The organism is Roseicyclus marinus, assembly GCF_030163795.1.
Classification (GTDB): Bacteria; Pseudomonadota; Alphaproteobacteria; order Rhodobacterales; family Rhodobacteraceae; genus Roseicyclus; species Roseicyclus marinus.
Map to the genome: position 1 here is coordinate 113,134 of NZ_JASJOF010000008.1, position 57,671 is coordinate 170,804.

The 57,671-nt window shown below is 60.2% G+C and carries 42 protein-coding genes, 1 tRNA gene and 2 pseudogenes (2 of these 45 only partly in view); 33 read left to right on the forward strand and 12 right to left on the reverse strand.

Features of this window, described 5'->3' with window-relative positions; translation table 11 throughout:
- Positions 1-238 carry the 3' end of a gamma-glutamylcyclotransferase gene (locus QQK63_RS13525; protein WP_277829098.1) on the forward strand. It extends 326 nt beyond the left edge of the window, so only the last 238 of its 564 coding nucleotides appear in the window; its start codon lies beyond the left edge, outside the window; its stop codon occupies positions 236-238.
- A gap of 119 nt (positions 239-357) precedes the next feature.
- Here QQK63_RS13525 and gltX read toward each other — a convergent pair whose 3' ends face one another.
- Positions 358-1,683 (reverse strand): glutamate--tRNA ligase, encoded by a 1,326-nt coding sequence (gene gltX, locus QQK63_RS13530; RefSeq protein ID WP_277828998.1) that lies wholly within the window; start codon positions 1,681-1,683, stop codon positions 358-360.
- A 66-nt stretch (positions 1,684-1,749) separates the two neighbouring features.
- Between gltX and QQK63_RS13535 the strand changes: the two genes are divergently transcribed.
- Both QQK63_RS13535 and QQK63_RS13540 read left to right on the forward strand, forming a co-directional pair.
- Entirely contained in the window at positions 1,750-2,166 is a 417-nt protein-coding gene (locus QQK63_RS13535) for a metallopeptidase family protein (protein WP_277829000.1), read from the forward strand.
- Positions 2,167-2,287: 121 nt separating this feature from the next.
- Positions 2,288-3,214, forward strand: coding sequence for an MBL fold metallo-hydrolase (locus tag QQK63_RS13540; protein WP_277829002.1), 927 nt, complete (start codon positions 2,288-2,290; stop codon positions 3,212-3,214).
- 73 nt (positions 3,215-3,287) lie between these two features.
- On the opposite strand, the gene wrbA is transcribed toward QQK63_RS13540, so the two are convergent.
- From wrbA to QQK63_RS13560, 4 genes are all read right to left on the reverse strand, one after another.
- On the reverse strand, positions 3,288-3,878 hold the full coding sequence (gene wrbA / locus QQK63_RS13545) for an NAD(P)H:quinone oxidoreductase (protein WP_277829004.1): 591 nt from the start codon (positions 3,876-3,878) through the stop codon (positions 3,288-3,290).
- Positions 3,879-4,001: 123 nt separating this feature from the next.
- Complete coding sequence (locus QQK63_RS13550) at positions 4,002-4,553, reverse strand: 2OG-Fe(II) oxygenase (protein WP_277829006.1); 552 nt, start codon at positions 4,551-4,553, stop codon at positions 4,002-4,004.
- 112 nt (positions 4,554-4,665) lie between these two features.
- The gene (locus tag QQK63_RS13555) at positions 4,666-6,195 is read right to left on the reverse strand and encodes a cryptochrome/photolyase family protein (protein ID WP_277829008.1); all 1,530 of its coding nucleotides are present in this window, start codon (positions 6,193-6,195) and stop codon (positions 4,666-4,668) included.
- A complete protein-coding gene (locus QQK63_RS13560; protein WP_277829010.1) occupies positions 6,189-6,854 on the reverse strand; it encodes an SDR family NAD(P)-dependent oxidoreductase in 666 nt (221 codons plus the stop codon). Before QQK63_RS13560 ends, QQK63_RS13555 begins: the two co-directional genes overlap by 7 nt.
- Before the next feature lie 282 nt (positions 6,855-7,136).
- Between QQK63_RS13560 and QQK63_RS13565 the strand changes: the two genes are divergently transcribed.
- The 7 genes from QQK63_RS13565 to QQK63_RS13595 all read left to right on the forward strand — a co-directional run bounded on the left by QQK63_RS13565 (position 7,137) and on the right by QQK63_RS13595 (position 15,547).
- Complete coding sequence (locus QQK63_RS13565) at positions 7,137-8,702, forward strand: 2-isopropylmalate synthase (protein ID WP_277829012.1); 1,566 nt, start codon at positions 7,137-7,139, stop codon at positions 8,700-8,702.
- 235 nt (positions 8,703-8,937) lie between these two features.
- Complete coding sequence (locus QQK63_RS13570; RefSeq protein WP_277829014.1) at positions 8,938-9,975, forward strand: rod shape-determining protein; 1,038 nt, start codon at positions 8,938-8,940, stop codon at positions 9,973-9,975.
- 44 nt (positions 9,976-10,019) lie between these two features.
- Positions 10,020-10,973 (forward strand): rod shape-determining protein MreC, encoded by a 954-nt coding sequence (gene mreC / locus QQK63_RS13575; RefSeq protein WP_277829016.1) that lies wholly within the window; start codon positions 10,020-10,022, stop codon positions 10,971-10,973.
- Positions 10,970-11,500 carry a rod shape-determining protein MreD gene (locus tag QQK63_RS13580; protein ID WP_277829018.1) on the forward strand — a complete coding sequence of 177 codons (531 nt, stop codon included), beginning with the start codon at positions 10,970-10,972 and terminating at the stop codon, positions 11,498-11,500. Before mreC ends, QQK63_RS13580 begins: the two co-directional genes overlap by 4 nt.
- A gap of 4 nt (positions 11,501-11,504) precedes the next feature.
- Positions 11,505-13,457, forward strand: coding sequence for a penicillin-binding protein 2 (mrdA, locus tag QQK63_RS13585; RefSeq protein WP_277829020.1), 1,953 nt, complete (start codon positions 11,505-11,507; stop codon positions 13,455-13,457).
- Positions 13,454-14,593, forward strand: coding sequence for a rod shape-determining protein RodA (gene rodA / locus QQK63_RS13590; RefSeq protein WP_277829022.1), 1,140 nt, complete (start codon positions 13,454-13,456; stop codon positions 14,591-14,593). Before mrdA ends, rodA begins: the two co-directional genes overlap by 4 nt.
- 18 nt (positions 14,594-14,611) lie before the next feature.
- Positions 14,612-15,547 (forward strand): 2-hydroxyacid dehydrogenase, encoded by a 936-nt coding sequence (locus QQK63_RS13595; protein ID WP_277829024.1) that lies wholly within the window; start codon positions 14,612-14,614, stop codon positions 15,545-15,547.
- Positions 15,548-15,628: 81 nt separating this feature from the next.
- Here QQK63_RS13595 and QQK63_RS13600 read toward each other — a convergent pair whose 3' ends face one another.
- Both QQK63_RS13600 and QQK63_RS13605 read right to left on the reverse strand, forming a co-directional pair.
- Entirely contained in the window at positions 15,629-16,417 is a 789-nt protein-coding gene (locus QQK63_RS13600) for an SseB family protein (RefSeq protein ID WP_277829026.1), read from the reverse strand.
- A complete protein-coding gene (locus tag QQK63_RS13605; RefSeq protein WP_277829028.1) occupies positions 16,414-17,013 on the reverse strand; it encodes a uracil-DNA glycosylase family protein in 600 nt (199 codons plus the stop codon). The genes QQK63_RS13600 and QQK63_RS13605 overlap by 4 nt, the downstream gene beginning before the upstream one ends.
- A gap of 225 nt (positions 17,014-17,238) precedes the next feature.
- Between QQK63_RS13605 and QQK63_RS13610 the strand changes: the two genes are divergently transcribed.
- From QQK63_RS13610 to QQK63_RS13635, 7 genes and pseudogenes are all read left to right on the forward strand, one after another.
- A complete protein-coding gene (locus tag QQK63_RS13610; protein WP_277829030.1) occupies positions 17,239-17,901 on the forward strand; it encodes an ABC transporter ATP-binding protein in 663 nt (220 codons plus the stop codon).
- Positions 17,876-19,594, forward strand: coding sequence for a KpsE/RkpR family capsule polysaccharide export protein (locus QQK63_RS13615; RefSeq protein WP_277829032.1), 1,719 nt, complete (start codon positions 17,876-17,878; stop codon positions 19,592-19,594). The genes QQK63_RS13610 and QQK63_RS13615 overlap by 26 nt, the downstream gene beginning before the upstream one ends.
- A gap of 26 nt (positions 19,595-19,620) precedes the next feature.
- Positions 19,621-20,454, forward strand: a complete 834-nt coding sequence (gene kdsA, locus QQK63_RS13620; protein WP_277829034.1) for a 3-deoxy-8-phosphooctulonate synthase — start codon at positions 19,621-19,623, stop codon at positions 20,452-20,454.
- A 105-nt stretch (positions 20,455-20,559) separates the two neighbouring features.
- A tRNA-Gln gene (locus QQK63_RS13625) sits at positions 20,560-20,634 on the forward strand.
- A pseudogene (locus tag QQK63_RS17740) lies at positions 20,635-20,922 on the forward strand (DUF6538 domain-containing protein); the annotation flags it as partial. It abuts the tRNA gene before it with no gap.
- Between the two features lie 27 nt (positions 20,923-20,949).
- A complete protein-coding gene (locus QQK63_RS13630) occupies positions 20,950-23,412 on the forward strand; it encodes a tyrosine-type recombinase/integrase (protein WP_277829036.1) in 2,463 nt (820 codons plus the stop codon).
- Positions 23,413-23,600: 188 nt separating this feature from the next.
- The gene (locus QQK63_RS13635) at positions 23,601-23,921 is read left to right on the forward strand and encodes a hypothetical protein (RefSeq protein ID WP_277829038.1); all 321 of its coding nucleotides are present in this window, start codon (positions 23,601-23,603) and stop codon (positions 23,919-23,921) included.
- Positions 23,922-23,974: 53 nt separating this feature from the next.
- Here the strand turns inward: QQK63_RS13635 and QQK63_RS13640 are convergent, their stop codons facing one another.
- On the reverse strand, positions 23,975-24,994 hold the full coding sequence (locus QQK63_RS13640) for a nucleotidyltransferase family protein (protein WP_277829040.1): 1,020 nt from the start codon (positions 24,992-24,994) through the stop codon (positions 23,975-23,977).
- Positions 24,995-25,196: 202 nt separating this feature from the next.
- Here QQK63_RS13640 and QQK63_RS13645 point away from each other — a divergent pair, with 202 nt between their 5' ends.
- The 5 genes from QQK63_RS13645 to QQK63_RS13665 all read left to right on the forward strand — a co-directional run bounded on the left by QQK63_RS13645 (position 25,197) and on the right by QQK63_RS13665 (position 32,973).
- Complete coding sequence (locus QQK63_RS13645; protein WP_277829042.1) at positions 25,197-25,607, forward strand: hypothetical protein; 411 nt, start codon at positions 25,197-25,199, stop codon at positions 25,605-25,607.
- A gap of 71 nt (positions 25,608-25,678) precedes the next feature.
- Positions 25,679-26,122 (forward strand): hypothetical protein, encoded by a 444-nt coding sequence (locus QQK63_RS13650; RefSeq protein ID WP_277829044.1) that lies wholly within the window; start codon positions 25,679-25,681, stop codon positions 26,120-26,122.
- Between the two features lie 518 nt (positions 26,123-26,640).
- Entirely contained in the window at positions 26,641-28,866 is a 2,226-nt protein-coding gene (locus QQK63_RS13655; protein ID WP_277829046.1) for a hypothetical protein, read from the forward strand.
- A 362-nt stretch (positions 28,867-29,228) separates the two neighbouring features.
- A complete protein-coding gene (locus QQK63_RS13660) occupies positions 29,229-30,041 on the forward strand; it encodes a Hachiman antiphage defense system protein HamA (RefSeq protein WP_277829100.1) in 813 nt (270 codons plus the stop codon).
- The gene (locus QQK63_RS13665) at positions 30,034-32,973 is read left to right on the forward strand and encodes a DEAD/DEAH box helicase (protein ID WP_277829048.1); all 2,940 of its coding nucleotides are present in this window, start codon (positions 30,034-30,036) and stop codon (positions 32,971-32,973) included. The genes QQK63_RS13660 and QQK63_RS13665 overlap by 8 nt, the downstream gene beginning before the upstream one ends.
- A gap of 379 nt (positions 32,974-33,352) precedes the next feature.
- On the opposite strand, the pseudogene QQK63_RS13670 reads toward QQK63_RS13665, so the two are convergent.
- Positions 33,353-34,596: pseudogene (locus tag QQK63_RS13670) on the reverse strand (IS3 family transposase).
- A gap of 320 nt (positions 34,597-34,916) precedes the next feature.
- Between QQK63_RS13670 and QQK63_RS13675 the strand changes: the two are divergent.
- The 11 genes from QQK63_RS13675 to QQK63_RS13725 all read left to right on the forward strand — a co-directional run bounded on the left by QQK63_RS13675 (position 34,917) and on the right by QQK63_RS13725 (position 54,644).
- A complete protein-coding gene (locus QQK63_RS13675) occupies positions 34,917-36,053 on the forward strand; it encodes a cysteine desulfurase family protein (protein ID WP_277829050.1) in 1,137 nt (378 codons plus the stop codon).
- Positions 36,050-36,967, forward strand: a complete 918-nt coding sequence (locus tag QQK63_RS13680) for a DUF4007 family protein (RefSeq protein WP_277829052.1) — start codon at positions 36,050-36,052, stop codon at positions 36,965-36,967. The genes QQK63_RS13675 and QQK63_RS13680 overlap by 4 nt, the downstream gene beginning before the upstream one ends.
- Positions 36,964-40,176 carry a hypothetical protein gene (locus QQK63_RS13685; protein WP_277829054.1) on the forward strand — a complete coding sequence of 1,071 codons (3,213 nt, stop codon included), beginning with the start codon at positions 36,964-36,966 and terminating at the stop codon, positions 40,174-40,176. The genes QQK63_RS13680 and QQK63_RS13685 overlap by 4 nt, the downstream gene beginning before the upstream one ends.
- A complete protein-coding gene (locus tag QQK63_RS13690; RefSeq protein ID WP_284283226.1) occupies positions 40,173-41,036 on the forward strand; it encodes a phosphoadenosine phosphosulfate reductase domain-containing protein in 864 nt (287 codons plus the stop codon). The genes QQK63_RS13685 and QQK63_RS13690 overlap by 4 nt, the downstream gene beginning before the upstream one ends.
- A 9-nt stretch (positions 41,037-41,045) precedes the next feature.
- Positions 41,046-42,854, forward strand: a complete 1,809-nt coding sequence (locus tag QQK63_RS13695; RefSeq protein ID WP_277829058.1) for a hypothetical protein — start codon at positions 41,046-41,048, stop codon at positions 42,852-42,854.
- The gene (locus QQK63_RS13700; protein WP_277829060.1) at positions 42,851-44,443 is read left to right on the forward strand and encodes a hypothetical protein; all 1,593 of its coding nucleotides are present in this window, start codon (positions 42,851-42,853) and stop codon (positions 44,441-44,443) included. The genes QQK63_RS13695 and QQK63_RS13700 overlap by 4 nt, the downstream gene beginning before the upstream one ends.
- A 12-nt stretch (positions 44,444-44,455) precedes the next feature.
- Positions 44,456-49,921 (forward strand): FtsK/SpoIIIE domain-containing protein, encoded by a 5,466-nt coding sequence (locus QQK63_RS13705; RefSeq protein WP_277829064.1) that lies wholly within the window; start codon positions 44,456-44,458, stop codon positions 49,919-49,921.
- Positions 49,922-50,395: 474 nt separating this feature from the next.
- A complete protein-coding gene (locus QQK63_RS13710) occupies positions 50,396-51,196 on the forward strand; it encodes a hypothetical protein (RefSeq protein ID WP_277829065.1) in 801 nt (266 codons plus the stop codon).
- Between the two features lie 103 nt (positions 51,197-51,299).
- Entirely contained in the window at positions 51,300-51,428 is a 129-nt protein-coding gene (locus tag QQK63_RS13715) for a hypothetical protein (protein WP_284283227.1), read from the forward strand.
- 4 nt (positions 51,429-51,432) lie between these two features.
- Positions 51,433-53,268 (forward strand): site-specific integrase, encoded by a 1,836-nt coding sequence (locus QQK63_RS13720; protein ID WP_277829066.1) that lies wholly within the window; start codon positions 51,433-51,435, stop codon positions 53,266-53,268.
- Positions 53,269-53,276: 8 nt separating this feature from the next.
- Positions 53,277-54,644 carry a hypothetical protein gene (locus QQK63_RS13725; protein ID WP_277829067.1) on the forward strand — a complete coding sequence of 456 codons (1,368 nt, stop codon included), beginning with the start codon at positions 53,277-53,279 and terminating at the stop codon, positions 54,642-54,644.
- A gap of 397 nt (positions 54,645-55,041) precedes the next feature.
- Here the strand turns inward: QQK63_RS13725 and QQK63_RS13730 are convergent, their stop codons facing one another.
- The 3 genes from QQK63_RS13730 to QQK63_RS13740 form a co-directional block, all read right to left on the reverse strand.
- The gene (locus QQK63_RS13730; RefSeq protein WP_277829068.1) at positions 55,042-55,848 is read right to left on the reverse strand and encodes an alpha/beta fold hydrolase; all 807 of its coding nucleotides are present in this window, start codon (positions 55,846-55,848) and stop codon (positions 55,042-55,044) included.
- Between the two features lie 82 nt (positions 55,849-55,930).
- Positions 55,931-57,415, reverse strand: coding sequence for a tripartite tricarboxylate transporter permease (locus QQK63_RS13735; RefSeq protein WP_277829069.1), 1,485 nt, complete (start codon positions 57,413-57,415; stop codon positions 55,931-55,933).
- Position 57,416: 1 nt separating this feature from the next.
- On the reverse strand, positions 57,417-57,671 hold the 3' portion of the coding sequence (locus QQK63_RS13740; protein WP_277829070.1) for a tripartite tricarboxylate transporter TctB family protein. Its footprint extends 198 nt past the window's final position; 255 of the gene's 453 nt are visible here — the last part of the coding sequence; the start codon falls outside the window, past its right edge; the stop codon is at positions 57,417-57,419.

Sequence of the window (57,671 nt, forward strand, 5' to 3'; positions counted from 1 at the left end):
GGCCGAAGGCGGCACGCATCCGATCCTTCTGAGCTATCTCGACGTGGTGGTGCAGGGCTATCTGCGCGAATTCGGCGCGGCGGGCGTGGCGCGGTTTTTCGAGACGACCGGGGGCTGGGATATGGGCGTGCTCGATGACCGCGCGGCGCCGCGATATCCGCGCGCACAGGTCACGAGCGACCGGGAACGCGGGATGGTCGATGCGGCGCTCAGGGATCTCGGGGTCGGGTTTCGGTAGGGTGTGCCTTCAGGCGCACCTATCGACACGCCATATGAATGGGGGCCGACATTTGACGGGAGGTGCGTCTGAAGGCGCACCCTACCGAAGCGTGGTCGCACCGTTCCAAGGGAGCAGCGTCAGAGCGTCGGCTTTTTCTGCAAAAGCCGCATCACATCGGCCATTTCCGGCCCTTTCTCGAGACCCGTCACCGCCTTTCGGAGCGGCATGAAAAGGCCCTTGCCCTTGCGGCCGGTCGCCCTTTTGACGGCTTCGGTCCATGCGGCCCATGTGCCCGCGTCATAGGGCGGTTCGGGCAGCAGCGAGAAGGCCTCGGCCACGAAGTCGCGGTCTTCCTCGGCCACCACGGGGGTCGCCCCGTCGCAAAACAGGTGCCACCAGCCGGGCAGGTCAGCGCGGGTGGTGATGTTTTCGCGCGCCACGGCCCAGAAATCGGCGGCCAGCGCATCGGGCACGCCAAGGGCCGCAATCTCGCCCGCCATCGCGGCGAAGGGGGTTTCGTTCAGGATGCGCGCGGTCAGAGGGAAAAGATCCGCCTCGTCGAATTTCGTCGGTGCGGACCCGAAATGCGCGAGATCAAAGCCCTCGGCCAGTTCCTCGATCGAAGAGGCCAAAACCACGGGCTGCGACGAGCCCAGCCGCGCCATCAGCGACAGGAGCGCCATCGGCTCCACCCCCCGCGCGCGAAGATCGCGCAGCGACAGGGTGCCGAGGCGCTTGGACAGCGCTTCCCCCTGCGGGCCGGTCAGGAGCGAGTGGTGGGCAAAGTTGGGATGGCCCGCGCCGAGCGCCGCCATGATCTGGATCTGTGTTGCGGTATTGGTGACGTGATCGGCCCCGCGCACGACATGGGTGATGCCCATGTCGATGTCGTCGACCACGGAGGCAAAGGTATAAAGGACCTGCCCATCGGCGCGGATCAGCACCGGGTCGGAGACCGAGCCCGCGTCGATCGATAGCGGCCCGAGAATGCCGTCGGTCCATTCGATGCGTTCCTGATCGAGCAAGAAGCGCCAGACGCCCTGACCGCGTTCGGCGCGCAGCTTGTCCTTGTCGGCATCGGACAGCGCCAGCGCCGCGCGGTCATAGACCGGGGGCAGGCCCATGTTGAGCTGTTTCTTGCGCTTGAGGTCCAGTTCGGTCGGCGTCTCCCACGCCTCGTAGAAGCGGCCGGCCGCGCGCAGGCGCTTGGCCTCTTCGGCGTAGCGGTCCAGCCGGTCGGATTGGCGTTCGACACGGTCCCATGTCAGGCCCAGCCATTCGAGATCTTCCATGATCGCGTCGGCATATTCCTGTTTCGACCGTTCCGGATCGGTATCGTCGAGCCGCAGGATGAACTGCCCGCCCGCCTTTTTCGCGATCAGGTGGTTGAAGAGCGCGGTGCGCAGGTTGCCGACATGGATATATCCGGTGGGCGAGGGCGCGAAACGGGTGGTAACGGTCATGACAAGGCCTTTGGTCAGATGCGGCGTGGTCTTTCAGATCGGGGCGGAATTGTCCATATCGGGGGCATGACCGACGCCCTGCCCCCATCCGATCTGATCGCCCCCGATCTTGCCGCGTTTGAAGCGTTGGCGATGGAGGCCCTGTCCGCGCTGCCAGAACCGTGGCGAGCGGCTGCGCTTGGCATCGTGATCCGGGTCGAGGATTTCGCAGCGCCCGAGATGCTGTCGGAGTTGGAGATGGAAGATCCCTTCGAGCTGACCGGGCTTTACGATGGGATCCCGCTCACCGAGAAATCGGTGATGGATCAACCGATGGGGCCGGACACGATCTGGCTGTTTCGGCGCGCGATCCTTGATGAATGGGCCGACCGGGGCAATGTCAGCCTAGGCGAGATGGTGGGCCATGTGCTGGTGCATGAATTGGCGCATCATTTCGGCTGGTCGGATGCCGATATCGCGCGGATCGACCCTTGGTGGGAGTGACGCCCCTGCGCCAGCGCAGGGGGATTGTGCGCCACTGAAGGGCCCGGTCACGAAGCCGTGAAGGCCAAGACGCGCGCACGGCTTATGTTTCGGTGATGTTCAACACCGGAGGAACCGACCGATGACAGATTTCACACGCCGCAGCCTGTTGGCATCGGGCGCGGCCCTGCCGCTGGCCGCAGCCGCCCTGCCCCGCACCGCTGCCGCAGAGGCCCCGCTGATGGGCGCGAGTTTCGCCCGCCACCGCCGGTTCATGACCGGCGGCTTCGAGGTCACCACGATCCTTGGCGGCACCACGCCCCGCGAGGAGCCGCAGGGCATTTTCGGGATGAATGTTTCGCCCGAGGAATTCGCCGCCGTCAGCGAGGCCAATTTCCTGTCAACCAACGTATCGCAATTCTATTTCACGCCGACCGTGGTCAATACCGGGTCCGAGTTGATCCTGTTCGACACCGGCCTGAACGCGGCTGCCACGACCGAGGCGTTGGCCGCTGCAGGTTATGCGCCCGACCAGATCGACATCGTGGTCCTGACCCATATGCACGGCGACCATATCGGCGGCATGATGACGGATGGCGCGCCGACCTTTGCCAATGCGCGCTACGTGACGGGGCAGGCGGAATTCGACCATTGGGCGGCTGCGGGCAATGAAGGCTTCGACGCCAACGTGCGCCCGATGGCCGATCAGTTCACCTTCCTCGGCGACGGGCAGGATGTGGTGACGGGGATCACCGGCATGGCGGCCTTTGGACACACGCCGGGCCACATGGTCTATCGTCTCGACAGCGAGGGTCAGGGTCTCGTGATCTTTGCCGATCTGGCGAACCATCCGGTCTGGTCGCTGGCGCGGCCCGATTGGGAAGTACGGTTCGACGCCGACAAGGCCGGAGCCGCCGAAAGCCGCCGCCGTGTCCTTGGCATGATCGCCGCCGACCGGATCCCGGCTGTGGGCTATCACATGCCCTTCCCCGCCGTGGGCTATGTCGCGCCGGGCAGCGATGGCGCGGAATTCCGTTGGGTTCCCGAAAGCGGGCAGTTGATGGGCTGAGGGGGCACCCCCGGGACAAAAGGAAAGGGCCGCGCGATCTGCGCGGCCCTTTTTTGTTCGCCGGGTTGGTCGATCAGGCGAGTTTCTTGGTCAGTTCGACCTGCCGCTTGGCCTGGTGGCGGATGGCGGCCTTGACCTTGTCGGTCACTTCGCCCGGCTGGGTCGAGACGCCGTAGGGGTTGCCACCCGCCTCGAACAGCACCGGATCGGTGTAGCCCGGCGGGGTCAGGATGGCGCCCCAGTGCATCGCGGTGGTGTAGAGCGAGATCAGGGTGGTTTCCTGACCGCCATGCACGTTTTGGGCCGAGGTCATGGCGCTGAAGGTCTTGTTGGCGAGCTTGCCCTCGAACCAAAGGCCGCCCAGCGTGTCGATGAAGGCGCGCACCTGGCTGGCGACGACGCCGTAGCGCGTCGGGGCCGAGATCAGGTAGCCATTTGCCCATTCCATATCGGCATGGGTGACTGCGGGAATATCGGCGGTTTTCTCGGCCTGCGCTTTCCAAGCGTCCTGGCCTGCGACCACGTCGGCGGGCGCGGTTTCAGGAACGCGCAGGAGGCGCACCTCGGCCCCGGCCTCGCGGGCGGCTTCGGCGGCGATTTCGGCCATCTGATGGTTGGTGCCGTAGGTCGAGTAGAAGAGGATGGCGAGTTTTGCTTGGGACATGGTGCTGTCTCCCTGTTCGCGGGTTGCGGTGTGACACACAGATGTCGCGGCGGCCCGGCGGTCTCAATTCCGCGCCGACGCAAGCGCGCTGTTCGGCGGCGCACAGCCCCGTCAGCGATGATCTCAGCGAAACGGTGCGCCGTGGCACCAGACGGTCAGGGAATGACGTTCGCCTGCCGTGACGGGCGTGACTCGGTGCAGGACGAAGGAGGGAAAGAGCGTGGCCGCCCCCCGCGCGCGATCGGCGGCGATGGTGTTGGCGCCCGGCATCACCTCGAGATCGCCACCCTCGTAGGCGTCGGGTTCGGACAGCTGGATCACGATGGTCAGCTTGCGCCGTTCGGCCAGCCGCCCCTCGCCGATGTCGGAATGCCAGCCGAAATGCCCCTCGCGTTCCGCGCCGTAGCGGGCGACCTGCGGGCTTTCGGCGAAATCGGTGATGTCGAAATCGAAGACATCGCGGTTGGCGGCGCGGACAAGGTCGATCATGCGGTCCATGACCCAACCCGTCCCCTCCACCTCGTCGAGCCAGACGAGATCGGCGCGGCGCAGGTTGTGGTCGCGGGCCAGACGCACCAGCCCGGCATCGCGGGCGGGCGCATCGGCGATCAGGTCGAGCAGGCGGGCGCAATCGGTCGCGGTGAAGGCATCGCGCACGGAATGAACGGCGATCATCGGGTCAGTCTCTCCGGAAGGGGACGGCCCGGGCCGGGTTGTTCCCGCCCCGCCGTCCTGCGGTGCAGATGATCTTGCGTACCTGTCCGGTCAAGAGGGTTTGAGCACCCCGTCAGACGCGCGCCCCGCGATCGAGCCGGGCGAGGAAGGTTTCGGCGCTGTCGAGCGTCGCCTTCCGCTTGTCATCCGACATGCGCATCCAGGTGCGGTACATCTGCGCCATGCGGGGGTTCTTGCCGAAGGTCTCGCGGTGGCGATGCAGGAAAGCCCAGTAGAGATAATTGTAGGGACATGCTTTATCCCCAGACTTATCCTCAATCTCATAGGCGCATTTCTTGCAATAATCCGACATTTTGTGGATGTAGTTGCCGCCCGAGACATAGGGCTTGGAGCCCACGATGCCGCCATCGGCGAACTGGCTCATCCCGATGACATTGGGCGCCTCGACCCATTCATAGGCATCGGCATAAACGGCCAGATACCATTCATGCACCTGATGCGGGTCGATGCCTGCGAGAAGCGCGAAATTGCCGGTGATCATCAGGCGCTGGATGTGATGGGCATAGGCCTCGTCCCGGGTCTGTTCGACGGCCCGCGAGATGCAGCGCATGTCCGTATCGGCGGTCCAGTAGAAATCGGGCAGCTTGCGGTCGTGGCCCAGCGCGTTCAGTGACGTGTATTCGGGGCCTTCGTGGAAATAGATGCCGCGCATGTATTCGCGCCAGCCGATGATCTGGCGGATGAACCCCTCGACCGCGTTGAGGGGGGCCGCGCCGTCGCGATAGGCGGCCTCGGCGGCCTCGCAGATCTCGCGCCAGTGCAACAGCCCGGCGTTCAGATACATCGAGATGACCGCGTGGTAGAGGAACCGGTTCCCATCGAGCATCGCATCTTGATAGTCGCCAAACCTCGGCAGGGCGTTGCGGATGAAATGACTGAGCGCCTGCCGCGCCTGTCCTTGGTCTGTGGCGTACCAGAAGGGGCGCAGCGTGCCGAAATTCCCGGCAAAGCGATCCTCGACAAGCTTCAGAACCTCTTCGACCGTTTCGTCGGGGGTGAAGTGCATCGGGCCGCCGAAGTCGATGTCATCCGGCGCGGGCTTGCGGTTGTCGTGGTCGTAGTTCCATTTGCCGCCTTCGGGCTTGTCACCGTCCATCAAGAGGCCGGTCTTGCGCCGCATCTCGCGGTAAAACCATTCCATCCGGAGTTCCTTGCGCCCTTCGGCCCAAGCGTCGAATTCCGCATGGCTGCAAAGGAAACGGTCGTCGGCAAAGAGATGGACGGGAACCGGACACTCCTCGAGCGCGGCGATCAGGCGAAATTCGCCCGGTTCGGTCGCTAGAACTTCGGTCGCGCCGGTTTCCGACGCGCGGCGGATCAATTCGCCCGGGATGGATTGGGTGTTGTCGGGATCGTCAAGCCGCGTGTAGCGCACGGACCATCCCTGCCCTTCCAATCGGGCTGCAAATTTGCGCATCGCGGCAAAGAGGAACGCGATCTTCTTGGGGTGATGGGGGACATATTCGGCCTCTGCCATGACCTCGGCCATGACGATCGTGTCGCGGTCCGGGTCGCCTTCGCGCAGCGCCGATAGGTCTTCGGAGAGCTGGTCGCCGAGAATGAGGATCAGGCGGCCTACCACGGGATTTCGGCCCCGGCGTAATCGAAAAAGCCGCCCGATTGGTCGGGTGTCAGGCGTTCCATCACATCGCACAGATTGGCGGCTGCCGCCTCGGGCGTCACCTTGCCGTGCTTGGGGTCGTAGCCTTCGGTGAAGGATGTGGCGACCGTGCCGGGATGGAGCGCCGAGATCACCGCGTCGCGGTGGCTGCGCCCCAATTCGATGGCCGCACCATGCACGATCTGGTTCAGCGCCGCCTTGGAGGCGCGGTAAGAATGCCAGCCGCCGATGCGGTTGTCCCCGATGGAGCCGACACGCGCTGTCAGGACACCGGTGACGGAACGCCCCCGCTTGGGCAGGAGACGCGGAAGATGGCTGATCAGCTGCGCGACGCCGATCGTGTTCACGGCAAAGACGCGGGCCATAGTGGCCGGGTCGATGGCCGACAGTTGCTTTTCGGGCGCTGCACCCTCGGGCGCAAGGATACCGACCGAGATGAACACGGTCTGAAACGGCCCCTCCAGCGCGCCCATCAGGCGCGCGACGCTGTCCGGGTCGGTCACGTCCAACCCATCTTGAGCGCGCGACAGCGTGGTCACGCAGCCGCCGCGGGCGCGCATTTCATCTGCCACCGCGCGACCGATCCCGCCCGAGGCCCCTATCACCAGTGCATCTATCATGGCGGGCGAGCTATGGCGCGGCAGCGATCGGTCAATCCCCTTGACCCGATTGGGGGTTTTCATTCACGCGCGGATGGGTAAATTCCCAGCCCATGACCAGTCAGGCCCATACCACGACCCGTGCCGCGCCGTTTGCGCGCAGCGGTCTTGCCGCGTCTTCGGCGCGGCCCGCCCTGCTTGGTCTTCTGCTCCTTAGCCGCCTCTGAGCGTGCCTGTCGGCGCGACCGCTCAGAGGAGGGACAGCGCCGGATCACACAGACACCAAGCTAAGGAAGACCTGCCATGACCATCGATCCCAATCGCGTCCTCATTTTCGACACGACGCTGCGTGACGGCGAGCAATCGCCGGGCGCCACCATGAGCCACGAGGAAAAGCTGGAGATCGCGGCGCTCCTTGACGAGATGGGCGTCGATATCATCGAAGCCGGGTTTCCCATCGCGTCCGAGGGCGATTTCGCCGCCGTATCCGAGATCGCGAAACTGGCCAAGCGCGCCACGATCTGTGGCCTCGCGCGGGCGAATTTCAACGACATCGACCGCTGCTGGGAGGCGGTGAAACACGCCAAATCTCCGCGTATCCACACCTTTATCGGCACGTCGCCGATGCACCGCGCCATCCCCAACCTGACGATGGACGAGATGGCCGAACGGATCCACGACACGGTCACCCACGCCCGCAACCTGTGCGACAACGTGCAATGGTCGCCGATGGATGCGACGCGGACGGAATGGGATTACCTCGCCCGCGTGGTGGAAATCGCGATCAAGGCCGGGGCCACGACCATCAATATTCCCGACACGGTGGGCTATACCGCACCCGTGGAGAGCGCCGACCTGATCCGGCGGCTGATCGCCGAAGTGCCGGGCGCCGATACCGTCGTCTTTGCCACGCATTGCCACAACGATCTGGGCATGGCGACGGCCAATGCGCTGGCCGCCGTCGCGGGCGGCGCGCGCCAGATCGAATGCACGATCAACGGTCTGGGCGAGCGTGCGGGCAATACCGCGCTGGAAGAAGTGGTCATGGCGCTCAAGGTCCGCCACGACATCATGCCCTATTCGACGGGCGTCGACACGACGAAGATCATGCAAATCTCGCGCCGGGTCAGCACGGTCTCGGGCTTCGTGGTGCAACCCAACAAGGCCATCGTCGGCAAGAACGCCTTTGCGCACGAGTCCGGTATCCATCAGGACGGGATGCTGAAATCCAAGGACACGTTCGAGATCATGCGCCCCGAGGATGTGGGCCTGTCGGGCACGTCCCTGCCGCTTGGCAAGCATTCGGGGCGGGCCGCGTTGCGCGCCAAGCTCAAGGATCTCGGCTTCGACATGGTCGACAACCAGCTCAATGATCTTTTCGTGCGGTTCAAGGCGCTGGCCGACCGCAAGAAGGAAGTGTTCGACGACGACCTGATCGCGCTGGTGACCGATGCTGCCGCCGCGGGACAGGCCGACCATCTGGAGCTGAAATTCCTGCGGGTGATCTGCGGGACCGAGGCACCGCAATCGGCCGATATCACGCTGCGCGTGGGCGAGGCGGACAAGCAGGCCACCGCGCAGGGCGACGGGCCGGTCGATGCGGCCTTCAACGCGGTCAAGGCGCTCTATCCCAACGAGGCGGTGCTGCAACTCTACCAGGTGAGTGCGGTGACCGAGGGGATGGACGCGCAGGCGACCGTAACCGTGCGGATCGAGGAGGATGGACGGATCGCCACGGGTCAGTCGGCGGACACCGACACGGTGGTCGCCAGCGTGAAAGCCTATGTGAACGCGCTCAACCGGCTGATCGTGCGGCGCGAAAAGCTGGGCTCGGACAAGCGCGAAGTGTCCTACAAGGACGCGGGCTGAGGCGCGCGCGAGGCTGCGGACCGCGGTTTTCCATCCGGAAAACTGCGGTTTGCCCGCAAAGGCGCGGAGGCGGTTCAAGATACGCACCCCCGGCGGAATGACGCTTACCGCGGCGGCATGGGGGCCTTTACGCCCCGGAGCGTGAGCGCCTATATGAGTTCGGTCAGGGCATGGCCGAGTCTCCTGTCGGGGGCGCGGGTCATGCCCTTTGGACTATTTGAAGGGACAACGGTCTATGGCTTTGTGGGGCAACCTTTTTTCGTCGGATATGGCGATCGACCTCGGCACGGCCAACACGCTGGTCTATGTCAAAGGACGCGGCGTGATCCTGAACGAACCTTCCGTCGTGGCCTATCAGGTCAAGGACGGCGTGAAGAAGGCATTGGCCTTTGGCGAGGATGCCAAGCTGATGTTGGGCCGCACGCCGGGCAGCATTCAAGCGATCCGGCCGATGCGTGACGGTGTCATCGCCGATTTCGACGTGGCCGAAGAGATGATCAAGCACTTCATCCGCAAGGTCCACAAGCGCACCACCTTCACCAAGCCCAAGATCATCGTCTGCGTGCCCTACGGCGCGACCCCGGTGGAAAAGCGGGCGATCCGTCAATCGGTTCTGGGCGCGGGCGCGCGCAAGGCGGGGCTGATCGCCGAACCCATCGCCGCCGCCATCGGCGCGGGGATGCCGATCACCGATCCCACGGGGTCGATGGTCGTCGATATCGGCGGCGGCACGACCGAGGTTGCGGTGCTGTCTCTGGCCGATATCGTTTACGCGCGCTCTGTGCGCGTGGGCGGTGACCGCATGGACGAGGCGATCATCAGCTACCTGCGCCGCCAGCATAACCTGTTGATCGGGGAATCGACCGCCGAACGGATCAAGACCTCCATCGGGACGGCGCGGATGCCCGATGACGGGCGTGGCGCGTCGATGCGGATCCGCGGGCGCGACCTCTTGAACGGTGTGCCGAAGGAGACGGAGATCAGCCAAGCCCAAGTGGCCGAGGCGCTGGCCGAACCGGTGCAGACGATCTGCGAGGCGGTGATGGGCGCGCTGGAGGCGACACCGCCGGATCTGGCCGCCGATATCGTGGACCGCGGCGTGATGCTGACAGGGGGCGGGGCGCTTTTGGGCGAGCTGGACCTTGCGCTGCGCGAACAGACGGGGCTGGCCATCTCGGTGGCGGATGAAAGCCTGAACTGCGTGGCCATCGGCACCGGCAAGGCGCTGGAGTATGAAAAGCTCCTGCGTCATGCGATAGATTACGACAGCTGACGACCCCGCCCGCCAGACCCATCCCGCCCCGCTGAAGGAGCGACATGGCCCGCGACAGTCACGACGCCGCCCATACCCGTCCCGTCCGGCGCTTGCTGGTGACGGTTCTGGTGCTGTGCCTGCTGGCGCTCGTGCTGGTTTGGCGCATCGACAATCCGCGGATCGAACGGATGCGCGCGGCCATCGTGGACACGGTGGTGCCCAATATGGATTGGGCGTTGGCACCGGTGACGGGGCTCGCGCGGATGCTGGACGATTTCCAGAGCTACGCGCGGCTTTACGAACAGAACCAGGAATTGCGCCGCGAATTGCAGCAGATGCGCGCGTGGCGCGAGGCGGCGTTGCAGCTGGAACAGGAAAACGCGCGGCTTCTGGACCTGAACCGGGTGCAGTTGAACCCGGAACTGACCTTTGTCACCGGGATCGTGATGGCCGATGCGGGAAGCCCGTTCCGGCGGTCGGTTCTGCTCAATGTCGGCGCGCGGGACGGCATCCTTGACGGCTGGGCGACGATGGACGGGCTTGGCGTCGTCGGGCGCATCTCGGGCGTGGGCGACCGCACGTCGCGGGTGCTGATGCTGACGGATGCGAGCAGCCGGGTGCCGGTGACGATCCAGCCCTCGGGGCAGCAGGCCCTGCTGATGGGCGACAACACGCAGGCCCCGATCCTCGATTTCATCGAATCGCCCGAGGATATCAGCGCGGGTGACCGGATTGTGACCTCGGGGGATGACGGCCTGTTTCCGCCCGGGCTTTTGGTCGGGCAGGTGGTGGAGACCACGGACAGGCGGCTGCGGGCGCGGCTGTCCGCGGATCTTGCGCGGCTGCGGTTCCTGCGCGTGATGCGCAGCCATCCGGGCACGTCGCTGGACGATCCGGGCAGTCTGATCGGCCCGCCATGGCCCCCGCCCGAGGGGTTCGTGCTGCCGCCCGGTGTCGCGCCGGTGCAGCGGCCCGATCAGGCGGCGCGGCTTGGGCGCGAGGGGGTGCTGGAATGACCGGCCTCACCTCGCCCCGGCATATCTGGGCCTACCGCGCCCTTTTTCTGGGCCTGTGCGCGGCGGTGATCGCCTACAAGCTCTTGCCGCTGAGCCTGCATGACCAGGGGCTGCCGGGGCCGGACCTGCTTTTGGCGCTGACGCTGGCCTGGCTGTTGCGACAGCCCGCCGTCGTGCCCATCGGGTCGATCCTGATCGTGTTCCTTTTGAGCGATTTCCTGTTCCAGCGCCCGCCGGGACTCTGGACGCTGTTGGTCTTGATCGTGTCCGAAAGCCTGCGCCAGCGCCGCCTGACGATGACGGAGTTTCCGTTCCTCGTGGAATGGTCCGCCTTTGCGGGCGCGATCCTTGCCATGATCGTTCTGGAGCGCATCATCTTGTGGGTGCTGATGGTCGACTTGCCGCCCCTTGGCCTGTCGCTCACTCACGGGATTGTCACCGCGGCGATCTACCCGCTTGTCGTGGCTGTCTCGAAATTCCTGTTCGGCTTGCGTAAGATCGGGCCAGCCGAGGCTGAGGCATTGTGACCGCATGAAGCGCACCCAGAAAGACACGACGGACAGCGCGCGCCAAATCGGGCGCCGCAGCCTTGTCGTGGGCGGGCTGTTCGTCGCCACCGGCGGGGTGCTTGCCGCGCGGATGCGCTACCTTCAGGTCGAGCGGGCCGAGGATTTCCGGATGCTGGCCGAGGAGAACCGGATCAATATCCGGCTGCTGCCGCCCGCGCGCGGCCTGATCTTTGACCGGGGTGGCGTGCTTCTGGCGGGCAACGAGCAGAATTACCGGATCACGCTGGTGCGCGAGGACGCGGGCGATGTGGACGCCGTGCTGGCGGAATTGGCGCGCATCGTGAACCTCGACATGGTGGCGCTGGACCGCGCGCGTCAGGAAATCGCGCGCCGCCCGCCCTTCGTGCCCGTCACCATCGCCGACCGGCTGAGCTGGGCGGAATTGAGCGCCGTGGCGGTCAATGCCCCCGCCCTGCCCGGGGTGACGCCGGAGGTGGGCCTGAGCCGGATTTATCCGATGGGGGGCGATTTTGCCCATGTAGTGGGCTATGTCGGCCCGGTTTCGGATTATTACCTCGAACAGACGGGAGATACCGATCCTGTTCTCCAGATCCCGGATTTCCAGGTCGGGCGGAACAATGTCGAGGCGCGGCTGGAACACCGCCTGCGGGGCAGCGCCGGAACCAAGCGCGTCGAGGTGAACGCCGGCGGCCGCATCATGCGCGAACTGGACCGCGACCCGCCCGATCCGGGCGCGGATGTGCAGTTGACCGTCGATGCGGGCTTGCAAAACTACGTCGAGGCGCGGCTGTCGGGCGAAAGCGCGGGATCGGTGGTGATCGATTGCCAGACCGGCGAGATCCTGGCGCTGGCTTCGGCCCCGACCTATGACCCCAACCTCTTCGTGCGCGGGATCTCGACCGCGTCGTGGAACGCCTTGAACAACGATGCCTATCGCCCGCTTGCGAACAAGGCGACGCAGGGGCTTTATCCGCCCGGCTCGACCTACAAGATGATCGTGGCGCTGGCCGCGCTCGAGGCGGGCATCATCAACCCCGAGGAGACCGTGGGTTGCCCCGGCCACATGGATGTGGGCGACCGACGGTTCCATTGCTGGCGGCGCGGTGGGCATGGCCGGATGGACCTCGTGCAGGCGCTTGCCCAAAGCTGCGACGTCTATTTCTACGATATCGCGCAGCGGGTGGGGATCGAGGCGATCACGGCCATGGCGCGGCGGCTGGGCTGCGGCGTGCGCCACGACCTGCCCCTGTCGGGCATCGCCGAGGGTCTTGCCCCCACGATGGAATGGAAGGTGCAGAACCGCGGCGCGGCCTGGGTGGTGGGCGATACGCTCAACGCCTCGATCGGGCAGGGTTTCGTCCTGTCCTCGCCGCTGCATCTTGCAGTGATGACGGCGCGGCTGGCCACGGGTCGGGCTGTCCAGCCCTCCATCATCCGCTCCGTCGACGGGGTGAGCCAACTGCCCGATGCCGCCCCGGACATGGGCTTTGCACCGGCGCATCTGGACTACATCCATCGCGGCATGTGGCAGGTGAACAATGACCGGCGCGGTACTGCCTATGCCAGCCGCGTCGAGGTGTCGGATTTTGGGATCGCGGGCAAGACCGGCACGAGCCAAGTGCGCAATATCTCGGCGGCCGAACGCGCCTCGGGGGTGATCTCGAACGACGACCTGCCTTGGGAACGGCGCGACCACGCGCTTTACGTCGGCTATGCCCCCTATACCAACCCGCGTTATGCCTGCGCGGTGATCGTGGAGCACGGCGGCGGCGGGTCGGCGGTGGCCGCGCCCATCGCGCGCGACATCTTGTTGCGGGCGCAGCTGGGCGAGGTTCCGCCCCTCGAGCTTTATCCCACGAACCAGCGCCGCGACATCGAACGGCTGCACCGCGAGCTTCCGATCCTGCCCACGCCGCCCGTGCCCACGGGCCGCACCGTGCGGAGCCAAGCATGAGTTTTCTAGAATACAACGTGAAGATCACGCCTTCGGGCTGGCGCAAGGTGCTGTACCTGAACTGGGCGCTGATCTTGCTGATCGTGGCGGTCGCCTGCGTGGGCTTCTTGATGCTCTATTCGGTCGCGGGCGGGCAATTGTCCCGCTGGGCCGAGCCGCAGATGAAACGTTTCGCGCTGGGGTTCGTGCTGATGCTGGTCGTCGCAATGGTGCCGATCTGGTTCTGGCGCAACATGTCGGCACTGGCCTATGGCATTTCGGTGCTGTTGCTCGTCTTCGTCGAATTTTTCGGCGCGGTCGGCATGGGCGCGCAGCGCTGGATCGACCTCGGCTTCATGCGGCTGCAACCCTCGGAACTGACCAAGATCACCTTGGTGATGGTGCTGGCGGCCTATTACGACTGGCTTGACCTGTCCAAGAAATCGCGCCCGCTTTTCGTGCTGATCCCGCTGGTTCTGATCGGCGTGCCGACCTTTCTGACGCTGATGCAGCCCGATCTCGGCACCGCCTTGCTGTTGTTGATGGGCGGCGGCGCGGTGATGTTCGTCGCGGGCGTTCATTGGGCCTATTTCGCGGCCGTGATCGCCTCCGGTGCAGGGGCGGTGGCTGCCGTCTTCGCCTCGCGCGGGACGCCGTGGCAATTGCTGCAAGATTACCAGTATCGCCGGATCGACACGTTTCTGGACCCCACCAACGATCCCTTGGGCGCGGGCTACCACATCACGCAAAGCCAGATCGCGCTCGGATCGGGCGGCTGGACCGGGCGTGGGTTCATGGAAGGCACGCAGAGCCGCCTGAACTTCCTTCCCGAGAAGCACACCGACTTCATCTTCACCACGCTGGCCGAGGAATTCGGTTTTGTCGGCGCCGCCTCGCTTCTGGCGCTCTATATTCTGATCCTCGTTTTCTGCATCGTGACCGCGATCCAACACCGGGACCGCTTCGCCTCGCTTCTGGTGATGGGGATCGCCGTCGCCTTCTTCCTCTATTTCGCGATCAACATGGCCATGGTCATGGGCCTTGCCCCGGTTGTGGGGGTGCCCCTGCCGCTGGTCAGCTATGGCGGATCGGCAATGCTGGTCTTGATGGTGGCCTTCGGTCTGGTGCAAAGCGCCCATATCCATCGACCGCGCTAGACAGACAGGACCAGCCCCATGACCACCATCCTTTTCGCCGCCAAATCCGAGCGGTGGACCGCCTACGAAACCCCGCTGCGGCGCGCGCTGGAGGATGTGGGGCTGGCCCATGCCACCCTGACGGTCGAGGCGGATCCGGCAACGGTCGATTACATCGTCTACGCCCCGAACAGCGGGCTCACCGATCTCACGCCCTACACGCGGCTCAAGGCGGTGCTGAACCTTTGGGCCGGGGTCGAGGATGTGGTGGGCAATCCCACCCTCAAGGTGCCGCTGGCGCGCATGGTCGACGACGGGCTGACCGAGGGGATGGTGGAATGGGTCACCGGCCATGTTCTGCGCCACCACCTCGGGATGGATCGGCATATCCTCGGTCAGGACGGGATCTGGCGCGGGGGTGACGCGCCGCCGCTGGCGCGGGACCGAAGCGTTGCTGTCCTTGGCCTCGGCGTGCTGGGCAGCGCCTGCGCCGGGATGCTGGCCCGATTGAATTTCCAAACCCATGGCTGGTCGCGCAGCCCCAAATCCGTGCCGGGCGTCACCTGCCACCATGGCGCAGACGGGCTGCGCGACGCGCTGAAGGCGGCCGAGATCGCGGTGCTGCTTTTGCCCAACACGCCCTCGACCGAGAATACGCTGAACGCCGAGACACTTGCGCTGCTGCCCAAGGGTGCGGTGATCCTGAACCCCGGACGCGGCCCGCTGATCGAGGATGCAGCGCTGCTCGATGCGCTTGCCTCGGGACAGGTGGGTCATGCCACGCTCGACACGTTCCGGATCGAACCCCTCCCCGAAGACCATCCCTATTGGACCCACCCGCAGGTCACGGTGACGCCCCATATCGCCTCGGCCACACGCACCGAAAGCGCCGCGCGCACCATCGTGGAGAACATCCGCCGGGGCGAGGCGGGCGAGCCGTTCCGCCATCTCGTCGACCGCGACAGGGGCTATTGAGGCGGGCCCACCCCTTCATCTTCCTCCAAATACGGACGATCCCGACCCACCGCTGGCCTGACCTTGCCCAAGGGCGAAATCTCAGCGCAGGCGCGGCGGGCGATCCGGGTCCATTCCGGGCGCGGCCCCGACGACCTGCTCGGCCGTGGAAGCTTCTGGCAGGTCGAAGCGCAAACCAACCCGGGCCAGTCGCGCGGCGAAGGCATCGGAGGCCCGGAAAAAGCCCACATCGAGCGTGCCAGCCTCGATCCCGGAAAAGGTGAGCGCATCGCCGACCGCGCGCGCCAGCGCCGGTTCGGCGCCCGGAACGGCATCGACGAAGGCCATCAGATGCCCGCGCCGCCCGCCGGCATAGGTCGCGGCAACAAGATAGGCGTTGCGTGCCAAGCCCTCGGCCGTGGCCAGCCGCGCGTCCAGCGCGGTCAGCAGCGCCTCGGGCAAACCGGCCGGGGGCTGCAGCGTTTCGGGCCGTTCCTCCACCTCTTCGGGGGCTGCGGCGAGCGTGTCGGCGAGCCAATCGACCGAGGCTGCCTCGATCAGGATCGAGGAGGGGGCGACGCCAAGGTTCACGCCCAGCCCGATCCCCTGCCCCGCCAGCATCCCCGCCAATGCCCGCCCAGACAAGGCGGCATAGGGCGCGGCCCCCTCGGCAAAGGCGGTCAGCCGTTCCTCGCGGTCGAAAACGAGGACGAAGCGCTGATCCTCGACCGGGAAGATCGCGGGGCGGATACGCTCGCCCTCGGGTTCGGCCTCGAGCAGCAGGACCAGTTCCGATCCCGCCAGCCGGTCGTAGAAGCGCAGGCGTAGGGCATCGTCGCCGGGGGCTGCCTCCATCGCGGCATGCGCTTGGTCCAGCGGGGTCATCGTCATGGGGCCTCCAGCACTTGCCGCAACCGGGCGCGCAGGACGGGCAAAAGCTCGGCCTCGAACCACGGGTTTTTCCTGAGCCATGCCGTATTGCGCCAAGACGGATGGGGCAAGGGAAAGACCGCGGGCGCGTGGTCGCGCCAGCCGCGGACACGGTCGGTCACGGCCATGCGCCCCGGCAGATGCCAGCCCTGCGCCGCGCCGCCGACCAGGAGGGTCAGGGCGACCGGGCCGATCCGGTCCAGCACGGCCCGCCGCCATGTCGCGGCACAGATCGCGGGCGGCGGCAGATCGCTGCCCCGTGCATCATAGCCCGGGAAACAAAAGGCCATGGGCACGATGGCAACCCGGTCCTGGTCGTAGAATTCCTCGGGCGTGACGCCCATCCAGTCGCGCAACCTGTCGCCGGACGGGTCGGAAAACGGCCGCCCGGCCAGATGAACGCGCATCCCCGGCGCCTGCCCCGCAACGAGGATCCGCGCGCCGGGGCGGAACCACGGCACCGGGCGCGGCATGTGCGCGGTTGCAGTGGCCGCGAAACGCTCGGCGCACAGACGACAGGCTGCGATCCGGTCGGAAAGCTCGGGGTTCTGATCCATGCACCAAAGCCTAAGTGGCGCGGGACGCGCGGCAAGCAGGTGCAAGACCGCACCCTGACCGCACTAAAGATAACAAATTGTAACCAATCACGCGCGATTGAGGCAGATTGGACATAATACCGCCCCATAGTGCCGTTAGTCTTGTTATCGTGGACCGGGGCTTGAGACCCCCGGCCGAACGGCAAACACGACCAGACAGGCAAATCTCGGAGCGCTGACACAGGCATGTTGGAATTCGTCGAAGTCTCGAAATCCTTCTGGACCGGGGAACGGCGCAAGGTCATCCTCGACCGCGCCTCGTTCCGGGTCGAGCTGGGATCGTCGCTGGGCATCCTTGCACCCAATGGCGCGGGCAAGACCACCTTGATCAAGATGATGGCCGGCCTCGAGAAACCCGACGAGGGGCACATCTACCGCGATGCGCGCATCTCGTTCCCGCTGGGGTTCATGGGGGGCGTGATCCCGCGCCTGTCGGCCTGTGAGAACAGCCGCTACATCGCGCAGCTCTACGGGTTGGACGCCGATTACGTCGAAGCCTTCTGCCGCTGGGTCTGCGGGATCGAGGAATATTTCGACATGCCGGTCGGGACTTATTCGGCAGGCATGCGGGCGCGGTTCAATTTCGCGCTGATGCTGGCGCTGGATTTCGACATCTACCTGATCGACGAAGGCATGCCGCAGACGACGGATGCCGAGTTCAACCGCAAGGCTGGCAGCATCCTTGCAGAACGGTTGAAGAATGCGACCGTGATCATCGTGTCCCACCAGGCGCAGACGCTGGAGAAATTCGCCCGCAAGGCCGCGGTTTTGCGGGACGGTCAACTCTACCAGTTCGACACGCTCGAAGAGGCGAAGCAGCTCTATGACTACGACACCCAAGGCGCGTAAGTTCCGCATCCGTCGCAGCGATGCGCCGCACCCGGCCCCCGGCCGGCCCGAGGCGCAGGCACCCCGACCGCAGCGCGCAGCGCCGCCGCCCATTGCACCCGAGGATTTGCTGGCCGCACCCGCGGAGCCCGAGGACGGGTTCGCCGACTTCGCCCTGCCCGGATCGCCCGCCGCCGCCCGCAAGGCGCAAGCCGCCAATCCCGCGCCCGAGGCAGGAGCCGCCACCGGGGCCGCGACACCGCGGGAACTGGCCGCGATCCGCGCCGAGGGGCTGACCGGGCGTCAATTGCGCATGGCGCGACGGACGGCGCAAAAACATGGCCTTTCGCCGGGGTCCGATTTCGACGCGGTGCGCCTGCTTCGGGCGCGCGGCATTGATCCTTTCGCGCCGGCGAATGCGCTGGACCTGGTGATGGAAGAGACCCAAGGCGAGGCCGCAGGGGCGGCCAATGCGGCGCCCGTGTCGAACTTGCCCGCCACCACGCGCCCGGTGCAGCCGCCCGGACCGCCCGCCGCGCCCCGTCCGCTGACCGCCGACCAGCGCGCGGCCGAGATCATGAAAGTTCAGCGCGACATCGCGCGGCGCAGGCGCAAGCGTCTGGTGCTGATGGCCTCGCGGCTGGGGATCTTCGTGCTGCTGCCAACGCTGCTGGTGGCCTATTATTTCTACATGGTCGCTACGCCGCTCTACGCCACGAACACCGAATTCGTGATCCAGAAAGCCGAAAGCAGTTCGAGTTCCGCCGGGGGGCTTGGCGGGCTTCTGGGGGGAAGCAGTTTCGCGACCGTGCAGGAAAGCATCGTGGTCCAAAGCTACCTCGAAAGCCGCGAGGCGATGTTGCGGCTGGACGAGGAGCTTGGGTTCCGCGCGCATTTCTCGGACCCAACCGTCGACCCGCTGGTGCGGCTCGCACCCGATGCTTCGGTCGAGGATGTGTATGCGACCTACCGCAACCAGTTAACCATCGGTTACGATCCGACCGAAGGTGTTATCAAGATGGAAATGCTGGCGACCGATCCGGCCACCAGCCAGGCGTTTTCCGAGGCGTTGATCCGCTATGCCGAGGAACGCGTCGACCAGATGAGCCAGCGCCTGCGCGAAGACCAGATGGCGGGCGCACGCGAAAGCTACGAGGAGGCCGAAACACGCGTCGCCGAGGCGCAGGCGCGGGTTCTTGCGCTTCAGGAACGGCGTGGCGTTCTGTCGGCGGAGGCAGAGGTTTCGACCATCTTCCAGCAGATCTCGACCTTCGAGCTGGAGCTGCAACAAGAACGGCTGCGGCTGGCCGAGATCATGGCGGCGGCCCGCCCCAATTCGACCCGGGTGCAGATCGCCGAGAACAACATCGCGCGGCTCGAGACGCTCTTGGCGGAACTGCGCGGCGGTTTGACCGAAACGCAGACCGGCGACGCGTCGCTGGCGCGGATCCAGTCGGAGCTGCTGATCGCGCAGGCCGATCTGGAAACCCGGCAGATGATGCTGTCGCAGGCGTTGCAGAATCAGGAATCGGCCCGGATCGAGGCGAACCGCCAATCTCTCTACCTGTCGATGGGCGTTTTCCCGGTCCAGCCCGACCGCGCCGCCTATCCGCGCGCGTTCGAGAACACGCTTCTTGCGTTTCTGGTATTCGCGGGCATCTACCTGATGGTAACGATGACCGTCACGATCCTGCGCGAGCAGGTGAGTTCCTGACCAGACAAGACCCGGAAGGCCAAGAGATGAAGATTGTTGACGCCGGGGCGGCGCGCCTCGGCAACGACCTGCCCCTGACCGTGATCGCGGGGCCCTGCCAGCTGGAAAGCCGCGACCATGCCCTGATGATCGCCCGCACGATGGCCGAAGCCTGCGCCGCAGTGGGCGCGGCCTACGTGTTCAAGGGCAGCTACGACAAGGCCAACCGCACCAGCCTGAAGGGCAAGCGCGGCCTTGGCATGGACGAGGGGTTGGCGGTGCTCGACGCCGTGAAGGCCGAGATCGGCTGCCCCGTTCTGACCGATGTGCATGGCCCCGAGCAATGCAGCGCGGTGGCGGGCGTGTGCGATATCTTGCAGATCCCGGCCTTTTTGTGCCGCCAGACCGACCTGTTGCTGGCCGCGGGCGAGACGGGGGCGGTGATCAACGTCAAGAAGGGGCAATTCCTGGCACCCTGGGACATGCCCAATGTCGTGGCCAAGATCGAATCCACCGGCAATACCCGCATCCTGCTGACCGAACGCGGCGCAAGTTTCGGCTACAACACGCTGGTCACCGACATGCGGTCGCTGCCCGAGATGATGAAGACCGGCTACCCGGTCATCATGGACGCGACCCATGCGGTGCAGCAACCCGGCGGTCAGGGCGGCAGTTCCGGCGGGCAGCGCGAATTCGCGCCCGTCATGGCGCGGGCGGCCGTATCGCTGGGCATCGCAGGCGTTTTCATCGAGACGCATGAAGACCCCGACCGCGCGCCGAGCGACGGGCCGAACATGATCCCGCTCGACCAGATGCCCGCGCTGGTGGCAAGCCTCATGGGCTTTGACCGGCTGGCCAAGGGCGATCCGATCCGGCTGTGACGCGCCGCGAAACACGCCCCGGAAACGCCCCGCGAGAAAGCGTGGGAATTGTCGATTCCGGGGCTTGATCCCCCCGCGCTTGCAAAGTAACTAGCGCGGCACGGTTGGGGTGTAGCCAAGCGGTAAGGCAGCGGTTTTTGGTACCGTGTACCGTAGGTTCGAATCCTACCACCCCAGCCAATGCCACACAAAAAGAACATATTAACCAATGGGTTAGTCGCTGATCAAGCGGCCAACCCCCCGTGTGTGCGTCACACTGCTTCACAAGCTGCTTCACATCGCCCGCCCCGCAGGCGGGCGCCGGCAGGCCGGAGATGGGGGCTGCACCTCATCCGCAGAAACGGAATCTTCCACTTCCGCCGCCGCTGGCCAGTTGCGCTCCAAGAAATCGGTGCGCCTGCGTTTCTGTCCATTTCGCTTCAGAGCAACGTCCTCTCCGACGCAACACGGCGGGCCTGCACCTTGCGGACCGCGCTGGAAGAAGGAGAACGACGCGTGTTGAACGAGATTGCCGGCGATCCTGTGGACCAAACCCGCGCGAGGACACTTCTGCAAGAGATGGTGCGGGCGGCCGTCGCCAGGATGCTTGCAGACCTCGAGGCGCCGGCTTGCCCTGACCACAACGACGATCGGCTCGCCGCAATCCGCGCGGAGTTGGCCGACATCAGAACTGCGCTCAAACTGCGCGATTGGTCTGGCGCGGCAGCGGCAGCGCGCGGCGCCGCGGACACCGTAGGGCTCGATGATGCGGCGCTCAGCGATCCCGGTCTCGCACGGCAGGTGCTCGTCACCCGCAAGCGGCTGCTCGATCTCGAAGCCCAAGTCGAGGAGACTTTCGACGATCCCTTGCAACTTGGCCGGGACCTCCTCGCGGATCACGTCCTCAAGCCGACCCGCGAGGGCCTGCAACCGCCCATGACCTTGTCGGAGGCCACCCGTAAGGCCCTTGCCGACGCACCCTCCTCCGTCGAGAGAAAGATCCAGGTTGTCGGCGATCTCGCCGTCGCCGTTTTCGGCGACATCCCCGTGAAAAGCCTGCACCAGCAGGGCGTGATGGACTTCTTCGAATTCGTCTGGTGGTTGCCGAAGAACCACGGCAAAGCCCACGGCAAGAACCGCTTCAAGCGCGAAGGCAAGACCCTATGCCCCAAGGCAGAGCGCGCACAGGCGGACGCGCGAGACGCTGAGGTCATTGCATCCATCCTGGCCGACGAGACGTTGTCGAAGCCAGATCGTCGGCGTCTTCTCGCGGAGCAGCTGACGCCGCGCCTGACCGACACCTACGTCGTCGTCTTGCGCGACATGTTCCAGCGTATCGTGAAGGCAGCCTTGGGTGCTCGAGCCGTGGGACGCGATCTCGACGACGACGAAAGGATCGTGCCGACGCAGAAAGCCCTCAGAAGAAAGATGGCGCTCTGGTGGAAGAGCGCGAAGACCCCCTGCGGACTCCCGACACGCGTGAGCACGCCGAAGCGCCGGCGGTCCTGGTCTCTGGAGCATTTGGGGCAGTGGCTGACATCGCCCATCTATACCGGATCTGCATCCCGCAAGCAGCGCATTCGACCTGCGAGTGGCGCACGGCGCGTGATCGTCCGGGACGCTCTTTACTGGGTCCCTCTCATCCTCGTCACGATGGGAATGCGGCCTGAAGAAGTCCTGCAATTGCAGACAAAGAACGTCCTGTTGCGTGACGGTATCTTCTGCCTGTCAATCGAGAACAGGACCAAGACCGAACAATCGCGGCGTATCCTCCCAGTCCCTGAGCTCCTCATCCAGCTCGGCTTCATGGACTGGGTTCGCCAAAAACGGCGGCGCGGCGACGTCTGGCTGTTCCCCGAAATTCCTGAAGATGCCTCTCATGGAAAACGCTCGCAGATCTTTGGCGACCGGATGCGAACGAAGCTCAAATCTCTCAAGATACATTGCGGGCAAGAAGACATTTACGCGATGCGCCGCACCCTGTCCTCGAAGCTTCTCCACGCAGGGGCCGACACCGGCGTGCGTCAGCGGATCCTCGGTCATCTCGAAGGCACGACGGTCGACATGCATTACTCCGACGACGGTCTTCGCGAGTTGAAGGAAATCCTCGATGCCATCGACTATGGCGTCGTCGTCGCGCACGATCGCAATATGGGCTTTCCGGTGGTCGTCGCTTGCCGCCACACATCTCTGCCACCGGCCGAAATCTGTGTGGCCCTTCAGGCAGACGGATGCGTCGCCGCAATCGAAGTCACCCTTGCAGACAGCGGCGAGAGCATTCTTGCGGCGAGAATTGAGTCGACCAAGCTTGCGGACAGCCATGAACTGGCGGCTGCACCTGTTCGGGGACTCGAAGACGTCGCCGCAGACCTCGAACGGCTGTTTCGTGAATACGATCTGCTCATGCCTTCAGACACGGACACGGCGCAGGCCGTGGAGCATCTTCTGATCTTCGCGCCTCCCCGGACAGATCATGACTGCGGAAATATCGTTGCGGCGGGCCAAGGTAGACCAACCGTGAGTGAAAAGGCTGGGGCGGAAGATGCCTCTGGCGCGTCATCGGTGTCGAACGTTTCGACGGATTCAGGCACCCCACGAGCTGGGGTCGGCGACATCGTCCTCACCAGCTATCTCGGCCAGAGACCCCGGGTGGCCAAGCCGGGCGGGCACCTTGGCCTCGTCGTCGGCGAGAAGACGCTCGGCGCACGCCGGTTCCTCGACCTCGCGCATGTCACGACTGACGATCGGGAGATCCGCGCATACCATCTCGTTCTCGCCAGCCACGATCAGCTGAGGGAGATCGGCATCGACTCGCCCGCGATCTTCGACATGCGCAAACGGGTGCTTCTGGAGGTCGGCGACACGAATGTGACGACCCCGCGCGTCGCATGCCTTCCGTCGACCATCATGGCGCGGATGCGCGAAGCCCTTGTCGCAGCCGGTGATGTCGCGCCGAGGCCCATGTCGGATGAACACTGAAGAACATTACGGTCCCGAATGCTCACCCATTCCCGTCCCGATATTCGCAAAGGATCGAAACTGCCACGACCGGCACGCGGCGGGCCTGTGCGATTTACCGGGACGTGAGAATTCGGACTGTAGGAAAACGCCTTCGTCTGATGGGAAATCGCCAATCTTCGCATCGATCATTCAGAAAAGGACATGCAATGGACGATTTCCGTGAACGCGATCTCGGGCAGGTCGAGACATATCTGAGAAGGCAGAATCCCGACTTGCCCCGTCTGAGGTTGATCGCACAGTCTCATTACTCTTCACCAGGCTTCGCCTTCATTATCGTCCTGGGGGTCGATGATGATACGCTCCGTCGTCGTGCGACGCGGGCTGCAGCCACGGCGCTGCTTCAACAAATCGGATATGTTGTCGAACTCGAGCCTGGGCGCGACGTCTATGAGTTAGTTCCGGAGCGTCCGCGCTCGAAGCACGAAGAACTCATGATCCTTTCAGTTTTTCAGAACCGGATCCTGTAGGGCGAGATCTTTTGGAGGTGTTAACAAATCGTATTGGTCGCCCAATCGCTCCGTCAGGTGATGTCATCGATACGCTTGCGAGCCTGAGGAATAAGGCTCAGCGAAGCTGATATCCTGTTACGCCAGGCTGGCCCGCGCTCCATTGCATCCTCGTATGCCTCAGCAAGTTCGGTAGGCCTTTCCTCGCTTAGAACTTCAATGAGCAGGTCTGCCTGCGCCCGGTCCTTTCGGGCCTTCAACCTGCTTGGATCACTCCTGCGCCGACCGGCGACGATCAACTTGTGAACGGCAAAGCGCTCCGGCCTCGGGATCTGCACGAGCGCCCCAGAGCGGTAGAGGAGCGGCACCTGGATCGGGTCGGCGATCAGGAAATTAAGGTGGCGCAGGCTCTGCGCGCTAATGCCGAGAGCCGGGAGGTCTCTAATTCCCTCTTTTTCATCGAAGGACGGCGTGAGGAACTCAACGAGCGTGGTCCGATCAGTCTGCTGCCACCGCCAGATGTTGACCTTTTCAAGCGAGGGCACGGGGGCGAATTTCAACTGAGAGAATGCCTTCGACAGCGGCTCCTCCACCACGTCCTCCAAGACAATCGACAGCCGCTCGCAACTCGCCATATCGATGTCATCGGTAACTGCCGAACTGCCGAAATCAATCTTAAACCCGAGTTCGCCTTCATAGAGTCGAAATGCCTGTGTCCCGAGCAGGGTGCCACCGAGACGAAAAATACCCGCTCGCTCCATTGCCGACAGCACTTGCCCGGTCTGCGCGTCGGCCATCAAGTATCCTTCCGCCCGAAGCACCCGCATGAGGCGGGATCGCTCCCGCTCTTTCTCCTTTCGCTCCAAAGCCAGTTCTTTCAGGCGAGCGAGCCGATCGCGGAGATCCTTGCTGTCTTCGCCGATGTAGCGATCCACGACGTCGCTCCCGATCCGATACTGATCATACCAGTATCGCTTCTTCCCTATCGCCTTCAGCTTCGGCGCCCCCCGGAGCTCGGAAATCTGAGCATCTTTCAGCATACGCAGGAGGTCGGTCCAAGCGGCAGTGCCGATGTGGCTGTGATGTCTGATCATGGCACTTACCCTACAAAAAAATATTTGTAGGGTAAGTTACCTCAACACGGCTTGCGGACACCACCGATCTTTTTACTTCGCCATTCCGCCGATTGGCCAATATCTCTATCGAAACGAACCAAAACTGCCCCAGAGAACGGCGAAACGGGCGTTGTTTCTGAAGCTGCCAAGATGGTGCAGCGCAATCGGAAGGTCGAGTGACATGTTCGGCATCCCTTTCAGCCTAAGGCAGCATACAGGCCTTGAATTCGTGCAGGACTCTTTCGTCATGCACGGGAATGACCTCGCGGAAGCCGCCCGCCCGATCTGCGGGGCGACGGTGGGAGCCCGTGTGATCAACACGGCGGTCAATTTCCAGGCTGCCGCTCGGCGCGACAGCGACACACGCCGCGACCTGAATGTCCTGAACCATCTTCTGTCTTTCGAAACCGTCGTCGATCTCTGTGAAGCCGACACCTGGTTTTATCCGCATCTCGATCCAGCATCCCCCGCCGTCAAATCCATCTGGTTCGTCACCGACAGGTTGACCGAGCTTCCTGGTGAACGCGGAGAGCTCGCTCGAGACCGTTGTTTCCTTGATCCGGAGCACACAATGGCAATGACCCGAAGCTGAACTCTGCGTGATCCTCCGGGGCCTCGTTCTGACGCCTTGCCTGAGTTGGCATGGCAACATGAGAGGTTCACATGAAGACAGATCCTATCTGCGCACAGCCCTTTGAGGACATCGCTACGACCACGATCACCTTGGGCCGGAAGCTCGCCGCCATGGCACATGAACAGCAAGTTGGCGGCACCAGCCGACGCGCCGGTTTCGTGTCCCACACACTCAGTCGCATCCGCGACAGGCGTCCGTTCGACACACGGGACGATGCAGCACTGGACGAAACCCGTCGGATCATCCTTGCGGATCTCAACTCGGAATGCCGCGGAACGAAGATACATTTCGTAGAGACGGGATACGACGCGGATGGCCCTGTCACGGAAGCGCGGGAATGCACCGTCTACACCGAGCGCGGCGAAGAACTTGTCCGCGTCCTTCACCTTTTCGAAACCTTCATGACAGCCCGGGCCGCGACCCTTGATCGTGCCGCTGCGGAGCGGGCGATCCGCCAGTTGACCAGCGGGTAGAGCGGCCTCGGGGCAGCTGGGAAACCGTCGGCTGATACCGGGCGACGGGCTCTCCCATCATGTTTTCCCGCGCCGTCGGCAGAATCTTATCAATTTTAAGCAATGGCTTAGAAAATTTTTGCTGAACTCCGTTAGGGGGCAGACGGCAAAAACTCAACCTTCTCGCAAGAATGGCGCAAATCCCAAGGTTGGCTCGAGCCAGCCGGTAGATAGCTTCGAAAAGGGCCACACGAAATGCACATGACACTGACAGGTACTATCCGCCTCCCGCTTTCGCCCGACGCGGCGCGGAGCTTCAGGACGGGGGTAAAGCAGCACCTCACCGGCAACCTCGTCGTCGGAGGCGAAGAATGTGGCGGCAATTTTTCCGCCGTGACGCATGATCCCAGCTCCTTGGCATGACAAACTCGCAATCCCCCCTTAGCCTTGCAGAGCTCCGCTCGCGCATCGAAAACGGCCTGGTGCCTTCCTCTGGCGGGCCCTCGATACTGGCCTTTCTGGACCTGGCACGGATGGCCATGGGCGCGGAGACGTTTCGCGACCCTGATGTGCTCGCATCCGAGGCGAATTTTTCGATTTGGTTTCCCAGCATTCCGGGCGACCGACTTGCCGAGGCCTTTGGTGACGCGGCGATCTATGGTCGCTGCCGAACCAGCATACACCGACATGCGCGACTTGCCGGGGCATGGCCGACGGTGGACCCCTACACTTTGCTCAATCAGTTGAAGCGCGAATATCGCCTCGCCACTGTGAACCGCCGCGTGATCGAGGCGGTTTTTCCCGGACTTTCTTTGCGTGACTTGACGCGGGAAATGGCGATCGTCGGCGACCGCGACCTGCGCGGGAGAGAGAGGAACAAGTTTCGGAAATCCCTTTCGACGATAGACAAGCTGAGAGAGGACCCAAGGGTTGTGGCCGCGGGGATCCTTGGTCCAGAAAAATTTGGCCCAATGCCGACGTATCGTGACGGCGACAAACGACGCATTGAATTGCCTGCCGCGCTTGCGGCTGTGCGGGGACGGCTTCCCGTCAGCCACGCGACACACGCACGACGCGCGTTCGAACTTGCAGTGGACTTGGGAATCCTTGTTGAAGGCGGGCCCGAGCCTGGGTGGTCGATGACGATCGAGGACGCAACGCGATACCAAGTGGCGGTAACGGCGCAGGTCTCAGCGGACACCGCCGATCTTTACCTCCGGACCCTGCTCTCTTTGCTTCGGACTACAGACCCCGCGACGGTGCCCGAGAATGTCACCGCGGACCGGGTACAGCGACCGGAACGCTATGCTGCAGCCGCCGAGCCACGGAAAAGCAGGTCAGAAAGAAGACCGGTTGTGCTGCCAGATCTTGTGGAGGCGGAAGTATCTGGCTTTGCGAAAGACCGCTCCGCCTGCCCTCGGCGGGTGAAAGACTTGCGCCGAATATTGCGAAACCTGCTCGAAGCCGGCTTCGACATCGATAGTCCTACCTTCTTCGCTGACGCCTCGGCGTTTTTCGATACCACATTCCCGGAACGTTCCGACCTCACTCTGCGCGACTACCGGACCGTCCTTCGCGCGTTCCTCGCGCATACGAACCGGCTGTCTGCCTGGGATGGCGTGATCTCTCGCGCTACGGCCATGGACGCAAAAGACGTACACTTGTCGGGACTGCTGCTGATCAGAAAATATGCACAGAGCGCCGAGCCACCAATATCTCCTGCAGAGATTGACGTGGCTGCTGCCCGCCAGTTCCTCTTGAGAGCCCGTGCATCCCAGGACGTCCCGAAATGCCTCTCTGGCCTTGCGTCCCTTGACGTCTTGCGCACAAAGTTCCCCGTGCTCCTGCCGGGTTCGACGATCGGCGACCAGAGGCCTTGGCTCCGGCGTTGGAGCGGCGAGTTGCCCACATCACTGGAGGAGTCGTTACGATCGGTCGCCATGGCGGCAGGATACGGTGAGTTTGCGGTGAAAGAACTGATCACCGCGTCTCGGCGACTGTATTCGCTCACAACCGACAAGACGATTTTCGACGCTCCGATCGACCTCATTCCATGGCGAGAGCTGACTGTGGACGCTGACGCGCGACATGAACAAGAAATGGTCAATTACCGTTTGATATTGCTTCGTCTGGCTGATCATGTCGACCGCAAATGGATGCCCGGCTGGCGAACACTCCAGGCACGGATCGTGGATGCCGGCATCCCGCGCGTCGAAAATCCCGTCGACACGTTGATGGAGGTGGCGACCGATACCGGGCTTGAGCCATGGCAGCTTGATCGTGAATGGGCTTGGGTCCATGAGCGGTCCCTGCGTCCTGACTTGCGCCAAAAGTGGACCCGGGCAATCGACAACTTCGATGCCTTGTATGCAGTGCCGGAAATTGCCGGAGACACTCTCCTGCCGGCGGCGCAACTTGGTCCTATGCCACGGATTGGAGCTCGGTTGAAGAACGCGCACCTGCCGTTGCCGCGCCGGTTCGAGGCAGCGCTCGAGGGCGAGACCAAACAGGTTCTGGAGGCCGCGCATTTCCTGTGGCGCTGCCTGCGAGCGTTCGGTGTCTATTCCCGCAACGACGATCCCGCACCCGATGCGTTGTTAAGGGAGGAAAATCTTGACCGCATCCTACGCGAGCAGCCGTATATCGGAGCTCAATCGGCGCGACTGCACATCGCGCGGATCCGCGTTTGGCGAGAGAGTTGGTCTGGTCGCATATACATACGCCCCACGGCGTCGACGCCGAAAGTTTCTGCGGGTCTCCGCTAAGTTTGTTGGTCGGTTAAGCGGACGTCACGGACTTTGATGCAAGTGCTCGATTTTCACCACAGCCGCGACGGCGACAGTAGGAGGGCGGATTCCGAACCTTCACTGCGACTGGCTTGAGCGACTGCAATGCTGCTGGAGCAGACGTCGCGTCTAAAAGAACATGCCTTGAGCATGCGTCACCCACCATCACTCGAAAAAAGAAAAATATGATCTCCCAACAATGTAGATCCAAAGAGCTCGGTTCTGGTTTGTCGACAAGCGTCACAGTTAAAGTCTTGTTTTAACCAAGGTAAATGCATATGCTCTTGGAGAGTGAAGCGATTTTCCTTAATTGCATTCCGCGGAGGTGCCTGTTGACCGGAATGATTGCAACAGGTGTTGCCGAAAACATTGCCGACTGGTTTTACGAGCACGAACGCCCACTTGGTTCCATAACGGCTGACGTATTCATACTCCACGACAAAGCACGAAAGTCCATTTCTGACTTTCTCGCCCGCGAGATGCCGAGCTGTTATATATCAGAAGAGGATATCAAATCTCAAGTCGCAAGACTAAAGTGCAGCGCACCTGAAGTCGTGGCAAACAAGGTCGCCGACCCTGGTGCGGTAATGGCTGGCGATTTTGGTGAAATCCTTACACTATTTTTCCTTGGGGCATCCAATCATGGAAAGCCGTGCTCAGTGAAAAAATGGAGATATAAGCAGGACAGAAATAAAGCAGCCCCTCATTCTGATGTTATCTTGCTATACTGCGAAGACTCGGCAAACCCAAAGGTCGGAGATTATCTGATCTGCGCAGAGGTAAAAGTTAAATCAACACCCTCCAAAACCTACCGGCCTATAGAAGCTTCTGTTAAGGGCTATGAGGCGGATCGAACCGGAAGGCTGGCTAAGACTCTCGCATGGTTGCGTGAAAAGGCCTTTGAAACAGAAGGACCAGAAACGATTAAATACATCGAGCGATTTTCTAAGGTTAACATTGAAATAACCTACGATAAAAAGCACCGGGCCGTAGCAGTGGTTGACAAAAATTTTGTGGATGACGAGTTGGCTCAAATAACAACAATACCGGACCAGGGCGACTCATTCAAAGTGGTGGTTTTAGGCTTGGAACAATTGAAAGATCTTTACGAAGAGTGTTTCACACGTGCAGTACGGGAGGCCCGGATTGGATAGCCGCCTTCGACAGCTTATGGCAGAATTGGAGTCATGGGAAAGCGCTGTTGAGTTTGGAATCTCAGAAGACCTTTGGGCTGAGTACCAAGTGCGCCTGAAAAGCGATGATGTGTATATTGCGGCTCTTACAGAGATGTTTGACGTTTTGCGTGAGCAAGATGAGGCGGTTAAAAAAGCAGACCTTTCGGAACTCGCCAAAACGCTCATGATTTATTCAAGGAGTGCTGCTGCAAAATATCTGTCCGGGGTAGAGCGCAATGTTAATTTGCTGTACTCTGCGTCGTTGTTCTATCTCGCAGATTTCCCAGCTACTGCATCTTTAGTAGCCAAGGCAATTGATCCAAGCGCGCTTTACGAGGATGAGGAGTTTTTCTTGTGGGGGTTGCTTTCAAGGCAGATCTTGGACGATCGCCCGTTGCATGATATGCTTGCAACGGTTCTGCGCGGCGGTACGGAAGAGGATTATGAACGATCCTCTAAAGATCTTTACGCGGCCGAGAGGCAAGCGCTAAACGATAACCCAAGTCGCTTCATCGCGTCGCGCTTGGCTTTGAGCTGCCTCCTTCGTTTCAAAAGATACAGCACCTGGAATAACCTGCGTCAATATGCCAGCTTATTTGAACCCAGAATTTGGCAGCAATTTATCGAAAATTCAGACACTTTTCCGCTTTGGGAACTTTTTCCATCCCAAATTGAAGCCATGGAAAGGGGTATTCTGGGTGACATCAATGAAGTTTACAGCTTGCAAATGCCCACTTCGGCGGGGAAGACGTCACTTTGCGAGTTGATTATTTATCACGAAGTTAAGGCGCGCAATAAGCGAGTGCTATTTCTTGTTCCATTTAGAGCGCTCGCGGCTGAAATAAAGGAGGGCATCTCAAGGCGCCTGGAGCAAGTCGGGGTGAGTGTTGTTGCGTCTTATGGCGGAAATATTTCGACCCGCTCGGAATCCGCATCTGCGGAAACTGCTGATGTACTGATCGTAACACCTGAGAAATTTATCGCCCTTGGCCAGTCAATTCCTGATCTCGAAAATAGATTTGAAACGATCATTTGTGATGAGGGACACTTGATCGACGATGACGGCAGAGGTTTGCAGTATGAACTGCTGCTCACCAAGCTGAAGGGTCGTGATCCAGGCTCAAAAAAAATCATTTTTATCTCCGCGATCCTGCCTAATGTTCCAAGTATCCATAGCTGGCTGGGCGGAAGAGACGACAGACTTGCTGTGTCGAGCTACAAACCTGTTGAAACTGACTTTGCGTTTGTAGGTAAGCGGGGAAACACCTGGCAACTTGATTTCAACACTATATACCAGCGGCCACGAAGTTACTTTTTGGCGAGATTCCTAACGGATGACGATTTCAGGTATACAAATCCAGAAACAGGTCGTCAAAAGCTGCTCCCATCTCGAGGCACATACTCAAGTCTTGCCTGCGCCGCTGCACTGAGGGCGCGCCGGAATGGACCAGTCGCACTATTTACTACAACAAAAGGCAATCAGGGTGTTGCAGGGTTAACGAAGACGTTAATATCGATGATCTCGCTCCCTGTAAATGTTGCCATTGGCACAGTTGATTTAACTCCAGAACTGAAATTGCTTGAGGAATTTTCCGCTTTTCACTTAGGGAAGGACCATCAGCTTACACACGCACTACGTTTCGGTATTGGATTTCATCATGGGGATCTTCCTCAGGAAATTCGTCGCGAAGTGGAGGAGGCTGTACACGCGAATATCATTACCATACTGATTTGCACAAGCACTCTCGCGGAGGGTGTCAATTTGCCTATCCGCACGCTTGTGGTTCACACAATTAAGAGATACGACGGCAATGCTACAAGAGAAATTAACCGCCGAAGCATAAAGAACATCGTCGGCCGCGTTGGCAGAGCAGGAAAAGAGACCCGTGGACGAATTATTTTCGCCAACGAAGGTGAAAAGTTGTGGGTGGAATCAGTGTTCCGAGAGCAAGCGTTGGAGCCTGCGAGGGGGGCTTTATACAACCTCATAACATCCCTTAACCGTATCGTTGTTGACAACAATATTACACTCAACAACCAATTATTTGAGGCGCAATCTGCGCCGTTCTTGATTATTTTGGATAGGATTGATTCTGCAATAGTCGACCTCATGCCGGCGGATTTTATAATTGACGACGTTGAGCACTTTATTGGTGATCTAATTGGCAGAACGCTGGCATTCCAATACCTTGATACAGAAGCCCTCCGAGATCGAATTAAGGAGGTTTTTGCGATCCGGGCGAGGGCTCTAATTGAAGGCGGAACTCCGGATACGCTCGCACGCTTACGCCGAAGCGGATCGACGCCTCGGTTCCAGCGTTTCGTTGAAGGCACCAATATCCTTGATAGACCAGAGTGGAAAAACTTGGAAAGCGCCTTAGATGACGCTTGGCTGGATGGGGTTGTTTTGCCTTTGATGGCCGCCCCAACTTTTCCTGAGGGGACTGATCTTTCGTGGGTGCGTCAACTTATTTTGTTTTGGATGAGTGGGCAAACCTACCATCAAATGGCCGCCGCCAGCGGTCGGTCAGTAGATGATTGCCTTGAGGGACTTACAAGCACGATCGGTTTTATTCTGCAGGATGCCATAGCAAAGGCAACACAATTGGCCATTCTGGAGCACGGTGAAGGAGAAATTTCCGAACTTGCGGCAAACTGGGCATCGATGCTCCAATATGGCGTATGCAACCTGCAGCAGCTCGATTTGTTTTGGCTCGGAGCGAGCGATAGGTTGGCTGTATGGAGCCTTTCGAGGTATATCGAAATCAATAGGCCATATATTCGCGGGCAAGATATCTTGGCATTCCTTAGGGAATCTGCTCCAGCCGTGATCACCCACTTGCGGCAAGATTCTCAAGTGCCCACTCTGAGTGCAAACAGGGTTATACGAGAATTACGCCTTGAGTATTAAAGGCATCGTTCTGCCTTCAAAGGAGAATTAGGTTAAGGTTTTCTGGTGGCAAGCTGTTTCCGACCCCGAAATTTGCTTCTGCTTTTGCAGTGGTGATGCCTTCGATTTAGGAGCGGCTCAGCGGTTCAAGTCTTTTCTTTTCAACTGCACTGAGGCTCTCGCGACCTTTTCTGGCTGTGGTTCCATGCATGCTTTCGGTGTGGTAGTAAGATGCCCGCGTGTCGCCCCTGTTCGGGCTGGTTTGATCTGCTTGCCCGCCTCGGCCCAACAGCTGACATTCGCCTGATTAGGCGTGAATAGCTGGATTGGGCCGAGCGCGGCGACACCGAACCAACAGCGCAAGTGGCGGAGATCAGCCGGTCGCGCAACCCGGTAAAGGTTAGCTGCTGCTGGTTCGGTGGACACCGGGGTAGGTTTGCATAGCTCGGCGCTCGAACGCCATAGGGCTTAGGTAGCCCAGCTTCGAGTGGCGTCGCCTCGGACTGTAGAAGCACTCGATGTAGTCGAACACGTCGTCATGGGCGGCATCACGGGTGCGGTAAACCTTGCGGGCGGTCCGTTCGGTCTTCATCGATGAGAAAAATCCCCAGCGCCAAGCTGTCCCAGACGTTGCCGGCGCGGCCCATCGAGCAGGTGATGCCGTTGTCCCACAGCAGGCACTGCTCGCTGGTATATTGCGAGCCCTGGTCCTAATAATGGCGCAGCGCGTCGGCTTTTCCGCGGTGCCAGACGGCCATTATCAGCGCGTCCATGACCAGTGAGGCATCCCGATCCGCCTTCATCGACCAGCCGACGACGCGTAGTGAGAACAGGTCCAGCACGATCGAGACGTTGAGCCAGCCCTCGGCGGTCCAGATGTAGGTGAAATCGGCCAGCTGTTACCCGGCAGGTGATTGCAGGCAATCACCGAGAGGGCACTTCTGGTTCGGGCAGTCGGCCTGGAAATTGCGTTCGAGGATGTTGTCGGCGATGACCGACCGTTCACCTTCGTCCTTGGGCTTCCCGCGTCGCTTTGGCCGCGCCATCATGGCATGCTGCCGTATCAGGCGTTCGATCCGGTGCAGCCCACAGGCCAGCCCGTTCTCGAGCGCATCGCGCCAGACGCGGCGGGCACCATAGGTGCGATCGCTGGCCTTGAAGCTCTTGTCGATCTCCATGACGAACTTCGCGTCTTAGCTCGCCCGGGCGCTGATCGGTCGCCTAAGCCAGGCGTGGAAGCCCGACCGAGAGACTCCCAGCAATTCGCACATCCAGCTCACTGGCCAGATGTGCCGATGCTTCGCAACGAACGCGAACGTCATGTCGCTTTCCGCGCGACGAAGGCGCTCACCATTGTGCTTAAACCAATGGCGTACATGGCTCACCCTTTTTTGGGATGTCACGCTCCGCCTTAAGCTTGGCGACCTCTTTCTTCAGGGCCGTGATCTCGGTCAGTTCAAGGCGCTGCTGGCCATTGCCGGGGAACGCTTTGGTTGGCGCCGCCGTCGCTTCACGCATCCACTGCCGCAGCGCGCTCTCCGCCAGTTCAAAGTCTCGGTATGCCTGGGCCACCGTCACGCCCCGCTCGGTCACGAGTTTCACCTCCTCGAGCTTGAACTCGCGGCTGGACTTCCGTCTCGTCATGTCCACTCTCCAGTTCCATGGCCACGATCTTATCTTCGTGTTCACGGAACCAACAGCAGCTCACAGTGTCTGCTCTCTAACCTGTAGGGGGCGGTCAATCATTTGCACCATGCGTTCAACCCGACATCGCTGATCCGCTCGATGCTCCCATTTCCTGCGAAGGCTGGGTCCGAAGAGGGTTGCAAGGCCCCATCTCAATGCCACAGGATGTCGGACAAGGGCGGTACGAGCCGGCAGGCGTTTCGTCGAGCGGGAAACGAGCCAATATCTCTTTAGCAATCCTGCCAGAGCAGGGGGCGAGGTTTGGTGATAGAGGCACAATGAACGTTTACCTGGACAATAGTTCTACGACCCAGCCTCTCCCCGAGGTCATAAAGGTCGTGCAGGAGGCGATGTCCGAGACGTTTGGGAACCCGTCGAGCGGCCACCGCCTCGGACATTGCGCGCGCAGACGACTGGAGACGGCCCGCGGGCAAGTCGCTGAATTTCTTGACGTAGGGGAAGATCAAGTTGTCTTCACTTCCGGGGCCACAGAGGCCAACAACATGGTCGTGTGGGCTGCACTGCAGGATCCGAATGCCCGTCTGGTGACCACGAGCGCAGAGCATCCCGCTGTCGTTGGACCATTTTCGCGCCATCCCGAACGAACCACTCTCGTTCCTCTGGACAGATCGGGCATCATTGATCTTGATGCACTCTTCACAGCGCTTGCGACGAGGCCTTACCTTCTCGCCATAAGCTGGGTCAACAGCGAGACTGGCGTCGTCCAGCCGGTGGACAAGATTTGTCGCATGGCTCGGGAGGCAGGCGTCCTCACACTGATCGATGCTTCGCAGGCGGCAGGGCGCCTTCCTCGACAGGCCCTCGCGGCAGACTACGACTTTCTTTCTGTCTCCGCACACAAGATGAACGGACCCAAGGGTGTCGGATGTCTCGTCATCTCCGGCACCGCCTCGGCCGCGACCCTCCTATATGGCGGTGGTCAAGAGGACGGACGCCGTTCGGGCACTGAGAATTTGCCGGGAATTGCCGGCTTTGGAGAGGCCTGCAGAGTTCGTGGTCTCACCCTCGATATTGATCTCGAGCGCGTCGGAGGCTTGCGTGATCGTTTTGAGATCATGATCTCATCACAAATACCTCATGCCGTAATAAACGGTGCGGCCTCCCCCAGGGTGCCGATGAATACTAACATCATGTTTCCGGGAATAGACGCAATGGCTTTGGTCGCCAAATGCGACGCCGAAGGTATTTCCTTCTCACAGGTATCGGCGTGTTCGACGGGGCGACCCGAACCCTCCAGAACTCTTCGCGAAATGGGGCTCGATGAAGCTTCTGCCTACGCCAGCGCAAGGTTTTCCCTCTCGGTTATGACAACGGAAGAAGATATCCAAACCGCAACCACAGCCATAATTCGTGAGGTGAAGCACCTCGAAAGCACGTTCGGGAGGGTCGCATGAAATTTGGTGGACATGAGACGTTCTTCTTGCGGCCTGGGTGGCTCACCAAAGGCCTTCTCTACGTAAATGAAACTGAAAACGTCGTCTGGAACAGCGACGCAGCCTCCGATTCCATGGGAGTCGGTCGCAACATGTCCAAGTCTATAGGGTGGTGGTTGAACTTGACCGGGCTCGCTCATCGCCCTGGTCGAGGCGAGGTCATACAACTCACTCCTCTTGGTGAAGCTGTTCTTGAGAAGGATCCATATTTCACCGAAACCGCGACCTGGTGGTTCCTTCATCTGGTCATTTCACTGAAGTCTGACGAGGACGTGTTTACCTGGTTCTTTCAAAAGGGGAGAGAGGATCGGTTCACTAAGGACACACTTCACGGAGAGCTCATTAGATACCTGGAAGAAACCGGGCAAAAAGTTCCTGCTTTGAAGAGCCTGGATCGCGACATCGCGGTCCTGCATCAGAGCTATGCGCGATCTGTGCCCGCCGCTCTGGATTCAGACCCCGAGGACAATCTCGATTGTCCATTTCGCCGCCTTGGACTTCTCATCCATAGAAGTGAACTGAAAGATTTTGAACGCCGCCCGACACCCGCAAGAATACCGGCGTCCGCAATCGGCGCGGCCCTTGCGCTCTCACTCAACCAAGTTCTCTCAGGCGGGAAGTCAGACATTCCAATTGATTTCACTGGGCCAGTTCGGCGTATCGGACGCTGCTTTGGTCTCTCGGCAGACATGACAGCTGAGATCATAATGAAGGCTGCCGATGCGCTTCCCTCGGATCTCCTGGCCATTCGGCATCTGGCCGGGCAGCGCGTTGCGACACTCGAGAGACAGGGCGTGCCCGCATGGTATCGACATCACTTCCAGACGAAACCCTCGCAGTCACCTCGTCCCACAAGGCCTCGGCAAGTCGCATGACCATTCTCAAGAGCATCAATATTGTCGAAGACTTTGCTTCCCCGGTCCGGGCAAGTCACTATCGACCCACCTCAAAGTCTTTGGAAATCGTTCGTTCCGTGATCGGTGACAACGGAAGTCGGGCAACGTCCGTGATCGCCTCCTATGGAAGTGGCAAGTCGATCGCAGCAATGATCGGCGCCCTGCTGGTTGAGGGTAATGCTGAGAAAATTGCAGCTCTGGAGGAAGCCGGTCTTCGGCTCAGTGAGTTCGATCCCGTCGTTTCCGCACGCCTTGCTTCCACCAAAGCAGGACGAGTGCGTGGACTTGCCATAGTACTCAGCGGGTTCGTACCCACCCCCATGACCGCAATCGCTCAAGTTCTTGGTATTGGACCTCAGGAGTCGATGACTGCCCTCTTCAGGGCCATCGAGGAGTATCTTCGCGTCGGAAAGTACGATCGCATTGCATTTGTCTGGGATGAGTTTGGTCGCCATCTTGAAGCGCTATCCTCGGCCGGCCGGGCCGAGGAGCTCGCCTACGTCCAGGATCTCGCTGAATGGGTCACGCGGAGAAAGAGTCCGTCGGCAACACTCACCCTTCTTCTCCATCAGGAATTCCACCGTTACTCGGGTCGGCTCGGGCAAAGCGAGCAGGCGGTTTGGAAGAAGATCGAGGGGCGGTTCGACACGCTCCGGATTGTCGAAGACAGCGACGAAATCTATACCTTCATTGCCGACATCGTGGCAGAACAAGTCACTGAGGGACGACCTCGCATAACGCGAAAGATCGCGTCAATCGCGCACGATTTAGGGATATTCCCATTTTTGCGGGACGAGGACGTGGTGAGGGGAATCCTGCAGAAGGCTGCGCCACTCACGCCTTCTGCCCTCTATCTGCTTCCGAAAATCGCAGGGCGCGTAGGGCAAAACGAACGCACAATATTTAGCTTCCTTGCCACCGAGGTCCCGAAAGACAAGGGATCTGCGGTTGGGGTCGAGGCACTCTATCGATACTTCTCGGAAGCAATGCGGACCGACACCGGCATTGGAGGTACTCACAAGAGGTTTATTGAAACCGAGAGCGCCCGCGACCGAGCCAAGACTTCTGCTGAACGTGAGGTGCTCGCAGGATCCACCCTTCTGCATCTTGCGCGCCCTTCAAACTCAGGTGCCGTGAGTCGGGAGCAGCTTGCAGTTTTCATCGAACTCGGCAGTCTCCACGACCGCAGGGCGATTAATGAAGCGATTGAAGATCTCCTCAACCGGAAACTTCTCATCCACCGAAAGCTGACCGATGACATTTCGGTCTGGCATGGCTCCGACATCGACATCAGGGCGCTGGTCCGTGAAAAGTCGGACGCGCTCCGGGGGCAATCAAATTCCGTGCAGCGCATCGGAGACCTCGTTTCCGATCCGGTGTATCTCGCCGCCGAATATAACCACGCCTTCAAGCTTACGAGGTTTGCTCGCGGCGTCTTTGTGGAGCTCGATGATCTCCGGAGCCCAAAGAAGCGTGCGGAGATCCTCCAACGTGCGGACTCCCTGGACGCTTTGGTCGCGATGGTCGTTGATGGCTCGGTGGAGGATTTCGAAAGCATCCGCGGTCCATGGATGGCGGAGTCGCCTCACCTGATCGTAGCCCTTCAGCTCCAGAGACCGGATCTCGACGCCGCCTGCCTGGAAGCCGCTGCCCTAACGGAGCTCGCACGTGATGAAGATCTGCTCGGCATGGACCCCTTAGTTGAGAGGGAAATCCAAGACCTTCGTGAGAGCGCACTTGAGTATGTGTCAGCGCGCGCGTCGCACTTGACCGACCCGGAAGCCGGTGAAGTGCAGTGGTACAGCGGAGGGCGTCTCATCGGCGCCGGCGATGAGATGAATGTATCGAGCATACTCACGCAGATCTTCCAGACACGCTTTCCCCAAACACCAAGGATTTCGAACGAGCAGATCGTCCGACACAAGGTGACTGCGCAGACGAAAAGTGCGCGGAAGCGCCTTCTCCTGGGTATCCTGGAGCGCAGCGGCGTAGACGATATGGGTTATGAAGACGCGACCTCGGCAGATGCCTCGATCTACAGGACCACGCTTTTATCAAGCGGCCTATATGATCCCGAAGGAAGGTCGTGGCGGCAGCCGGATCAGCTTTCTGACCCGGCGCTTGGAATGGTGTGGTCGGAACTAAAGGCATTCTTCACCTCGCCCGCAGTACATCCGAAGTCATTCTCAGGTATCATCGGAATACTCGGAAAGCCGCCCTACGGTATCCGGAAAGGGCTTTTGCCGATCCTTGTGACGGGGGCCCTGCGAGCCTTTGGTGAGGTCATCGCCATTCGCCGAAACGTCGATGGAGCTTGGCGCTACATTGACGACATCCAACCCTCCGTCATGGAGGATATTTGCGAGAACCCTGACCTCTTCGAAGTAGAAGTCGTGGCGGCCTCTCACGATATCAAGGTAGTGATCGAGCAGATGATTGGGGAGTTCAAGCCGGTTCCCGATCTCGTTGAGACGGATATCATCCGAGCTTTCTTCGACGCCGTGATCTCGTGGAAGCGAAACCTGCCTCCGGCAGCGCTGAGGTCACGTAATCTCGGTGACGAGGCTACTCGGCTTCAACGGGCGCTTCGGCAGAGTGGGGATGATCCCGTATCACTCCTCTTCCGAGCACTCCCGTCAGTAGCAGGACGCCAAACCCTCGATGGTACGACCGTCGAGTTCGTTTCCGTTGCACGACGGCAGATCGAGCGCATGACCCTCAGCTACGTCGAAGAGGCGATTGGTGCGTCGCGTCGCGCCTTCGAAGCTGGCTCGGGCATGACAACCGAGGGACTTCTCGATGCAGCACACGGATGGGCCAGCCAGATTCCTTCCGCGGTATCGAGGGACGGTACACTTGACCGAGTCGCACGGGGTGTACTGAACCGCGCCCGACGCGCAAAAGATGGCAAGGACAGCGAGGCCAGCTTCGTCAGAGCCCTCTCGGCGATGCTTACCGGGTTCGACTTCGAAGAATGGGATGACAATGTTGCGAGAAAATTCTCAAGGGATCTTAGGGCTCGCATTCGCGAAATTGAGGACGTTGCCCTCGACAACAGTACCGATGACGCGGAAATCGCCCCATTTATTGAGAGAAAGATAGAGATCTACCTCGAGAAGCTCCGGGCAGCTTCGGGACCAGCTGCAGCAAAATCCATGGTTCAACGACTTGGGAGGACCCTCAAATGATGCCGGCCATACTGAAGGATGCGGTTGCCGACCGCACCCGCCGACACATCGTCCCCCTCAGTGGAGGGAAGGACAGCACCGCTCTCGCGATCTACATGATCGAGAACCACGGAGATTTGCCCCTCGAGTTCATCTTCACCGATACTGGCGCCGAGCTTCCCGAGACATACGCCTACATCAAGCGGTTTGAGGCTATCTTCGGCGTCGAGGTGAAGCGCCTGACTGCTCTCGATCTCCCAGAACTCCAGGTCCGCAGCAAAGATGGGCGCCGATCCCCCTTCGACGTCCTCCTCGACGAGGTTTACTCAGGCTTTCTGCCAAACCCGCAGGCCCGCTGGTGTACCCGTATGCTCAAGATCCGTCCCTTCGAGTACTTTGTGGGCGATGACGAATGCTATTCCTACATCGGAATCAGGGCCGATGAGTCGAGAGAGGGCTTCGGGGGAGCAGCCTTGAACCACACCTCGGAGTTCGACGCGAAACGCGCCAGCAAACCTGTCGCCTTGTCTGACAAGGACAACATCCGTCCAGTGTATCCACTCAAGGATGCTGGTCTCGAAATCGATGATGTGCGTGCTATTCTTGACGACAGCGGGCTCGGGCTCCCCGATTACTACAGTTGGCGGTCTCGGTCAGGTTGTTATTTCTGCTTCTACCAGCAGATCGGCGAATGGCAGGCGCTCCGCGAAGAGCACCCTGACCTTTTTGCGAAGGCCGCCACCTACGAAGAGCCAAAGGCCGACGGCCGGCGGTTCTCGTGGACTCAGCGCAGGACGCTCGAGGATCTCGCTAAACTGAAAACGCGCTACGCGGCACCTGTCGGAGAGCCCGAAGACGGCTGCGCCATCTGTCACCTCTGAGGTCCGTCGATGAAGAACCCGCTGATAGATTTTTTCTCGGCATATGGTCCGGTCGCGAATGGCCAGAACATGTACGACGAGTTCGTGGTGGAGGCCGCCAAAAAAGCGGGTGTCGCACCCTTGGTCATACAGGAGCCAAGATCAGAGATGATCGCCGAAATCCTGATGTCCGATGAACCACGAACAGTGATTTTGACGGGCACCGCGGGTGACGGAAAGACTTACACCGCACGCAAGGTTCTTGACCGGATCAGTGGAGGCACCGCGGGCTGGACGAATGAGGAGAGCGAGATTTCCGTCGTGTGTGCCACGAACGGGAAGACCATTACCTTTGTCAAGGATCTCAGCGAGGTCCGCGCAGACGACAAAAAGAAGCTTGTTCCCCGGGTTATCGGGTCGATCTTTGGCGATCCTGGAAGCGAAATCTTTGTTCTCTGCGTCAACGACGGCCATCTGCTCAAAACCTGGCGCGAAAACGCGGGGGACGATCCACGAGCCGAGACCGCGATTAGCATCATTCAAGGAATGCTAAGGGACGATCTCGAAGAAGTGTCGGGCATTAAGAGGATGACCCTCTTCAACATGTCTCGCACCTCACATGCCGCCACGTTCGATGCAATTGTCGATGCCATCATGGATCATCAGGATTGGGCGAGATGTTCTGGTTGTCCTGCACTTGAGGCTGAAAACCCTTGTCCGATCCGGGTGAACCGCGAGATCCTTATGCGCACCGGTCCAGCAACCATCCGATCGCGCCTGCGCTCCTTGATCGAGATCGCCGCCGCCGATGATGCTCACCTTTCAATTCGGCAGATCATGATTATCGTCGTGAATGCTCTACTCGGAGATAGGAAGGCGGGCTCACCTCCTCTTCTCGACTGCAATCGGGCGAGACTCCGCGCTGGTAACGGCGAATATGCCGAGACGAATCCCTACTCCAACATCTTTGGAGAAAATCACCCGCAGCGCCGTCGTCTGAGTATCCAGGCCTTCGAAACGCTTGCTCGCTTCGAGATAGGTAACGAGACGAACAACTACTTCGATGACGCATTACTCGATCCACCAAAAGGCTACGAAGAACCTCTCGAAGACCGGTACGGCGCGGCAATCTTCACACAGGTGGCCAGGAGGTACCGGGAAGATCCGAGAGCGGAGATTGATGCTCTCCGACCTGCGATCCGTGACCAGCGGCGTCGCCTATTCTTCTTGTCTACTGACGTCTCTCTCGCGGCGTACCGTGATGCGAGCCCTTGGCATCTGACTTCATATCACTGGGGTGACATCTATGTTGACCTCCTTCGTCCAGCCAATGAGAGAGAAGAAGCAAAGCTCAAGGCTGCGCAGAGACAGATCCTTAAGGGCTTGAACCGCACCCTCACAGGCGCGCTAACAGAAACCGACGATAGTCTATGGCTGACTCAACCCAGTGGCGTCTATTTGGGCAGGGAGAAACCCCTTCTCGCGATCGAACCACTGCGATGGAGGGGGCGCTTTTACTGGCTCGAGTTGCCCGAACCCAATATGCCTGGACGTCCGCCGCGTCTCGAAATTCGCACCCGCGAAAAGGCCGAACCCCTAAGTTCATTGTCAGTGACACCAGTATTGTTTGAATACCTTGTGCGCGTAGCACACGGCGCTCTCCCGACCAGTTTTTCAAACCAGTGCTATCAGGACCTCCGGAATTTCCAGATTCGATCCGTCGGCGCTATCACTAAGGCTGAGCGGGAGGAAGGTGGACACCTTCCTCTTGTGGCAGTGGATACCGTTACAAGCAATCTGGCTTCCAAGCCAATCGGTCTTCTGGAGGACACACAATGAGTGTGATTGTCCCGAACCATTTTGCATCGCTGCCCGCGAAGGACAGACCCGACATGTGGGTTCAGGAGGCGATCTTTGGTCATCGCTTCATTGAGGAGCAGAAACCCTTCATGCTCGTACTTGAGGTGCTTTCCGTGTGTAGCGCCGTACTCAGGAATGGGGAGATATTCGATCACGGCCCCGTTGATGAGAACAGAGGTGAGTTAATCACTGCATCAGTCGCGAAACGCGGTCCCATTCGTTATCTTCTGTTTGAAGATACCGCCCTTGATCGGATCAAGAAATTACCCAACTGCAGTGATGATGAGAGGCTTCTGCTTCTCGTGGAAGAGCTAAACAGTGGATACAAGAATCGCACTAAGCTGGATGGCCAGTTCAATTACCTAAAGGATCGCTTCAAGGGGAAATTCTCTGCGTTTGCCCAGGCGGTCGAAATTTTGCGAAGCATGGAGATCGATGCGCTTGCAAAACGGCGTTGGAGTTCTCGTTTCATGGCTCCACGTGGACCTCATCTCCTATTCTCGGATATCGACACCAAGTTCTCCTCTGACCGCCGCTTCTTCGGGCGTGGCGGCGAAGTGGCCTATCTGATGCTCAGCCGCTCGAATCTGTCGGGTCGGGTCGCCGAGTTGGTAAAAGCAGAGTTCTTCACCAAGAACGACCCTATGGACAAACTCCTTGCGTTACTCGAGCCTGACAACGACGAACGCACTGGCGACGTTCCAATGGGCTATCTTCCACTTGCTCACCACCAAGCCTACGACCGCCTTGCTTATGACTGGATTTCTGTTCTTGGACTTTCCGGTCTGCCATCCTCCCAGAAGTTTGAACCTCTGTTTCGTCTTTCAGCGCTAAACCTCGTTCGCTACTTCATGGATCGAGCCGCCGAGGTGGGTGGTCTTACCGACAGCAACAGAAAAATCGAACCCGAGCCGATCATCCTCGATGTATCAGGGGGTGCAATCAGCGACATGCGAACGCGGTCAATCAGGCAGTTGCAACGCGTTCGCGAGACAATCGACGAAGCTGTGGAGGCGTTCATTCAGTACATTCTGGAGGCTCACCCGAAATGGTTGAACGCGAAATCCCACCATGATGCCAGTATCCGTTTCAGCTTGGCTGTCGAGGCAATTGAGGAAGCATTCCTCACTTCAGTTCTGACAAAGGATAAGCTTTCGACCTGCACGCCTGACGCCTGCCTTTCTGCTTTTCTCAAGAAGGCCACTTCGAGGTCGAGAAATAACATTTCGACCCTCATTGAACCCCTGGGCAAGAACTCTGGATTCATCTCGGCAAAACGCGGGCTTGGGACCTGGTTTGATGCCACGGATGAATTCTTGGAAGCTCTTGTTATGGCGAATGTGGACTCAGAAGCCATCACCATAGATGTCTTCTTGGCGCTGATCTTTGAGAAATACCGGATCGTCATAGGTTTGAATGAGGCAACAAAAGCCTTCAGCCGCCGATCATTCGACCCATCTTCATTTGAAGAGAATGCGAAGATTCTCGAACGAAGATTGACCGGCCTCGGCTACGTCAAGCGCTTGTCAGACGATTGCGCGTTCGTCTCCAACCCATACGCAGTTTGATCTGGAAGTCATATGAACACGATTTCACCGACAGCGACGGCAAGCCAGATCAACGCACCTGACGCAGTGCAACAAAGGGCAGACCTGGTCGGCCGCGTCGTCTGGCGTCTCGTGGACGCCGAAGCACCGAAGTCAGGCCGATCGATTTTTCTCTTGGCGGGCCTTGAGCCTCAGCACCTGCTCGGCATCTCTCGGACGTGCCGAGATTTGAGCGACAGGACACTTCGTCTCGCGATCAGCCCTCGGATTGATTACCAAGTGCTTGCGGATCTACCACAATATCATGCTTCAGATGATCCGCCGGTCAGCTTCCGAAACTCAGACGGTACCGATGTCATCGTGATTGCCGTACCGAATTCGGAGCGGGATGCAGTGGGATCGAGTCTGGGTGAGGTTGTACGGATCGACCGATCGCGGCTTCAGTCAGAGACTTACCACTGGCGCGAGGAGATCAAGGCCGGGATATCGGGTGCAGACCTTTCACAAGGCAAGATCGCCTGGCTGGATGCTATGATCCGCGGCCTTGACGGGTCAGGGGTCACCACGGAACTGGACCAATTCGCAGAGTTCATTCATCGTTTCATTTCATTTTCGTCAGGGTATCTTTTTGCTGGGCGACTGCGCGAACTCGGTCCGGTACTCGGGCTCCCCCGGGCCACCTTCGATTCAATCCCTCACGAAACATCAGGAAGTGCAGCGCGCCCTGAGGATTTCAGACGGATGTTCAAGGAGGCCGCTTCCAAATACTCCGGCATTCCGTTTTTGCGAGGGCCAGATGATAAGCGGCTCGACGGCGATCAGATACGCGTGCGAGTGCAAGAATATCGCGATATACTCAATCAAGATCCGCTCAATCCGGACGCCATCCCCGAGACCATTCTCGACGCCGTTGAGGATCTCGTAAATCACCAGAGCCGTCTTCGACGCGGAAGTTGGGAGCCCTGCCAGAGCACCGTTTGTGAGGCTTTGGACTGGAGTGAGCATGGTGAAAAGCTCTTCGGCGTCCGAAAGCAGAAGAAGTCAAAGTCGCTTGCGGAAAAAACGAGAGAGCATTTTGAGAGAGAACACCCCGGAAAGCTCCAGGATGTTCATAGCTTCCTTGACGACCTCGAAGACATCACCAGATCTCAAGCTGAATCCGACAAAGAGGCGTTTTTCGAGAAGTACGAGGATGAGATCCGCACCAGCAAGCGTCTCTATGAAGAATGGCGGAGGGAGCTCTTTGCAACTACGGTAACAGATGAGCCTGATCTTCTGACCGCAATTCTGGATGGCATACGCACGGTTCTGATTAAGAACTTCGTCGCAGTGCAGGAGGGAGAGGACGACGCAAGGTTCTTTGTGTCTGTCAAGGGATGCGAAAAGGCATCAACGTGGGAGAATCTCGACAGCAGGACCTTCGCACTATTCCGCCATGAGGCACGGCTTCTATCCGGTGTCTTGAAGAAGACAGTCGAGTTTCGCTTCGGGAAGTGGCTCGACGCGGACGTGATCAAGAATGCGGTATCCCAATCACGTAAGGAATCCCGGCTCATCGAGCTCGAGGTCGGCATCATCTTGAAGGACAAGAACAAGGACGCGGCCACTCAAAAGGTTCGCGTCTTCTGGCGCCCATCGGAAAGTGGGCAGAACAGCATCTCTCTGGCTTGGCCGGACGACATCAAGGGTTTGTTCTCAGGCTTCTCTGACGATGCAGTGCGCGTCAATGCGTCTAAAATCACGCCTAAGGGGACAAGCGCATCTGGCCATTTGCCGATGTCTCTTCTCGATACATCAACATTCTCGGATGTCTTTGGCGCGGAGGAAGGGCAGACGGCCAACCCGGCCGGCGCTATGCCCGAACACCACGTGTTCAGGGAGATTGAAGATACGCTCGACTCACTCATCGCGTCAAAACAACTTGACGATAATGTAAAGACAGAGCTCCTCCGGAAGGTTTCGGATTTCCGCGAGTCCTACTCGGAAACCATTAGGATCCTCTGGGAGGATCCTGCCGGCGCATACATTTCAGACAATCTTCATAAGCAGGCGCTTCGCTTCGGTGAACTTTGTACCTTCGCACGTCTGCATCTCGCGGATACTTTCGAAACACGCGACAAGCTTCTCCGAAAAATATGTGAGTTTGGGATTGTCACCTCCAGTTCAAGCTCATCCGTCGCTATTATACCGGCCTGGCATCCTCTCAGACTCCTCGAGCGGCAGGAGAAGGCGAAATACGTTGCCTCCTTCATTGAGACACTGTCAGAGGATCGTCGCGTCACGGTCGATGGTCTGGAGCGAGCATGTCGCCGGATAAAACAACTTCTTGCGACATGGTGTTTCCCTGAGATCGCATCGGTCAATTTCGAGATCTATGCTGCTGTTGAACACTGTGGCGGTTACAGTCTGGCGGTACCAGTAAGTGAGGGTGCTGGCAACTTGGAGGCTCTTGAGGCCACCTCACGAGTTGCCAGCCAGGAATTCATGAAGGTTGCTGACGAATATCTTGCTCTCAAGCCCCATGAAGAAAACAGCTTTTCAACGGCAATCTACAATGCAGAAACTGTGGGCCTGCCATCGGACATCGCTGAGGACCTTGAGAGGAAGATGGTGGGCAGGGACAACCTGCGCTGCAGTCTACTCATTACTCATGATAACCAAGACAAGATGCGCGAGGCCTACACCCAGCAGGCGGCTATTCTTCAGGATAGAAGCCTCGGGGGGCCCGCGGCAGGGTTCCTATCCAGACTTCGTGTTGGAGTACGAACTGGAAACTCCGCTGCAAGAGGCGAGCGGCGCCCCGACATCGACATCGTCTTCCTCCACGAGGCCTTTTTCCGAAACTCGAGCATTGGTTGGGACTTCGTGGATGGAGAATCTGAGGATCTCCCCGACTATGTCGACCTGACAAACAACCTCCTCCCTCGACGTCAAGGCGGAGATGAGGGAACAGCAACCGGTGCCCGGGTCGTTCAAACAGCTCTTTCCCCTGCGAAACTTCCACGGCCTGTCGCGCAATTCATCGACCTCTGCTTTACGGCAGACGTGAACGTCCGTGCGATGAAGCGTGGACATCGCGCCATTCCAATCCGCCGAATCTCTTCGGACAGCGCCGAGGTCGCTTCGGCAATAAACAACGCTCACAATCTGGGCGAATGGGTTGTCAGCTTCGACCATCTCTTAAGCCGCGACATGTTGGCAAAAAACGGCATTCAAGTTATTCGAGATATGCTCGTACCGGGTACGGAGGCTCGCTTGATTGTGAGCTCACGAGAACCGAGCCACAGCCTACTTCGGCAGATGACTGTTGAGTTCCAAAGAATGAGTGGCACGTGGTTAGCTTCGTCGGCCATGCAAGTTTCTGAACTCGCGATAACGACCGTTGTGCAAGTGGCGGGCAAGAAGGTCATGGCGGCCGGGCGCTCAGAAAAAACTGCAAAAGAGATTATCGGCTTGGCGGCTGCGACAGGGCTAATTCGCGCCATCCAAGAAAGACAGGGTACCATGTCGGTCTGGTTCTCCCTCGACGACAATAAGGCCACATTCGGACTACGCGAGAAATTGGCCGACACGCTCGCTGTTTCTGTCAGAAAGAGCCGCGCGGGAAAGTTCATCATTGATTTAACGGTGGTCGAGGCGAAGTGCGTCTCAAGAACATCCGAGGCGACGGAAGCGAAATCTTCGCGTGAACAAACGCTCGCGACAATGCGGGTCTTGCGAGACAACTTCGTTGATCAATCTGACGCCATTGCGAGACGAGCGTGGGGAGCGGAATTTTTGTCGTTGCTTTCTTTGCGACCCGAGTTCTCCCGTCTGCTCGCGACGCGAGACGACCTCGCCTCCTTCAAGGATGACCTGGTGCGCGGAAGGGTAGGCTTCACCGTGCAAGGACGTTCAGTGGTCGTGCTTCATGATGACGATCAGACGGGGAAGGCTACTGCGGCCACATTGGACACCAATGATAGTATGCTTGTTCAGCACCGCCTCGGCCTACAAGCCCTCGCGGAACTCATGCGTTACCTGGATGATCCGAAGACACTCGAAAAGCTGAGTATCGAAGACCCTCTGACCATCGAAGATGTAAGTGAGCGTGCGCCAGCACATTTGGAAGAACAGAAACAGCCAGTAGTTCTGACCAAGCCCGTTTCTCCTTCGGGAGAGCCAGGAGCGTCTGACGGTGAATCTTCATCGATCAGAGCGACTACAGATAAACCTGCGGCTGATATCCAAGAACCGACCGCGGGCGTGGAACCATCGACTGTTCACAGTTACCCTGACCGCCATCAAATTCCGCCCCCACTACGACAGGCATTGCTGCAAATCGTGCACGAGACCGGCGCTGGTGCCTTGAGAGACAGCGACATGGAAGTGGCGCACGCTACCGCGAGCAAACTTCAAGCAGCTCTCATGGGGTACGGCATGCAGGCCGTGTTCACCTCGGATCCTCTAACCTCAACACCGAACGGTGTCATCGTTCGATTCAAGGGCCACGACACCTTAACCGTGAAGAAAATAGATGCGAAAAAAGATGAGCTGAAGAGTACCCATGCACTTGACGTTATCGATGCTCGCAGTGGCTTGGGTGAAATCAGCTTCTACATCGCACGCTCTGACCGCCAGGTTGTGAGCTTGGCCGACGTGTGGCTCAAGACTGAGTGGCCGAGCTCTGCGCCTAATCGCCTTGCAAGTCTTCTTGTCGGCACACGAGAAGACAATGGTATGCCGCTATGGCTCAACCTAACCGAAGGCTTCGGTGGAAACGAACAGCACGGTCCGCACACGCTAATCGCCGGCGAAACGGGCAGCGGAAAGGGCGTCCTGATCCAGAACTTACTCCTCCAGCTGATCGCTCTCAATGATCCGAAGAATTTGAAGCTCTTCGTCATTGACCCAAAGCTCGGCGCGGACTTCTTCTGGATTTCTGAGGCCCCTCACCTGGTAGGCGGGATCGCCGCATCACAAGAAGAATCCGAGGAGGTTCTCGATGGGCTGGTTGCCGAAATGGAGCGACGGTACGATCTGATCTCAGGTGCTCGCACACCAAACATCGTCGAGTATAACAAGAAGGTCTCTGCAGACGATCGACTGCCCAGGATCATAGTCTTTCATGATGAAATGGCAGACTGGATGGCCGACTCCGAGGACTATCGCAAGATGATCCAAGGAAAGATGACACGTCTCGCTTCTAAGGCGCGCGCGTGTGGCATGAACATTTTCTTGATCACTCAACGCGCCTCACAGGATGCCATCCCCGTCGGTATTCGCGACAACCTGAACAACCGTCTGTGCCTGAAGGTTGCCTCTGCTCCAGGATCCTTGCTTGCTCTAAAAGTCCCGGGTGCTGAACGGCTACTTGGCCGCGGCCACCTCGCGGCAAATCTGAGCGGAGACCGTCCCCGAGAAGGTGAATTCTTTACCGCCCAAGTTCCGTTTGCCTCCACTGATCAGCTTGAGCGCTTGGGAAAGGCGGCGATTTCAAACTGGTCTGATGAAGGGTAATTGAATCCGATTTGTGTCAATCGGCATCCAATCGTGCCCCCCTATCGGCGTCCAATATTGATCCCTCTGGAGCTGAGCTGGCACGGCGCTGCGCAGTACCTATGTAACGCAGCGGCGGCGGGCCAGCGCGGGTGCCGTTTGCGAAGACGTTGCCCCCGACGTCACCCCCTCCGCCTGACGTTGCCCCCAACTTTTATCCAGCGTGAGCGAGACTCCGGGGATTAGATCAAGCCGATATCCGGAAGGCCTTCATCGACATCCAGGGCCACCTGTTCCGCTGATCAACCGCCAGAACCCTGTCACGGGGCCGGAAATGGCGGAATTGCCACGAATTTTTTGTCAAATGGACATTTCAACCGCCAAAATGGACGAGAATTAATTGTCGCTTCAGGGGAAGCAACACAATCTGCGGACACGCCCAAGTTTTCCGTCCCGCTGAAACGAGAACCATCTCCTGCGAAACAGGAGATGCCCATGTTGCCCTTCGCCAGATTCCACGCCGCCACCCTCCTCGACCTACACAGATGGTCGACGCTGTCGCGCAATGAGGTTCGCCCTTTTCTTGCCCGGTTCGGAATTCACCCGCTCGGAACGAAATACCCGATGTTGCGGGTCTATGAGCATCTTCTGGGCCTGTCGCCCGCCAGCGCTGCCGAGGAGCTCATGCTCGGAGGGGGCCTGATGCGCGTCACAACCGTTGCAGAGTGGTTTGGTGTTACTGGCGAAGCCCTCCTCGATGCGGCGCGCAGTCCGAACAACATGTACCCGCCGCTCTACGCGCTCGGGCCGAAACGGCATCTCGTGCTGAAGGCGCAGGTTGAGCAGTTGCTGTCGAGCCCGAAAAACGCTTTCCATGGCCTTCCCCCAATCCCAGGCCATGCCGTGCCGGCATCGCGCCTCGCGCGCACCCTCGAGGTCTCGCCATCGCGGATAGAAGCATTGCTGGTGAACAAGGATGACCTTCCTGCGCGTGTTATCAGTCAGGGAAGCGTCCGCTACATCGTCTCAGATGTGGCCCATAGGCTCGCGGCTACCGGCTCGAACGAGGGCTCCTGCGCAAAGGAAAAAGTTCTGGCGGAAGAGATGATCGAGGACGCCCTGTCCGTGGCTCCCATCTCCACCTGCGGCGGGACCGGCGGCCTGTTCTCGGCCGTAACGAAACATGCCATTCCTCAACGCGGCGTTCCTCGACCCTGCACGCAATCCGGCTTCGATGCACGCAGAGGCGATCGCGTGCACGCGAGGCCGTCGGAGGCGAAACTGTCGGGAATATAAGGCGTTGCTTAGTTCCCGGACATTTCGACTCCGATGCACATTTTCGCTTCGTATGCACGCCAAGCGACCAATCTCCCCAATCAGACAGATGAAAGGATTTCTTATGTTTCCCAAGATGAGAAACCAACGCCGCATCGTCGAGATCCTGCAAGCCCAAGCGCCAACCACGCTTCGGGATGTTTGCGACCGCGCCCTCAAGGCGCAACAGCAGTTTGCTCTCCACAAGGAATAAACGAATGGGTCTTTTTTCCAGTGCCTCGCAAGCGGCGATGGTTGTCGCCGCGCCGGTCCCGACAACGATGAAATCGGTTTTCGAAGAGACCGTTGACGCGACCGAGCGCAACCGCATTGCGCGCGTAGGCGAGTTCTTTGATGCCCCGCTCTCCACATTCGACGGCGACGGGATGGACCTGCTGTCCTGGTTTGACACCCACTTCCCGGCACTCAAGCAGATCGGTGCGGGACCGCTTCCCGGCACGGATCGTAGTTTTTGGCAGTCGAAAAGCAGCTACGCCAAGTGGCGCGAGGTCGTCCGTCGCCGGATTCGGACAACCCTCGGGCTGGTCGATGCACAGAAAAAGCTTCGTGCGCGCAGTGATGGCTGGACCCCCTTCTTGGAAACTCTGGAAGACCTTTCGAAGGATCACGGCCCAGTACATTCCGGGACACTCGGGGCCATACGAACGTTCTCCGACCGCGCCCGAGCGGCCGGCATCGATCCAATGGATCTGACCGCTGACATCGTTCCACCGTTCCTGGAGAAAATGCCGGCCCACGACCGCAATGCTTCAGAGAGGGTTCTTAAGGCGCTTGCACGCCACCGCATCTTCCCGCAGATCGCCGCGTTTCTGCCGTCAGACTTCGACACGGACTACCTCATTCCGAATGCCCGTACGCCCGTGCCCGAAGCGGTGCGAGGAATGATCGTCAAGATGGTCGAGGCGGCGCGGTACGACCAGAGCACGTACGATGACGTCACGGAGAGTTGCATCGAGAACTTCAATGACACTACAGCCGAGACATACCGCGCTGCCCTGGTTGCGCTGGCCCGCGCCGCGCAAGAAACGCAGTCAGTGAACCTCGCGTCGCTGGACCGCCTCGACCCCCTGTTCAAAAGCCCGGTCCGAATAGCCGTGATCCGTCACTGGACGGACCTGTCGCAAACCGACGACGGTTTTAGCCTGCGGACCGCTGCAGACTACGTTCGCATCGTTGCTCAGATCGGCCATGCCAACGGCCTCAAGACGAAAAAGTGGCTTCAGAGTTTAAAGAGTAACCCAGACCTGCGGGAGGGTCACGCCCGCGGAGAGACAATGTCCCCCAAGAACCGTAAATTCTGCGAAAATCTCATTCACAATCCTGCCGATGTCCGAACTTTCTTGCGGCAGCACGTGCTCTACCGAGACCGAGCAGAAGACATCCTCGCGACCGACAAGCCGCTCACCAAAACGCAACTCCGAGCTGCCCGACGGTTAGCGACCTGTGCCGCCTTTGCAGCCATCGAGATCCGTGGCGCCGGCGTGCGGAAAGGCAGTGCACTATCCGCAGAATGTGGAGGCGTTGGTCAGAACCTTTTCCGCAAGATTTCGGGCGACAAAAGGGTTTTCGAATTCAGGATCGCAAAAAAGGATATGAAGGGGGAGTATGTCGAACTGCCACCCATCCACGTCCGCGATGACAAGTATTGCGGCTACGAGGTGCTCGACTGGTACCTGAAGACAGCGCGGCCGCTCTTCGATTTTGCCAACCCGGAATTCTGCGAAAAGGAAAATTGCGCAAGGGCAACGCATCTGTTCGTTTCAGAGCGCTCTGCAAATCCACTCACAGGATCGATGCTGTATAAATGGCTTACCCGGAGCAGCGCGGAGATCGGCCTGCCAATGTGCCCGCACAATTTTCGTCACGGCTTCGCGACGCTCTTGCTGGCGCGGTCATGGAGCAATCGCGGTCGAGCCGCCGCTTACCTCGGATGCTCGGTCGGCGTGCTCGATACGTATTACGGCTGGATCGACAAGCGACAAAAACTGGAAGAGGTACAAGACCTTCTCGCAGAGGCCTTGGCAGGGAAATGACTCGTCACGTGATCCTCGCGAAGCCCCATTGGCAACCTCATGCGGCATCGCCCGTACTGCTCCGCATGCCTCTCGCGGAGTTGCAGGCACTCGATAGCCTGGTTGAATTCATGACCGAGCATGGCTGCACCGAACTCACGCCATCCGACTGCCGCGTTTGGGCACGCCTAAATGGCGGTGCAGCCGAGATCGATAATGTCATCTCGGCCATGATCAAGACCGACGGGCCTGAGGCAGCGCCCCTTGCATCACTCCGAGTGGCGCATGAATCCCTCTCTACCTATGCGCGGTTTGCCGGAATTTCCCGCGAGCCGCGTCGCGACTACGAGCGTAAAATCTCCCTTTATCCCGACGACCTACCCGAGGACTGGAAACAGCACCTTGTCCGCATCCGGGATCGCGGGAACGATGGCGAAATCAACCAGGCGCCGGATCTCTACGACCGCATGTCGCGCAAGGTTTGCCAGTACGGATGGTATCTGCGGGAAAGCGGCTTGGCGATGGACTTCGACATCGCGGCCCTGCGCCTATTCTATGCGTATGAGACAACGCGGATCTCCAACCGTGGTGCGCCGCTGGCAACTTCGACAGTCATCGCGACATTCGCCGACCTTCGGGATTTTCTACGGTTCTCGAAGGCTTACCCAAAGCGACTGATCAAAGAACTCGACAAGCTTCTCAAGAAGCTTCGTGACCGGGCCGAAGTAGAGACTGCCCGGAAATTCGCGGCCCTCGCCGCGATCGACATCACGACCATTCATCCGCGCGCGGAGGCAATGCTCGCAGACGTTCCTAAAAAAACTAATCCTGCGAGGCGCTTCATTCAGCGCAACAGAGCCTTGGCGGTGGCGGTTCCGCCGCTGACACCGCTTCGTCGGGAATGGCATGAAATACGGTTCGGCCGCGACCTGGTCTGGACCGAGGACCGCTACCGCCTCCGGGACTACAAGCTACGCAAGACGCGGCATCGCATTGGCCGCGAGACATACCCCGGTTCGGTGCACCCGAGTGTCCAGCATTTCGTCGACGCGCGACTACTCCAAGATGATGACCCTAAGTACCTCGATTCTCTTCGGAAAAAGGCAGAGGAAGATGAGTGGCCCCTCTTCGTGCATCCCGACGGTAAGACCGTGGCCGAGAATTACGTTTCTCAGGTCTGGGCGTCGGAGTTCGGAACCGGCGCGCATATCTGCCGATCCATAGTCTACGACGTGGTGTTCGCAATCAGTGAGGACGCAACGCTGGCCGGCATGCTTATGAATGACCACACGTCACAGCAGGCGCGCAAGAAATACACCGGAAATCAAGCAAAGCAGGCCGCGCTCGCTGCAGCCGGACGGGAAATCGATGAGATCTTTGGGTTTTTCGATGTCTGAGGACTAATCTCACGGGGCAGCCGATCGGCTGCCCCCATTTTTGAGGTCGCTCGACCATCGGGGATCGTGCGCCCCGCCGCGGCTTCACCTCAGGCGGCGGAATGCTGCGGACTGCGCAGGGTTTGGAGCGCCTTGGGCCGCTAAAGCAGGCCGTGACACAACCGCCTCCTTCCGGCCGCCTGCCCCAAGCAGTCCAAGGCGAGCAGCTGGCGATACGGCGTTTTCTGCCGTGCATTTCGAACTGCGTCTCGATCCTGACGCCCGGATCTGCCACGCAATCGCTGGCCGCATGTGCCTTCTTCGCCGATCTGGAAGACGTGGAACCCGGATGCTGATCGCGATCGCATGCGAAGTGACCGCGGGATGTGGGACAGCTACAGGCAGATCACGGGCTGATTTATGCGGACATGCTGTCGACGAAATGAGTCAGCACTGCCGATAGGGCCGCAGGATCGCGGAACAAAAGACCATGTCCCTCATCATGCAGCGACAATTCCGCCTGCGGCATGCATCGCACCAGGGCCTGTGACAGGGACAGGGGGCTCTGGTCGTCGAACCGTCCGCTCAGCACCAGCGTGGGAACCGCGATAGCGGCCAGATGATGCCGAGCATCATGGGCGGCCCGCGCGGCCAAGAGGCGCGGATGACCGCGGGCATTCGCGGCATGAGCGAGAAAGCGCCGCTCGGCGTTCACCCTGTCCTCGATCCGCCCCCTCTGCGCCTCGGGCGCCAGCGTTGCAAAGCGCCGATCCTGTAGCTGGAGGATTCGTGCGGCGCGATCGTGAGGGTCCGGGATATCCCTGAACTCATGGATCGGATAGGATCTCTCGCCCGGACCACCGGGCGCAGCCACGGCCAAGGCCAGGCGCCGGACCCGGTGTGGCGCAAGGCCCGCGAGATGCAGGGCCGTCATGCCGCCGAAGCTTTCGCCGAGCACGACGGCCTCGGACCACCCAAGCGCATCCAGCAGGGCCAGAGCATCGAGCGCATAATCCTGCATCGTCCAATCGCCATCGGGCTGGTCGGTGCGGCCAAGCCCACGTGGGTCCGCAGCGGCGATCGTAAATCGCGTGGCAAGGGCCGAGGAAAAAACCGGCGGGGCCAGTCCGAGATCGAAACTCGATCCCCCGAGAAACAACAGGCGCGGCCCCTCGCCCGCGACATGGACATTCACGGTCAGACGCGGAGTTTCTATCTGCTGCATGATGCGTGAGCCGACAAGGGTTGGCTCGCACCCATCATGGCGCGCGCGTCCGGACAATGCACCAGAGTCCTGGGTTGCAGGGTCATCCCTGTCGCGCCCTCAATGCGCGGAACAGGGGCAACAGCAGCATGAAGATCGCCGCAAGGATCAGCCCGAACGCGATGGGATGCCCGGTAAAGAAGGCCCCAAAACTGCCATTGGTGATGATCAACCCCTGGCGCAGGCTGATTTCGAGCGTCGGCCCCAGCACCATGCCGATGACAAGCGGCGCCATCGGATAGCCCTGCCGCCGCAAGACGAAGCCGATGCCCCCGGCCGCCGCCATGATCAGAAGATCGAACGGATTGCCGCGCACGAAGAACACGCCAAGCGTGCAGAGCAGGGTGATGACGACGAGCATATAAGCTTCGCGCAGGCGCAACAGCGGTGCGGCGACGCGGCTCACGATCATCCCCAGCGGCAGGAGCATCAGGTTGATCAGGAAGAAGCCGGCAAAGATCGCAGCGATCAGGACCGGGTTGTCCTGCATCAGCCGGATGCCGGGGGTGACGCCATGGAGTGTCAGCGTGGCCAGCATGACCGCCGTAATCGCATCGCCAGGAATGCCGAGCGCCATGGTCGGCACGAGGGCCCCGCCGGTGACAGCGTTGTTCGCAGATTCCGACGCGATCAGGCCGTCGGGTTCGCCCTTGCCGAAATTCGCCCGCGTCGGTGCCGACCGGCGCGCCTCGGCATAGCTGATGAAGGCCGCGGTTGCCGCGCCGGTGCCCGGCATGATCCCGATCACATTGCCGATCACGACGGATTTCAGCAGACCGCGCCCCCGCCCCCGCCATTCGGCCAGGCGAGGCAGGACGATGCCCCGGAAATCGATCAGCGGCGGGGCACCCTCGCCGCGTTGAGAGGCGCGGATCAGCACCTCGGACAAGGCAAAGACACCGATCACCACGGCCAGAAGGTCGAAACCCGCGATCAACTGGAAGCTGCCGAAGGTGAACCGCGGCCCGCCGGTCAGGGGATCGCCCCCTACGACCGACAGAAAAAGCCCGAGCCCCCCTGCCATGAGCCCCTTGATCGGCGACCCCTCGGAGACCGACACGATGCAAGTCAGCCCCAGCAAGATCAGCGCGAAGGTCTCGATCGGGCCGAAGTTGAGTGCGAAGGCCGCAAGCTGCGGCGCCGCGAAGATCAGCACAATCGAGGATGCCAGCCCCCCGATCACGGAGGCTATGGTCGCCCAGCCGAGCGCCTTGCCCGCCTCGCCGCGTTGGGCCATCGGGTAGCCGTCGAAACAGGTCGCAGCCGATTGCGGCGTGCCCGGCGTGTTGATCAGGATGGCCGAGATCGACCCGCCGTAGACCGATCCGGCGTATATCGCCAGAAGCAGCAGGATCGCCGGCGCCTGGCTCATGGTCAGTGTGAAGGGCAGGATCATGGCGACAGCCACGGTCGACCCGATCCCGGGAAGCGCGCCCAAAACGATCCCCAGCATCGTGCCCAAAGTCAGCACCATGAGGCCCTCGACGGTGAAGATCAGATCGAAGGCCTGCGGCAGAACACTCAGCATGTCAGATCCACCAGAACAGGGGCGATGTGGGCAATGGCATCGACAGAATGTGGTTGAACAGCGCGACCAGCGCCCCCGGCACGCTGATGGCCACGGCGGCGATGCCAAGCGGCGAGCGCACGCCCAGGATCAGGAAGAACGCGACCGACAGGACCACGGATGTGGCGAAAAATCCGAGCTTCGGCATCACGACGACATAGACGAGCATGAGCACCATCAGGAACAGCACGTCGCGCAGTCCCGACGCATCCCAACC

Bases quoted from the DNA above. Each gene is read 5' to 3' on its own strand.
- QQK63_RS13645 (WP_277829042.1), top strand. From the start codon at position 25,197: ATGTTCGGCATCCCTTTCAGCCTAAGGCAGCATACAGGCCTTGAATTC.
- QQK63_RS13570 (WP_277829014.1), top strand. From the start codon at position 8,938: ATGGCTTTGTGGGGCAACCTTTTTTCGTCGGATATGGCGATCGACCTC.
- QQK63_RS13560 (WP_277829010.1), bottom strand. From the start codon at position 6,854: ATGATAGATGCACTGGTGATAGGGGCCTCGGGCGGGATCGGTCGCGCG.
- QQK63_RS13650 (WP_277829044.1), top strand. From the start codon at position 25,679: ATGAAGACAGATCCTATCTGCGCACAGCCCTTTGAGGACATCGCTACG.
- gltX (WP_277828998.1), bottom strand. From the start codon at position 1,683: ATGACCGTTACCACCCGTTTCGCGCCCTCGCCCACCGGATATATCCAT.
- wrbA (WP_277829004.1), bottom strand. From the start codon at position 3,878: ATGTCCCAAGCAAAACTCGCCATCCTCTTCTACTCGACCTACGGCACC.
- QQK63_RS13710 (WP_277829065.1), top strand. From the start codon at position 50,396: ATGTTGCCCTTCGCCAGATTCCACGCCGCCACCCTCCTCGACCTACAC.
- mreC (WP_277829016.1), top strand. From the start codon at position 10,020: ATGGCCCGCGACAGTCACGACGCCGCCCATACCCGTCCCGTCCGGCGC.
- QQK63_RS13695 (WP_277829058.1), top strand. From the start codon at position 41,046: ATGAAGAACCCGCTGATAGATTTTTTCTCGGCATATGGTCCGGTCGCG.
- QQK63_RS13675 (WP_277829050.1), top strand. From the start codon at position 34,917: ATGAACGTTTACCTGGACAATAGTTCTACGACCCAGCCTCTCCCCGAG.
- QQK63_RS13605 (WP_277829028.1), bottom strand. From the start codon at position 17,013: ATGGATCAGAACCCCGAGCTTTCCGACCGGATCGCAGCCTGTCGTCTG.
- QQK63_RS13660 (WP_277829100.1), top strand. From the start codon at position 29,229: ATGATTGCAACAGGTGTTGCCGAAAACATTGCCGACTGGTTTTACGAG.
- QQK63_RS13685 (WP_277829054.1), top strand. From the start codon at position 36,964: ATGACCATTCTCAAGAGCATCAATATTGTCGAAGACTTTGCTTCCCCG.
- QQK63_RS13730 (WP_277829068.1), bottom strand. From the start codon at position 55,848: ATGCAGCAGATAGAAACTCCGCGTCTGACCGTGAATGTCCATGTCGCG.
- kdsA (WP_277829034.1), top strand. From the start codon at position 19,621: ATGAAGATTGTTGACGCCGGGGCGGCGCGCCTCGGCAACGACCTGCCC.
- QQK63_RS13535 (WP_277829000.1), top strand. From the start codon at position 1,750: ATGACCGACGCCCTGCCCCCATCCGATCTGATCGCCCCCGATCTTGCC.
- rodA (WP_277829022.1), top strand. From the start codon at position 13,454: ATGAGTTTTCTAGAATACAACGTGAAGATCACGCCTTCGGGCTGGCGC.
- QQK63_RS13540 (WP_277829002.1), top strand. From the start codon at position 2,288: ATGACAGATTTCACACGCCGCAGCCTGTTGGCATCGGGCGCGGCCCTG.
- QQK63_RS13690 (WP_284283226.1), top strand. From the start codon at position 40,173: ATGATGCCGGCCATACTGAAGGATGCGGTTGCCGACCGCACCCGCCGA.
- QQK63_RS13655 (WP_277829046.1), top strand. From the start codon at position 26,641: ATGGGCGCGGAGACGTTTCGCGACCCTGATGTGCTCGCATCCGAGGCG.
- QQK63_RS13600 (WP_277829026.1), bottom strand. From the start codon at position 16,417: ATGACGATGACCCCGCTGGACCAAGCGCATGCCGCGATGGAGGCAGCC.
- QQK63_RS13595 (WP_277829024.1), top strand. From the start codon at position 14,612: ATGACCACCATCCTTTTCGCCGCCAAATCCGAGCGGTGGACCGCCTAC.
- QQK63_RS13700 (WP_277829060.1), top strand. From the start codon at position 42,851: ATGAGTGTGATTGTCCCGAACCATTTTGCATCGCTGCCCGCGAAGGAC.
- QQK63_RS13705 (WP_277829064.1), top strand. From the start codon at position 44,456: ATGAACACGATTTCACCGACAGCGACGGCAAGCCAGATCAACGCACCT.
- QQK63_RS13550 (WP_277829006.1), bottom strand. From the start codon at position 4,553: ATGATCGCCGTTCATTCCGTGCGCGATGCCTTCACCGCGACCGATTGC.
- QQK63_RS13640 (WP_277829040.1), bottom strand. From the start codon at position 24,994: ATGATCAGACATCACAGCCACATCGGCACTGCCGCTTGGACCGACCTC.
- QQK63_RS13715 (WP_284283227.1), top strand. From the start codon at position 51,300: ATGTTTCCCAAGATGAGAAACCAACGCCGCATCGTCGAGATCCTGCAA.
- QQK63_RS13580 (WP_277829018.1), top strand. From the start codon at position 10,970: ATGACCGGCCTCACCTCGCCCCGGCATATCTGGGCCTACCGCGCCCTT.
- QQK63_RS13615 (WP_277829032.1), top strand. From the start codon at position 17,876: ATGACTACGACACCCAAGGCGCGTAAGTTCCGCATCCGTCGCAGCGAT.
- QQK63_RS13635 (WP_277829038.1), top strand. From the start codon at position 23,601: ATGGACGATTTCCGTGAACGCGATCTCGGGCAGGTCGAGACATATCTG.
- QQK63_RS13610 (WP_277829030.1), top strand. From the start codon at position 17,239: ATGTTGGAATTCGTCGAAGTCTCGAAATCCTTCTGGACCGGGGAACGG.
- QQK63_RS13680 (WP_277829052.1), top strand. From the start codon at position 36,050: ATGAAATTTGGTGGACATGAGACGTTCTTCTTGCGGCCTGGGTGGCTC.
- QQK63_RS13735 (WP_277829069.1), bottom strand. From the start codon at position 57,415: ATGCTGAGTGTTCTGCCGCAGGCCTTCGATCTGATCTTCACCGTCGAG.
- QQK63_RS13565 (WP_277829012.1), top strand. From the start codon at position 7,137: ATGACCATCGATCCCAATCGCGTCCTCATTTTCGACACGACGCTGCGT.
- mrdA (WP_277829020.1), top strand. From the start codon at position 11,505: ATGAAGCGCACCCAGAAAGACACGACGGACAGCGCGCGCCAAATCGGG.
- QQK63_RS13720 (WP_277829066.1), top strand. From the start codon at position 51,433: ATGGGTCTTTTTTCCAGTGCCTCGCAAGCGGCGATGGTTGTCGCCGCG.